Below are 57,671 nucleotides of genomic sequence, written 5' to 3' on the forward strand. Positions count from 1 at the left end.
GCTGGCCATGCCCGCATACGACAGGCCCAGCGCACACAGGATGGTGTTGATCATGACTGTCCTTCCGTACTGACCTGCAGGCTGGCTGCGGGCGCAGCGTTTTCCCTGGCGGCGGCTTTTTTAAGCGGCTTTTCCTTGCGCTTGTGGACTTTCCACGCGCCCCAGGCGGCCAGCAGGCCGAAGGCCATGCTGCCCAGCTCCACGCCGGCGCTTTCCCAGTCGCCGCGTGCCACCTGCGCCACCAGGTTGTCGCCCGTGCTCAGGACATTCAGGACGGGCAGCAGCAGGCACAGGGCCGCCAGCAAGCCCAGTTGCTCGATCCACGCGCGCTTTTCCGCGCGCAGGCAGGCATGCACCAGCATCAAAAACCACACGCCGAAGAAGGCGCGCACTTCCCAGCCGGCGCGGTGCTCCAGGCCAACGGGGATCAGCCGGTTGGCCCACAGGAAGCCCACGCAGGCGATCGACAGGCCGGCAATCGCCGCCACGTTCAGGCAGGCGATGACGCGGTACACGCGCTGCGTGTAGGCGCCGAACTCGCCGCCGGACTTCTGGCGCCGCTTGACCATGAACATGATCGCGCCCGTGCCCATCATGGCCGTACCGGCCAGGCCGCAAAAGAAGTACAGCCAGCGCATGGGCGTGCCGCCGAAACCCACCATGTGCAGGTTCGACATGACGGAGCGCGTCAGGCCCGCGCCGCCCGTGTCCGACTCGCCCGGCAGGCGCACGGCAACTTGCTCGCCCGTGGCCAGCGCATAGCAGGCCCGGCCCGAACTGGCGCTGAGGCGCGTGAGCAGTTCCGTATCCTCGTTCCAGCCATACATGCACACGCGCATGGAGGCGTCATTCGGGTTGTCCAGCACCACGGCGCGGATTTCCTGGCCGATGGCCTGTTCGGCGCGCAGCGCGAACGATTCCAGCGCGGGAATGGCCAGCGGCTGGCCCGAGCGCGCAGGTTTGCCCACATCGTTCCAGTCGGCCAAAAAGGCCTTCTTGGCATTCTCCATGCCGTATTGCGCCACCACGGGGGCCGGCACATAGTCATCGCTGAAAAATGCCAGGCCCGTGTAGGCGATCATGAACTGGAACGGTAACGTCAGCACGGCCACCGCGTTGTGCGCGTCGAGCCACGAACGCTGGCCCTTGGCCGGGCGGAAGGTAAAGAAATCCTTGAAGATGCGCTTGTGCGTGATGACGCCGCTCACCAGCGCCACCAGCATGATCATGGTGGTGATGGCCACGATCCATACGCCGATGCGTCCCGCGTGCAGCTCGTAATGGAAATCGACGAAATGGTGGCCGCCGATGGTTTCGCGCTCCGTCGCCTCGCGCGCATGTTTGACGATGGCGCCCGTCAGCGGATCGAGATCCGCCGAGCCATAGCCGCCGCTGGGCTGGAACCAGTAGGCGGACAGGCCGTGGCCGGGGCGCTGCACGGGCCAGATTTCCCACATGTCCGCCTGCGGGTGCTCCTTGGCCATGAAGTCGAGCGCCAGCTCCAGGCGGTGCGCGCGGTCCGTGACCTTCGGCAGCGGCGGATCGTTCGCATGCGCGGCCTCTTCCAGAGCGTGTTCGGGCGTCATCCAGTGGCCGATCGGGTCGTCGAAGACGGCCAGGGTACCGGTCAGGAAAATGGCGAACAGCAGCCAGGAAATCCACAGGCCGCTCCACGTATGCAGCCAGGCCATGGCCTGGCGCAAGCCGCCCTGTTGCGGCGTTTTCACCACTTTGTCTACCTTGACGGCGTTCATGCGGCACCTCGCGACAGCAGCAGGCCAACGCCACCGCATAGAATCGCCGGCAGCAGCATGCCGAGCCAGGCGCGGCGCAGGTCTTGCACGGCAAAGACCCAGATCACGGCGCAAGTGTAGACGACGAAGGCGCTCAGGGTGGCCGTCAGCACGGCTTCGGCGCGCGACAGCGGCAGCACGGCCGACAGCAGCACGGCCACGCCGGACGTCAGCGCATAGCCGCCAAAGACGGCGGCGAGCACGCGCGAGAACAACAGCATATTGGCCGATTTCATCATCGCGGCGCTCCCTGTGGCATACGCCAGCTCACGCCATTACTGGCGTGGGCCAGATTCAACTGCACATTCATAAGCCATGCATCCTTCATCAAGATAGGTCATTCAAAAGTGATTATTTACAATTTGTAGTTCAAGGTCAGCATCAGGTTGCGCGGCGTGCCCACCAGGTTGCCGAAGACATCGGAGTAGATGCTCTGGTAATAGTGCTTGTCGAGCGCATTGTTGACGTTCAGGCGCAGCTCGGCACGGCTGTCGATCTGCCACGCCGCACTCAAGCCCAGGATCGCGTAGCGGCCCTGGCGCAGGTGATAAGTGCCGTCGTTTGATTCAGTCGCGCCCTGCCCGTACACCGAGGCGCCGACGCGCCAGCCTTGCGCCGCGCCGGACAGGCGGTAGCTGGTGGCCAGCTTGAGCTGCTGGCGCGGATAGCGGCTGTTGAAATCCTTGCCGATATTGGCCGGATCGCTGTCGCGCGTAAATTGCGCCTTCACATACGTAAAACCGGCCGACAGTTGCCAGTCGGGCGTCAGCGCGCCCGCCACATCCAGCTCCACGCCTTCGCTGCGCACTTCGCCCGACGCGCGCTGGCAATAGCCCCACGTGCTGCCAGGGCAAGGATTCGGGCCGGCCAGGTCGTCCACGCCCCGGTTTTGCTGGCGGATCTGGAACACGGCTGCGCTGGCATTGAGGGCGCCGCCAAAGTATTCGCCCTTCACGCCCGCTTCATAGTTGGTGCCACTGATCGGCTTCAAGGGCTGTCCATTGGCGTCGGTGGAAGCCTGCGGCTGGAAGATTTCGGTCCAGCTGGCGTACACCGAATGCTGCTTGTCGAGGTCATACACGACACCCGCATAAGGAGTGAATTCGCGCGCCACCGAGTAGCCGGCATCGTCCTTGTACCAGCTCACGCGCCCGCCCAGCACCAGCGACAGCGGATCGGCCAGGCGCAGGCGCGTGCCCGCATACACGCCGCTTTGCTCGGTGATGCTGGCCGTGCCCCACTGCGCGTAGTTGATGACGGGACGCGCCACGCTGCCCGCATCCCAGTTGAACGGGTCGATCACCGGCGCGGCCGCGCCCCAGCTGTACGGGGCCCAGCCGCCATAGCTGTTTTTCGACGAACGGCGGTGGCTGGCGCCGACGGTCAGCTCGTGCTCTCGGCCGAACAGGCTGTAGCTGCCGCTGGCATACGCGTCATAGCTGGTATTGGCCAGCTCGGCGCGGTAGCTTTGCGAATTGAAGCGCAGGGTGTCGCCGCGGCGGCTGATGCCGGAAAACGTCGTGTCGATTTCGGGCGTCTTGCGCGTGGCAGCCAGCTTGGCCTTCCAGCCATTGCCGAAACGGTGCTCCAGTTCGGCGAAGATGGTCTTGTCCGTCTGGCGCCAGTCATCGAAGTCGGTGCCCAGGTAAGTCGAACGGGGCAAATTCAAGAAGCGGCCGTCAGCAGCCGTCACCACGCCCGTGGTGACGCCGTCGTTGTCCGTCTTGCGGTAGTGGGCGCCCAGGGTCAAGGTGGTATCGGGGCGCAGGTCGGCCTCGATGATGCCGTACAGCTGGTGATTGCGGCCATGCAGCACATCGACAAAATCCTGCTTGTCCTGCAGCGTCGCGACGATGCGCCCGCGCAGGGTCTTCGCTTCGTTGAGCGCGTTGGCCGCATCGGCTTCCAGGCGGTAGTTGCTCCAGCTGCCGATGCTGGCCGAGAACGACGCTTGCGGCGTGGCCGTCGGGCGCTTGCGCACCATATTGATGGCCGCGCTGGGCGTGCCGCTGCCCGTCATCAAGCCTGTGGCGCCGCGCACCACCTCGATGCGGTCGTAGATGGCCAGGTCGTCATTGTCGCCATTGAAGGTGCCGTTCGCGCCCAGGCTGGTGGGCAAGCCATCGAACAGGATGTTGTCGACTGGAAAACCGCGTGCGCTGAAGCTGCCCGAATCGCCCGTAAAGTTGCCTTTTTGCATGACCAGGCCCGTGATCGACTGGACGGCGTCGTCCAGGGTTGTGATGCCCAGGTCGTCGATCTGCTGGCGCGTCAGCACGCTGACCGACTGCGGCGTCTCGCGCAGCGACAGATTCAGCTTGGTTGCCGTATTGCTCACGCCCGTTGTGTAGGAGCCGCTGCCTTCCGTCGTCGCATCGCGCCCCGCCGTGACGGACACGCCAAGCATGGTTTGCTCGGCAGCAGGAATCGCAGGCGCAGCCTGCTGCGCCTGCGCCGGCAGGCTGGCGGCCAGACACAGGGCTGCGGCGGCTTGCGCCAGTGGACGCAGTGCGGAGCGAGACGATGGCAAACTGACAAAATTTAAAGCGTACGACATGCAAGTTCCTGATAGTGGTGTCATGAGACGGTAGAAAACAGGCGCCCTACCCTGTAGGTGCCGCGAAAACGAAAAACGGGCAGTCCGACTGCAAATATTTTTTGCGGGGTACTACGGTGCCGGTTCGACCGTCACCCAGTAACGCGTGCGGCTGCGCACCTGCACCGGCAGCGAGTTGGGCAGCATGTTCAGGATGCGCTGGGTATCGGCCAGCGGGAACACACCCGACAGGCGCAGCTGGGCCACTGCCGGCGCGCAGTCGATCACGCCAGGGCGGTAGCGGGCCAGGTCGGCCAGGAAGTCGCCCAGGGTCACATCGTCGACGATCAGCTGCCCGCGCGACCAGGCATCGGCATACGCAGCGATGGCGTGCGGCGCGTCCGGCGCATGGCGGGAAAACGCCACGCCACGCCCGGCCGCCAGCAGCAAAGGCGCTCCAGCGCTGTCGCGCGGGCGGATTTCAACGGCGCTTTCAAACACCTCCACGGTGCTGACGCCATCCTGCTGGCGCACGACGAAGCGCGTGCCCAGCGCGCGCACCAGGCCTTCGCGCGTGGCCACCACCAAAGGCGCGGCGCTGCCGGCACCGTGGCCGCTGGTGACGAGGATTTCGCCGGCCAGCAGTTCGATCAGACGGCGGCTGGCGTCGAAACGCACGTTCACGGCCGATCCCGTATTCAGGCTGAGCACACTGCCATCGTCCAGCACCACCTCGCGCCGCTCACCCGTGGCCGTGCGGTAGTCGGCGCGCAAGGCGCGCACGCCATCCCAGGTGCCCGTCTGCGCGGCCAGCAAGCCGCCGCCAGCGGCCACGCCCAGCCATGCCAGCAACTGGCGCCGCTTGCCATTGACGGCCTTCTGTTGCGTGCCGGCCAGCGCCTGCGCGGCCGCACCGCGGTGCAAGCCGTTGAAGCGCTGCGACACCGCGTCGATATGCTGCCAGGCCCGTTCATGTTCCGGGTCGGCCCCGCGCCAGCGCTGCCAGGCGGCGTGCTCCGCTTCGCTGGCCTCGCCAGACATCAGTACGGTCAGCCACTCGGCCGCCTGCTGCTGCACTTCCTCGCCGATGGCCGCCGGCGCTGCGGGTTCTGCCAGCGTGCTCATGCCGGCAGGGAGAAAAACACCTGGCGGTTGGCACGCGTCAGGTATTGCTTGACCGAGCTGGCCGACACGTTCAGGCGCGCGGCGATCTCGGCATAGCTGAGGCCTTCCAGCTGCGCCAGCAAAAACGCCGTGCGCACGGGCGCTGGCAAGCCATCGAGGGCGACATCGATTTCCTGCAAGGCTTCCAGCGCCAGCAGCCGTTCTTCCGGCGCGGGTGCCACCTCGGGCGGCAGGCAAGCCAGCGCCTGCAGATACGCATCTTCCAGCACTTGCCGGCGGTAGCGGTGCGCCACCAGACGCCGCGCGATGGTGGCGAGAAAAGGCCGCGCTTCGCGGATCTGCGGCGCCGTGCCATTGTTCAGCACGCTGACAAAGGTGTCTTGCGCCAGGTCCGCCGCTTCGCCCGCATTGCCCAGCTTATGCCGCAGCCAGCCCTGCAGCCAGCCGTGATGGCTGCTGTAGAGCGCGTGCAAGTCTTGTTGCTGGGCAAAATCGGCGGCCGACATGGCATCCCTTTCCGCTCAGGCGTGCATCACCCGAGAATGTAAATAAGAATTATTCTCATTCTAACCGCGCAATGCCTTTGATGCAATCGTGGCATTGGCAGAAATACCAACTAATTCAAAATCCGACCAACCGCCGGGCGCTGCAGCGCAGGACCGCCAGCCACCCGCGATGGGGTAAAATGGCGCCCATCGTCCGGCTTGCGCCGCCCACTCCCAAGCTTTTCATTGCAGGTTCATCATGCTAGATAATCTCACCCAACGGCTTGCCAAAGTCGTCAAGACCATGCGCGGCGAGGCGCGCCTGACCGAAGCGAACACCGCCGACATGCTGCGCGAAGTGCGCCTGGCGCTGCTCGAAGCCGACGTCGCCCTGCCCGCCGTGCGCGAATTCATCGCCAAAGTCAAAGAAAAAGCCATGGGCGAGGATGTCATTTCCTCGCTCACGCCAGGCCAGGCCCTGGTCGGTGTGGTGCAGCGCGAGCTGGCCGCCCTGATGGGCGCCGACCTGGGACCGGAAGCGTCGCAGATCAGCTTTGCGCAGCAACCGCCCGCCATCATCCTGATGGCCGGTCTGCAGGGTGTGGGCAAGACCACCACCGTCGGCAAGCTGGCGAAGTACCTGAAAGAAGAAAAGAAGAAGAAAGTACTGACCGTTTCGGCCGACGTGTACCGCCCTGCCGCGATCGCCCAGCTGCAATCGGTCACCGCCCAGGTGGGCGCCGACTTCTTCCCGTCCGCCAGCACCGACAAGCCGGTCGATATCGCGCTGGCCGCGCTGGACTGGGCGAAAAAGCATTACCACGACGTGCTGATCATCGATACGGCAGGTCGCCTCGGTATCGACGAAGAGATGATGCGCGAAATCGCTGCCATCCACGGCGCCGTAAAACCGATCGAAACCCTGTTTGTCGTCGACGCCATGCTGGGCCAGGACGCCATCAACACGGCAAAAGCCTTCAACGATGCGCTGCCGCTGACCGGTATCGTGCTGACCAAGCTCGATGGCGATGCGCGCGGCGGTGCCGCCCTCTCGGTGCGCCACATCACGGGCAAGCCGATCAAGTTTGCCGGCGTCTCGGAAAAACTCGACGGCCTGGAAGCGTTCGACCCGACCCGCATGGCCAACCGCATCCTGGGCATGGGCGACATCCTTGCGCTGGTGGAAGAAGCGCGCAAGGGCGTCGACAGCAAGGCAGCGGCCGACCTGGCGCAAAAGATCAAGGTCGGCGGCAAGTTCGACATGAACGACTTCAAGGCGCAACTGGGGCAAATGAAGAAGATGGGCGGCATGGCCAACCTGATGGACAAGCTGCCAGCCCAGTTCCAGCAGGCGGCGGGCGGCAAGAACATGGATCAAGCCGATAAACAGGTGCGCCGCATGTGCGGTATCATCGACTCGATGACGCCGCAGGAGCGCGCCAAGCCTGAACTGATCAAGGCCACGCGCAAGCGCCGCATCGCCGCCGGCGCCGGCGTGCAGGTACAGGAAGTGAACCGCATGCTGACGCAATTCGAGCAAATGCAAACGATGATGAAGAAATTGTCGGGCGGCGGCATGATGAAGATGATGCGCTCGATGAAAGGCATGATGCCTGGGATGCGTTAAGGCATCAAAATCCCCGCGAGCGGGGATTTTGATGGCGTTCATTACGCCGCACATCCAGGTAAAAACACCGTTTCAAATAATGCCGGATTGCATTTTCATGTGTCCGGCATCACTCTTCCCTCCCCCTGCAGTGCCCCTCCCCGCATAGCCAGCAAGCATGCCATTTACGGGCAAAAACGCCGTTCTGCGCCCCCAAGCGGTGCGCCCGGGCGACAGCATCGCCATTTCCCTGCTTTTTCCTCGTGAAAACGTGAAAAACACTTGCATACAAGGTAAATCCACACCAATATTAGCCGTGCGATTAATTGCGCAATTTCCCATGTGTTTGTTAAGGAGGCTCGAAGATGGCAACAGCCAAAAAAACCCCAGTAGCAGCGCCAGCCAAAGCAGCAGCAGCAGCAGCAGCCAAGCCTGCAGCCGCCAAAAAAGCAGCACCCGCAGCCAAAGCAGCAGCTAAACCAGCAGCGGTGAAGAAAGCGGCAGCACCGGCAACACCACGCAAGCCAAACGCAGCATTCATGAAAGCAATGACGCCATCGAAAGATCTGGCCGCCGTTGTTGGCGCAGCACCACTGCCGCGCACGGAAGTGACCAAAAAGGTATGGGATTACATCAAGAAACTCGATCTGCAAGATCCGGCCAACCGCCGCATGATCAATGCGGACGACAAGCTGAAAGCTGTTTTCGGCGGCAAAGCCCAAGTCTCCATGTTTGAAATGACGAAACTGATCTCCGATCATTTGAAATAATCAGATACGCGCCGGCCCAACACCGAGCGAGTGCCCCGCAGCTGATTCAGCGAGCGGGGCATTTTTTTGGGGTCAGACCCTGTCGGGTCTGACCCCGGCCGTTGCGGTGGGGTTTAAAAAACATGAAACCCGGCAAATACTGGGGTCGGACCCGCAGGGTCCGACCCCAACCTATCACCCTGCCGGCTTGAATTCCCACTGCTTCCACGCCGCCCTTACCGCATTCGGATACTCGGCCCGCCCCCGGCTGCCGTTATACCGCCCCAGCGCCAGGTACAAATCCCCGCGTTCCATATCCAGGTACATGCGCAAGATCGCGCAGCCATAGCGCAAATTCGTTTGCATGTGGAATAGCTTGCTGCGGTCGCTGTCGCCGATGACGCCCGTCCAGAATGGCATCACCTGCATGTAGCCGCGTGCGCCAGCCAGCGAGACGGCATATTTTCGGTAGGCCGACTCCACCTGGATCAGGCCCAGCACCAGGGCCGGCTCCAGGCCAGCACGGCGCGCTTCATACCAGACGGTTTCCAGGAATTCCGTGCGCAGCTGCCCGTCCGGCAGCTTGCGTTGCAGGCGTTGCGACATCTGCGCCAGCCATTGCTGGTAGCGCTGCAGTTCGATGGGAGTGGCAAACTTGGGTTGCGGCGGACGTTCGTCGCGGATCGCATGCGACAGGGCCAGGCGGACGGAGTCGGCCAGCGCCTCCTCTTTCTGGTTGCCGGCCTGCGCCGGGAAAGCGCAGGCCAGGCTGGCGGCCAGCGCGAGCGCGCCAGCCACCTTGCTTACGGATGGACGCTTCACTGCGCCATTTTGCCCTGGATGAAGGCGACGATCTCGTCCGGCGCCACACCAGTGGCTTCCGCGTCGCGGCGGCCCTGGTATTCCAGCTTGCCTTCTTTCAGGCCTCGTTCGCCGATGACGATGCGGTGCGGCACGCCAATCAGTTCCCAGTCAGCAAACATGGCGCCAGGGCGCAAGCCACGGTCGTCGACGATGACGTCCACGCCAGCGCCTTGCAGGGCCGCGTACAGCTTCTCCGTCTCTTCCTTGACCAGTTCGCTGCGGTCCATGCCCATCGGGCACAGCACGACTTCAAACGGCGCGATCGAGGCGGGCCAGATGATGCCCTTGTCATCGAAGTTCTGTTCGATGGCGGCGCCCAGGATGCGTGTCACGCCGATGCCGTAGCAACCCATCTGCAGCGGCGCAGGCTTGCCGTTTTCATCGAGGAAGGTGGCTTTCATGCTTTCCGAGTACGCCGTACCCAGCTGGAACACGTGACCCACTTCGATGCCGCGCTCAATCGCCAACGCACCCTGGCCGTCCGGCGAAGCGTCGCCAGCGACGACATTGCGCAAGTCGGCCACGATGGCTGGCTCGGCCACGTCGCGGCCCCAGTTGGCGCCCGTGTAGTGGAAACCGGCGTCATTCGCACCGCAAACGAAGTCGCTCATGTGGGCGACCGTGCGGTCCGCCACCACGGTGACGGGTGCTTTGGTACCGATGGGGCCCAGGTAGCCAGGAATCGTGCCGTAGACTTCCAGGATTTCCGCTTCCGTCGAGAAACGGTGACCGGCCAGGCCGGCAACCTTGCCCACCTTGATCTCGTTCAATTCATGGTCGCCGCGCAACAGCAGCATGAAATGCTGTTGCGTGACTTTCTCATCCTTGCCCGTCGTATCGACCGTCAGGGCGATGGTTTTCACGGTTTGCGACAGCTCCAGGCCCAGCAAGGGGGCCACGGTTTCGCACTTGACGGTGTCCGGCGTGGCCGTTTTCGTCAGTGCCTGGGTGGCGGCTGGGCGCTCGCCCGCTGGCGGCAGCGCTTCGGCCGCTTCCATGTTGGCGGCGTAATCGGACGTCGGGCAGTACACGAGCGCGTCTTCACCCGTGTGGGCGATGACGTGGAATTCATGCGAACCGGAACCGCCGATGGCGCCGTTGTCGGCGGCCACGGCGCGGAACTTCAGGCCGAAGCGCGTGAAGATGCGCGTGTAGGCGTCAAACATGACCTTGTACGACGCTTGCATGCCGGCCAGGTCGCGGTCGAACGAGTAGGCATCCTTCATGGTGAATTCGCGGCCGCGCATCAGGCCGAAGCGGGGACGGCGCTCGTCGCGGAACTTGGTCTGGATATGATAGAAGTTCAGCGGCAACTGGCGGTAGGACTTGATTTCCGTGCGCACGACGTCGGTGATGACTTCTTCCGATGTCGGCTGGATCGCGTATTCGCGGCCGTGGCGGTCTTTCACGCGCATCAGTTCGTCGCCCATCTTGGTCCAGCGGCCCGTCTCCTGCCACAGTTCGGCCGGCTGCACGAGCGGCATCAGCAGTTCGATACCGGCGGCTTTGTTCATCTCGTCACGGATGATGGCTTCCACCTTGCGGATCACGCGCAGGCCCATCGGCATGTAGGTATAGATGCCGGAACCGAGGCGTTTGATCATGCCTGCACGCATCATCAATTGGTGGCTGACGATTTCCGCGTCAGAAGGTGCATCTTTAAGTGTGGAAATAAAAAAACGGGAGGCGCGCATAACGGTGAATTCTTTTTAAAAAGAGAGGGTTATAATCAACCTAATTTTAAAGGATTAGCTGGCTGATGCGTCCATACTTTACACAAATGCGCTCAATTGGTGCGATTCCGGCGCTTTTCGCACCCCGAAAAGGTCACCGGCTTGCGAAGTTGTGGGTAATTATGTAAAAAAAGACGCACTGTCGCAGAAAGTTTGAGGTGCATTATGCTCGACCGTGAAGGGTTTCGGCCCAACGTCGGCATCATCCTGCTAAACGCCCAGAACGAGGTGTGGTGGGGCAAGCGGGTGCGCGAGCACTCATGGCAGTTTCCACAAGGCGGTATCAAATATGGCGAAACACCGGAACAAGCCATGTTTCGCGAACTTGAAGAGGAAATCGGACTCAGACAGGAACACGTCAAAATTGTCGGCCGCACCCGCGACTGGCTGCGCTATGAAGTGCCAGATCACTTCATCAAGCGCGAGATTCGCGGCCATTACCGTGGCCAGAAGCAGATTTGGTTTCTGCTGAGAATGTGCGCGCGCGATAACGACGTCAATCTGCGCCTGACCGACCATCCCGAGTTCGACGCCTGGCGCTGGCATGAATATTGGGTCCCGCTCGATGTCGTCATTGAATTTAAACGCGATGTGTACCAGCGCGCCTTGCAGGAGCTGTCCCGCTTCCTGACCTGGCCCGTGCATGGCAACGCACAGCAAGCGCAGCGCCACACCTCGCGCTACCTGCGCCAACCCCATGCGCCGCGCCCGCAGGACGGTGCGGTACTGGCCAAGCCTTGCGACGGCATTGCCGCCGAAGGGTGTACACCGGAGCTGATCTTGCCGGGCAAGGGGTAGTCCGCCGCAATGAACGCACGTCCCACGCAAAAGGGGCAGCCTGACCAGGCTGCCCCTTTTTACATACCGGTAAGAAACTTTCTTTTAAAAATGCAGACAGTTTCGACACCTAACAAAACCGTAGCGAGCGGCAGTGATTTGTGGCTAAGAAGCGCAACCGTACTCTAGTACGGTGAGCATCGCAGGCCGCAAAGCGCGACGCGCAGTAGGTTTGGTTAGGTGTTAATTAGCGGCGGGAACGTCCAGGGTAATGGCTTTCAAGCCCAGGATATTGCTGCTGTAGTGGCGGATCTTGTTGGCCAGGGCCGGGTCATTGTTCAGCTTTTGACCGTACGACGGCACCATTTCCACCATCTTCGCTTGCCATTCCGGCGTCGCCAGACGGCTCTTGAATGCCGTTTGCAGCACCTTGATCATGATCGGCGGCGCGGTCGAGGCGCCAGGCGAGGCGCCCAGCAGGGCAACGATGCTGCCATCGGCGGCGCCGACGACTTCCGTGCCGAACTGCAGCAAGCCGCCTTTGACAGGATCATCCTTGACGATCTGCACGCGCTGGCCAGCGTTTTGCAGCGTCCAGTCTTCCATCTTGGCGTTCGGCAAGTATTCGCGCAGGGTCTTCAAGCGGTCTTCCGGGGTGTTCATGACTTGTTCGACCAGGTATTTCGTCAGCGGAATATTGTCGTAGCCGGCCTGCAGCATCGGTTTCACATTGCCCGTGCCAATCGAAGCAGGCAAGTCGATCCACGAACCGTTTTTCAGGAACTTGGTCGAGAAGGTGGCAAACGGGCCAAACAGCAGGGCTTTCTTGCCATCGATGATGCGCGTATCGAGATGCGGCACGGACATCGGCGGCGAACCGACGGACGCCTTGCCGTACACCTTGGCCGCATGCGCCGCTACCAGTTCCTGGTTGGTGGTGACCAGCCATTGGCCGCCCACCGGCACGCCGCCGTAGCCCTTGGCTTCAGGAATGCCCGATTTTTCCAGCAGCGGCAGCGAACCGCCACCGGCACCGATGAAGACGAACTTGGCGCGCACGATCTTTTCCTTGCCGGCGTTCAAGTCTTTCACCGTCACGTTCCACACGCCATCGGCGCCGCGCTGGATGTCTTCCACCTGGTGGCGCAGGTGCAGCACCATGCCGTGGCTGTCCGTCAGGTAGCTCACCAGACCGCGCGTGAGGTTGCCGAAATTGACGTCGGTACCGATGTCCATGCGCGTCGCCGCCACTTTCTGGCCCTGGTCGCGCCCTTGCATGACCAGCGGCGCCCATTGCGCGATCTGCGCCGGGTCTTCCGAGAACAGCATGCCCTTGAACAAGTTTTCCTTTTGCAGCGCGGCGTAGCGCTTCTTCAAAAAGGCAATATTGTCGTCACCCCAGACAAAGGCCATGTGCGGCACATTGTTGATGAAGGTTTGCGGCGCGCCCAGGTGCTTATTGGCCACCTGATAGGCCCAGAATTGCTTGGAAATTTCGAATTGCTCGTTGATGGCAACGGCTTTCTTGGTCTCGATGCTGCCATCGGCCGCTTCCGGCGTGTAGTTCAGTTCGGCAAACGCCGAGTGGCCCGTGCCTGCGTTGTTCATCGCATCCGAGCTTTCGGCGGCGACAGAATCGAGGCGCTCGACCATTTCCATCGTCAGCGAGGGATCGAGTTCCTTGAGCATGCTGCCCAGGGTGGCGCTCATGGTGCCGGCGCCGATCAGCAGCACGTCGACCGGTTTTTCGGACGAGGCCGGAGGGGTCTTGTCACATGCCGCCAGGATCAGGCACGACATCAAAAGTAATAGCGATTTACGCATTCGTAACTCCATTTTTGGATACTGAAGGATGATTCTTGCGCGCCACCGTGGCGGCACCATCGCTGTATGAAATGAAAACAGTGGGCCAACCGGAACGCCAGGGCGGCCGGACAGCGCAATGTCGATGGTGATAGGCATGCTGCCGCGCTCCGGGATACGCCAGGAGCGAGATCTGGTGGCAAAGGTGCGGGCAATGGAAGCACGGAGTGGCAACAAAATTGCCATCATGTCCAGAGCAAATATCAAGAACGGCGATTTTATCACCGTTATTTGGCACCGCCAGCCTGCGGCGGTAGTGGATAATACTTACTGCAGGGTATTAAATTGCGGTGACTATCGGGTCACGAAAGCGGGCGCCAGACGGCAAAAAGGGCATCCCCGATGCCCTTGGTTGATGTACGCGGTACAATGCCGGCTGCCCTTTAGCCATAGTCCTTCAGCCATGTTCAACCCCTCTTCCGACGATGTGCGCCGCTTCTTTTGCGAAACATTACGCAAGCACCGCGCCCATGAGATCCTCACACCGATGGAAGCCATCGCGCTCGACTGGATCCTCGAACATCCCGAGTATGAAAACGAGCTCTCCGATGTGGAAGCGGCACTGGCGCGCGACTATTCCGTCGAAGGGGGACAAGCCAATCCTTTCCTGCACCTGTCCATGCATCTGTCGATCACGGAGCAGGTACAGGTGGACCAGCCGCGCGGCATCCGCCCGGCCGTCCAGCAACTCACGCAGCGCCTCGATTCGGCCCATGCCGCCCAGCACGAAGTGATGGAATGCCTGGGCCAGATGATCTGGGCTTCGCAGCGCTCGGGCTTGCCGCCCGATACGGACGCCTACATCGACTGCGTCCGCAGGCGTTAACCAGGCTACACCGCCGAAGGTTGCAGTACAGCTGCCTTCGGCGCCTTGCCCATCAACCCCAGCACCACCTGCAGCGCCATGGCGACGGCGCCGACGATGAACACCACGTCGCCGAAGGTACGTACCCAGCGCAAATTCTGCAACAGCGGCTGCTGCATGAATGCCTCGCTGCGCGCATACCACAGGCCTTCCGTCACGCTGGCGTGGAACTGGATGATGCCAATCGGCAGCAAGCTGGTAAACAGCATCAGCACCAGGCCCCCGTTCAAGCCCCAGAACGCCGTCTTCATCAAGGCAGGGCTGAAGCGGTAGTCGGGCCGCAAATAGCGCAGCACCAGCAAGGTAAAGCCCAGCGCCAGGAAGCCGTACACGCCGAACAGCGCCGCATGCGCATGCGTCGCGGTGGTGTTGAGTCCCTGGATGTAGTACAGCGCCACGGGCGGGTTGATCATGAAGCCGAAGACACCGGCGCCCAGCATGTTCCAGAAGGCGACGGCGACAAAGCACATCATCGGCCAGCGCAGCTGCTCCATCCACGGTGCGCGCGCTTTCAGGCGCCAGTTCTCCCAGGCCTCGTGGCCCAGCACGATCAGCGGCACCACTTCGAGCGCGCTGAAGCTCGCGCCGATGGCCATCACGGGCGTGGTGGTGCCGGAAAAGTACAGATGGTGAAAGGTGCCGGGTATGCCGCCCAGCATGAACAGCGAGGCCGACGCCAGGCTGGCCGTCGTGGCCATGCGTACCGACACCAGGCCCAGGGTCGAGAAGATGAAGGCTAGCGCCGTCGTGGCGAACACTTCAAAGAAACCTTCCACCCACAGGTGCACCACCCACCAGCGCCAGTACTCCATCACCGACAGGTGCGTGCGTTCGCCGTAGAACAGGCCGGCGCCATAGAACAGGCCGATGGCGCCCACGGAGGCGGTCAGCAGCGCCAGCAAATTCCTGTCGCCGCCCGGCTGGCGCAAGGCTGGCACGACGCCGCGCAGCATCAGCACGAGCCACAGCAAGATACCGACAAACTTGCCGATCTGCCACAAACGTCCCAGGTCCACATATTCATAGCCCTGGTGGCCCAGCCAGAAATTCCACTCGGGCGGCATCACTTGCGCAATGGCCAGGTAATTGCCGATAAACGAGCCGACGACGACAGCGACCAGGGCCCAGAAGAGCACGTCGACACCCAAACGCTGCCACTTCGGATCCTTGCCGCCATTGATCAGGGGCGCGAGGAACAGGCCGGCAGCGAGGAAGCCCGTGGCGATCCAGAACAGCGCGGCCTGGATATGCCAGGTGCGCGTGAGCGCATACGGGAACCAGCGCGACACGTCGATGCCGTAGAACTGCTGCCCTTCCACCGTGTAGTGCGCCGTGAAGCCGCCGATGAAGACCTGGAAGATGAACAGCGCCACCACCAGGAACAGATATTTCCCCAGTCCCCGCTGCGAAGGCGTCAGCGCAAACGTCGTCAGGGGATCGCGCGCGCCGGGCGTCGGCAGCGCTTCGTCATGGTCGCGCAAAAAGGCCCAGCCCCAGACGAGGAAGCCCACGCCGGCCAGCAGCACCACCACGCTGGCGACCGACCAGACGAGGTTTTCGCCGCTGGGCTGGTTGCCGATCAGCGGTTCATGCGGCCAGTTGTTCGTATAGGTCACTTTCTGGCCCGGACGTTCGGTAGCGGCGGCCCACGCCGTCCAGAAGAAGAACTGCGTCATCTGCGCGCGCCGCTCGGCGCTGGGCAGGGTGTTTTCCTTCATGGCGAAATGCTCGCGGCTGGCGTGCAGCGCAGGCGCGTCGGAGAACAGCTGGTCGTAATAGTGCGCCGTGTTGGCAATCGCCTGCACGCGGCGCGGCGACAGGTGCAGTACTTGTTCTTCATCGACTCGGTTGGCGCGGTATTCCATCTTGAGCGCTTCGCGCAGCGCCGCCTGCGTGGGGCCGTCGAGCGCCGCGTACGCCTTGCCATGCTGCTCTTGCGCGGCCAGTTCCAGCCAGGCCGTCAGTTCGCGGTGCAGCCAGTCGGCCGTCCAGTCGGGCGCCTGGTAGGCGCCGTGGCCCCAGATGGAGCCCAGCTGCATGCCGCCCACCGATTGCCAGGCCGTCTGGCCGTCGAGGATGCCCTCGCGGTCGAACAGTTGCCGGCCATCCTGCGCCAGCACTTGCGCGGGAATGGGCGGCGCCTGCCGGTAGACTTCCGTGCCGTAGTAGCCGAGCAGCGAAAACGTCACGATCAGCACACCGATCAGGGTGAACCAGAGTTTTTTATAGGGACCCATGGGTCTTTCCTTTGTCAGTGCACCACGGCCGGCGCAAAGCGCTCGAACAGGATATTGTTTTCAGTATGGATGTGCGCCATCAGGTCGGCACGGAAGGTGCGCAAGCCCGTGTACAGCGCGCGCCAGGTGGTGCAGGCGCCACCAGGTGCGGTGATATCGTTGGTCATCGCCTCCATCGCGCGCAGGGCCACGCCATGGTCGTCGTGCTCCATGCGCATCACGTTGATGGGCGCGCCGGCCCGCGGGCCCTGGCCGCGCACGATCATCGGGAACAGCACGTCTTCTTCCTTGCGCATATGGCTTTCCAGCTCCTGCGCCATGGCCGACAGGTGTTCCGCCAGCCCGTGCGGACAGTCGGCGCGGTCACCGTGCACCTGCTCGACCTTGCGCGCCAGGCGTATCAGCTCGGGCAACTGCTCGCGGTGCACGGCGTGATAGCGGGCCAGGATGTGTTCCACCAGCTCGGTGGCCGGGGCGTCCTGCCAGTCACGCTCGCCGCCGGTATCTGCGCGCTCTGCCAGCAGCCGCAGTTCCTCGACGATGGGCGCCGTGTCCACGCCGGCCGCTGCGGCCGCCGCGCGCAGGGTCTTGTTGCCGCCGCAGCAGAAATCCAGACGGTGCGCATCGAACAGGCGCGTGGCGCCAGGGATGCGGCGGGCCAGCTGGCCCAGGGATAACTCGATCATTTCCATAACAGTTCCTTGAGGATGAATAGGTAGATTTAATGCACGGCGCCCGCGTGGTAGACGCCGGGCACGGGTTCGCCCGTCACTTCCAGCACGCCCACGGCGCCCTTGCCGGCGCGCGACAAGGCATGGTCGACCAGCAGATAGCTGCCCGGGTGCTGCACCTTGAGTTCGACGATGGTCGCGCCACCCGGCGCCACGAGCGTCGTTTGCACGTCGTGTTTTGGGCTGCTGATCGAGCCTTCGCTGTACACCTTGTCGAAGATCTCGCCGATGATGTGGAACGATGAAATCTTGTTCGGGCCACCCACGCCGAAATAGATGCGCACCGTCTCGCCGACTTTCGCCTGCAATTTGTGCGTCTTGCTCAGGGCGCCCACTTCGCCGTTGAAGACGTAGTAGTCGGGCAGCTCATTGGCCATTTTTTCCAGGTTCGGTTCCTGGTGCACGGGCGCACCGTGCGGACGTCCCGTATACATCTCGCCCTGCATCACGTAATACTCGCGGTCCACCTTCGACAAGCCGCCTTCCGGTTCGACCAGGATCATGCCGTACATGCCGGCCGCGATATGCTGCGGCACCAGCGGCGTGGCGCAGTGGTAGACGAACAGCCCCGGATTGAGCGCCTTGAAGGTGACGGTTTTTTCCTGCCCCGGCGCGACCTGCGTGTGCTGTCCGCCGCCATGGCCGCCCGTCACGGCGTGCAAATCGATCGAGTGGATCATCTTGCTGTCCTTGGCATTGAACAGGGTCAGTTCCACCGTGTCGCCCACCTTCGCGCGCAGCATCGGGCCGGGCACTTGCCGGTTGAAGGTCCAGTACGTAAAAGTGGTGCCGTCATCGAGCTTGCCCGGCAATTCCACCGTCTCCATGCGGTACTTGAGCAACTGCGGCGCGCGCGCGCCGATGGCGACAGGTACCTGCGCCGGATTGGCGGCCACGTTGACGGCGGACGGATCGGGGCCGCGCATCGGCGACGGCGCGGGCGTGTACAAGGCCAGCGCGGCGGCCTGGCTCGATTCGCTGGCAGCGCTGCCGGCGGCGGCAGCCTTCGGTGCCCCGGCTTCGGCCAGCGACGTGCCGGTCACTTCCAGCTTGCCTTCCATGCCGATCTGGCGGTGGCCGGGGATCGAGCAGAAATAGGTGAATGTGCCGGCGCGCGTGACCTTGAAGCGCACGCTGGTGCTGCCGCTATTGGCGCTGAATTTGGCGGATGCGACGTTGAGTTCCGGGATCAGCAGATCGTGCTCGGCGCCTTCGCCGCTTTTCAGCACCAGTTCGACCGTATCGCCCACCTTGGCCGCCAGCACCGGGTTGACCTGGCCCTTGGCGTCGATGAAGACCATCTTGCCGTCGACGATATTGGTTTGCAGCTCATAGCGCTTGAGCGTCGCAGGCGCGGTTTTGGCCGCAGTGGCGGCGGCGCTGGCCGGCAGGCTCGCCTGGGCTTGCACGGACAGGGGCATGGCCAGGACACAGACGGCGGCGGCAATGGCGCGGAGGGAGGGAGTCGTTTTCATCAAGCTTTCCTTGGTCTTGTATGCCGGTTCGGCACACTTATCTAGGCAAAGCGTGTGCCAGGAAAAACTTGTTTTAAATCAACGATTTGAAAAATGCAGGGTCGGTATGACCCTGTTTAGGCGTGGTCCGTTGTACCCTGCATGGTAGTTATGACCACCACTGCCATCCACCTGCTGTTACTCACCGACCTGGTCGCCGACCTGCCCGTGGCCGTGCGCCTGCAGCGCCTGGTGGGCAGCCTGCGCGCGCACTTCGGCTGCGAGGCCGTGGCCTTGCTCAAGCTCGATGGCGAGCACCTGCGCCCCGTGGCGATGGCAGGCCTGGCCAGCGATGCGCTGGGACGCCGCTTCGCCATCGCCGACCACCCGCGCCTGGCCGCCATCCTGCAGCGGCGCGGCGTGCTGTGCTTCCATCACGACAGCTCCCTGCCCGATCCCTACGATGGCCTGATCGCCGAGCGGGCCGGCGAGCCGCTGCCCGTGCACGATTGCATGGGCATGGCGCTGGACCTGGAAGGCGAACGCTGGGGCGTGATCACGCTCGATGCGCTGCAGGTGGGTACCTTCGACGCGCGCGCGCAGCGCGACCTGGGCGAACTGGCCTGCGCCATCGAGGCGGCCGTGCGCGTGACCCGCCTGGAGACGGAAATCCGCGCGCTGCGCCTGTCGGGCGGCGCCATGCTGGCCGATGCGCAGGCGCCGCGCGAGGAACACGACTTCGTCGGCCAGAGCAGCGCCATCATGCAGCTGCTGCACGAGCTGCAGGTGGTGGCCGAATCGGACCTGCCCGTGCTGCTGCTGGGCGAGACGGGCGTGGGCAAGGAACTGTGCGCGCACCGCCTGCACCGCTTGTCGCGCCGCGCGGGCAAGCCCCTGATCCACGTCAATTGCGCGGCCTTGCCCGAGTCCCTGGCCGAAAGCGAATTGTTCGGCCATGTACGCGGTGCGTTTTCCGGCGCCGTCAGCGACCGGCCTGGCCGTTTCGAAGCGGCCGAAGGGGGCACGCTGTTTCTCGATGAAGTGGGCGAATTGCCGCTGTCGATACAGGCCAAGCTGCTGCGCACCCTGCAAAATGGCGAAATCCAGCGCCTGGGCGCGGACCGGCCACGCCGGGTCAACGTGCGCGTGATCGCCGCCACCAACCGCAGCCTGCGCGAGCATGTGCGCGACGGTACGTTCCGCGCCGACCTGTATCACCGTTTATCCGTGTATCCCGTGCCGATTCCGCCGCTGCGCGAGCGGGGCAATGACGTGTTGCTGCTGGCCGGCGGTTTTCTTGAGCTTAACCGCGCGCGCCTGGGGCTGCGCAGCCTGCGCCTGTCGGCCGCGGCGGAAAACGCGCTATGCCACTACCGCTGGCCGGGCAATGTGCGCGAACTCGAACATGTGATCAGCCGGGCCGCGCTGAAAGCGGTGATCCGCGGCGCGAACCGCAAGGACATCGTGACCCTGGAAACGGATATGCTCGATCTCGATGCGCTGGAGGCGCCGGCCGGCACGGATGCGCTGCCGCCAGTGCCAGGCGCGTGCGGCACGCCGGCGGCGCCGCAGCTATCGATGCATCAGATCGTCGAAGCGAGCCAGCGCCAGGCCATCCGGCAAGCGCTGCTCCTGCATCAGAATAACTGGGCCGCTGCGGCGCGCCAGTTAGGGCTCGACGCCAGCAATTTACATAAACTGGCGCGCCGGGTGGGACTGAAAGCCTGAGCCGAACTCAAACTCAAACTCAGCGGTGAATGACCAGGGTGGTCGGCAGGCTGTGCAGGTAGGCGGCCAGGTCCTTGATGTCCTGGTTGCTCAGCGGTTTTACCTGGCCCGTCATGATGGCGTTGTTGCGGCCGTTGGCCTTGTCGCCCCGTTTATACGCCGTCAAGGCGTGTTCCAGGTAATCCTTGTGCTGGCCCGCCAGTTTCGGGTACGAGGGGTCGATGGGCGAACCGTAATCCTTGCCGTGGCAAGTGGCGCAGCTGTATTTTTCGGCCAGGGCCTTGCCCGTATTGATATTGCCGGCGGCACTGGCGCCGAACGAGACGGTGGCGCAAACGAGGGCGGCGAGTAGTGTTTTCATCTGGCTGATCCTCAGTTCGGCTTGGCTTGTTGCGCATAATACGCGGCGACATCGGCGATATCCTGGTCCGACAGGCTGCTGGCGATGCCCTTCATGCTTGGGTGCTTGCGATCGCCTTTCTTGTAGGCTTGCAGCGCATTTTCGATATATTTTGCCGGCTGGCCGCCGATCATCGGCACCTGGAACACTTCGGGGAAGGTCGCCTTGTAACCGGGAATGCCGTGGCAACCGATACACATTTCCACCTTGGCAGTCGCTGCCTTGGCGTTTCCTACAATGTCAGCCGCTGTGACGGCATTTGCTATGCCGGCAAGCACGAGAAGTGCAAATATTTTTTTCATAGTGGCAATGTGAACAAAGGTAATCGGAGAAACGCCAGAGCTGGTTTTTTTTGATCTTATGTGTTGACAATTAAGGTTGACAATTAATCTGCTGCTTGCCGATTCTAGCCAAGATATTCTTGCAAGTCCACCTATAAAACCCGCATTGTAGGCAGGCGGGCACAGGCCGTCCGCGTGGCGGTACGCCACAGTTCTGTTTATACTCTCCATTTCCCTACTTTGGCAGACCGCTCATGCAAGCACAGCACTCCCAGCAAGGCCAACGCTTCGAAGGTTCCGACAGCTATGTCGCCACCGCCGACCTGAAACTGGCCGTGAACGCGGCGCTGACCCTGCAGCGCCCGCTGCTGATCAAGGGCGAACCGGGCACGGGCAAGACCATGCTGGCCGAGGAAGTGGCGGCCGCACTGAACATGCCGCTGATGCAATGGCATATCAAATCGACCACCAAAGCGCAGCAGGGCTTGTACGAGTACGATGCCGTGTCGCGCCTGCGCGATTCGCAGCTGGGCGACGAGCGCGTGCGCGACATCCAGAATTACATCGTCAAGGGCGTGCTGTGGCAGGCATTCACGGCGCCCGAACCGGTGGTGCTGCTGATCGACGAGATCGACAAAGCCGACATCGAATTCCCGAACGACTTGCTGCGCGAACTCGATCGCATGGAATTCTATGTCTACGAAACGCGCGAAATGGTCACGGCGCGCCATCGTCCGCTGGTCATCATCACCTCCAACAACGAGAAGGAATTGCCGGACGCCTTCCTGCGCCGCTGCTTCTTCCATTACATCAAATTCCCGGACAAGGACACGATGGAGCAGATCGTCGCCGTCCACTACCCGCACCTGAAACAGGAATTGCTGGCGCAGGCGCTGCAAACGTTCTATGAAGTGCGCGACGTGCCGGGACTGAAGAAAAAACCGTCGACCTCGGAATTTCTCGACTGGCTCAAGCTCCTGCTGGCCGAAGACATCCCTGCCGAGGCACTGCGCAGCAAGGACAATAAAGCCGTGGTGCCGCCGCTGCACGGCGCGCTGCTGAAAAACGAGCAGGACGTGCACCTGTTCGAGCGCCTGATGTTCATGTCGCGCACCAACCGCTAAGGAGCGCCGGTGAACGACATCAGCCCGGACAAGGTCTTCGTGCCCCTGGAACTGCACGGTATCCGCCTCGAAGCGCTGGCGCCGCACCACGCGCAGGGCCTGCGCGCGGCGGCCAAGGATGGCGAGCTATGGAATCTGCGCGTCACCTCCGTGCCCGAACCGGAGCAGGTGGACCAGTACATTTTCAAGGGCATCGAGATGCGCCCCGCGCGCTTCGCCTTTGCCGTCATCGACGTGGCCAGCGGCGAGGTGCTTGGCACCACCAGCTACCACGACGTGGTGCCAGCCATTGGCCGCCTGGAAATCGGCTACACCTGGTATGCGCAGCGCTGCCAGCGCAGCCACGTCAACACCACCTGCAAATTGCTGCTGCTGGCGCACGCCTTCGACACCCTCGGCTGCGCGCTGGTGGGTTTTCGCACCGACAATTTCAACCATGCCTCGCAGGCGGCCATCGAACGCCTGGGCGCTAAAAAGGATGGCGTGCTGCGCCACCATGCACTGCGCCGCGACGGCAGCGTGCGCGACACCGTCATGTACAGCATCACGCGCGGCGAATGGCCGGAAATTGCCACCCATCTGCGCTACAAGCTGGCGCAGCGTCCCATCGCCGCACTGCCTCCCGCGCGACAGGAGGTGCCATGCTGATCGATTTCTTCTTCACGCTCAAGGATGCGAAGATTCCCGTCTCGATCAAGGAGTTTTTAACCCTGCTCGAAGCGCTGCAAAAGAACGTCATCGGCGCCTCGATGGATGATTTCTACTATCTGGCGCGCCTGACCCTGGTCAAGGATGAAGCCCATTTCGACAAGTTCGACCGCGCGTTTGCGCAATACTTCAAGGGCGTCAATGCGGCCTTCGAATCGAACGCGGCGATTCCGCTCGACTGGCTGCTGAAACGCATGCAGCGCGAGCTCTCCGAAGAGCAGAAGGCGCAGCTGGAAAAATTCGGCTACGACAAGCTGATGGACCGCCTGAACGAGCTGCTGAAGGAGCAGAAGGAGCGCCACGAGGGCGGCAGCAAGTGGATCGGCACGGGCGGCACTTCGCCGTTCGGCAATGGCGGCACGAATCCGGAAGGCATCCGCATCGGCGGCAAGGGCGGCAACCGCACGGCAGTGAAAGTGTGGGAAGCGCGCAGCTACAAGGATTACGACGGCGAGCGCGAACTGGGCACGCGCAACATCAAAGTGGCCTTGCGCCGCCTGCGCAAGTTCGCGCGCGAAGGCGCTGAAGACGAACTGGCGCTGGACGCCACCATCGCCGCCACGGCGAATAACGCCGGTTATCTCGACATCCGGATGCGGCCCGAGCGCAAGAACCGCATCAAGGTGCTGATGCTGTTCGACGTGGGCGGCAGCATGGACGATCATATCGAGCGCACCGAGGAACTGTTTTCGGCGGCGAAGACGGAATTCAAGAACATGGAGTTCTTTTACTTCCATAACTGCGTCTACGACACCTTGTGGAAGAACAACCGGCGCCGCAACGCCGAGCGTTTCCCCACCTGGGACGTGCTGCGCAAATACCCGCCCGACACCAAGCTGATTTTCGTCGGCGACGCCACCATGAGCCCCTATGAAATCCTGCAGCCGGGCGGCAGCGTCGAATACAACAACGAGGAAGCGGGATCGACGTGGCTGGCACGCTTTACCCAGGCGTTCCCGAAATTCATCTGGCTCAATCCGGAAGCAGAAGGCCTGTGGCAGTACCGCCAGTCGATCGGCGTGATGCGGCAATTGATGAACAACCGCATGTTCCCCCTGTCGATCGACGGGCTGGAACGGGGCATGCGTCTGCTCAGTAAATAAAAGCCCGCAACAAAAAGTCCATGGCGGCACGGGGCCGCCATGCCGTACACTGCGGTACAAAACTACCGTGCGGAGCATCTCCGCTGCGGGCGGGTACCATACGCTGACACCAGCCCTGCCCCATCCTGCTGCATCCTGTGCGCGGCCGCCATGGCCGCGACACTGTTCGATTGCGCACATCGTGCGCGCCTTCTGCTCCGGTAGAATCGGCGTATCGCTCTGCGCAAACCATGCACCATCGCTGCACCACGACATTGCCGCGCCAGCCTCCGTGCTGCCGGCCGGTGCCAGCGCCACTTCAAAGGAATGAGCATGCAAAGTCTGATCTCGATCGCCGCCGACCTGTCCTGGCCGTTCGCCATTACCCTGGCCTGGGTGGTGGGCGAATTCGGTCACCGCTGGACGGGCCTGCCGCGCATCAGTTTTTACGGCGTGATCGGTTTCGTCCTGGCGCAGACGCAGGTAGGCGTGCTGCCGCAGACGGACGCCGGCCCCATGCTGGTGCTGGCCGACGTGGCCTTCGGCCTGATCCTGTTCGAGGTGGGCTACCGCATCAACCTGCGCTGGCTGAAGAACAACCCATGGATCGCCGTCACGGGCCTGGTCGAATCCCTGCTGACCTTTGCCGTCGTCTACTTCATCGGCATCGAATTCGGCAGCACCTCGATGACGGCGCTGCTGCTGGCGTCCTTGGCCATGTCCACCTCGCCGGCCACCATCATGCGCGTCATCAACGAGGAACGCAGCTCGGGCCAGGTGACGGAACGCATCGTCCACCTCACCGCCCTCAACTGCGTGCTGGCCGTCTTCACGTTCAACATCATCGTCGGCTTCTGGATGTTCCAGAGCTCCACCGACTTGATCGAGGCGAGCAGCAGTAGCGCCGCCGTGCTGGCCGCCTCGATGGCCGCCGGTACCGTCTTCGGCATCGTCGTGCCGGCCATGCTGCGCCGCCTGGGCAATATGGCGCAGGATGCCACCGTCGCCTTTGCACTGTCGGTGATGCTGCTCGTCGCTCTGACCTACACCACCAGCCTGTCGCCGCTCCTGGCCACCCTGACGTTCGGCCTGGTGGCACGCCACCGCCGCGTCGCCTTCAGCCAGGCGCAGCGCAATTTCGGCGCATTGGGCGAGCTGCTGACGGTGCTGCTGTTCGTGTATGCCGCCTCGACCCTGGAATGGGCCAGCGTAACGGCCGGCGCGGGCCTGGCCCTGGCCGTCGTCGGCGGGCGATTGCTGACGAAAGTCGTCGGCGTCGCCGCGTTCTCGCATGTGAGCGGCATTTCCTGGCGCAAGGGCGTGCTGACGGGCGTGGCGCTGACGCCCGTCTCCGTCTTCATCATCCTGCTGCTCGAACACGCGCGCCAGCACGGCGTGAACTTCGGCGACGAATTGAACGCCCTGGCCGCCATCACCCTGGGCCTGGAACTGATCGGCCCCGTGCTGGTGCAGCGCGTGCTGATGCTGGCCAAAGAAACCCACGAAATCAAGGAGCGCTAAATGCCGCTGGAACCCTTTGGCCAATCGGCCGCGCTGACCTTCGGCGTCGAACTCGAACTGCAACTGGTGAACCTGTCGGACTACGACTTGACGGCCGCCAGTCCCGACCTGCTGCATCTGCTGAATAAAAAACCGTTCCCCGGCAACGTCACGCCGGAAATCACCGAGAGCATGATCGAGATTAATTCGAGCGTGCACACGCATCACGGCCCCCTGCTGGAACAGTTGCAGGAGATCCGCGACACCTTGATCACGGCCGGCGACAAGCTCAATATCGGCATCGCCGGCGGCGGCACGCACCCGTTCCAGCAATGGTCGTCGCAAAAGATCTTTTCCAAACCCCGCTTCCAGGAGATTTCGGAACTGTACGGCTACCTGGCCAAGCAATTCACCATCTTTGGCCAGCACGTGCACATCGGCTGCGCCTCGGGCGACGACGCCATGTTTTTGCTGCATTCGCTGAACCGCTACATCCCCCACTTCATCGCCCTGTCAGCTTCCTCGCCCTACGTGCAGGGACGCGACACCCTGTTCGATTCGGCGCGCCTGAACTCCGTGTTCGCGTTTCCCATGAGCGGGCGCGCGCCGTTTACGCTGAGCTGGGATCAGTTCTCCAACGAGTACTTCGCCAAGATGGAGAACACGGGCATCATCAAGAGCATGAAGGACTTTTACTGGGATATCCGTCCCAAGCCGGAATTTGGCACCATCGAACTGCGCGTGTGCGACACGCCGCTGACGGTGGAACGGGCCGCCGCGCTGGCCGCCTACCTGCAGGCGCTGTGCCGCTACCTGCTCGAACGCCGCGAAACCCCGCCGGTGGAAGACGATTACCTCGTGTATAACTACAACCGCTTCCAGGCTTGCCGCTTCGGCCTCGATGGCGCCATCACGCATCCGAAAACCTACGAAACGATGTCGCTGCGCGAAGACATCATGACCACCCTGCGCAAGATGGAACCGCACGCCGAGGCGCTGGGCAGCACGCCAGCCCTGAAACACCTGTCGGATGTGGCCAAGCAATGGAGCGACGCGCAATACCTGCGCAAGCAGCACAGCTTGCAGGGCAGCGCCGAAGGCATGGTCGATTCGGCGATCCGCTGCTTCCGGGGCGAACCGATGAATTACTGAGGCCTAGCACGTCCAGCCCAACACCTGAACTTCCGGGGTCGGACCCTGCAGGGTCCGACCCCAGATCTTGCTTCTGGGGTCTAAACAACGCCAGCAACGCGCAAAAAAACCACACCCCACTTCCCCGTCATTTACAGCCACCTCCCCCGCTTGTTACAATAAGTGAGAATGATTCTTATTATTGTTTAAAAACACCCGTCCACCCGGACCGGCCATGCAAGGGGAACGCGATGCCGCTGGCAGAGCCGCTACAACGCCAGGACATCGCGACACTGTATGCCGACCACCACGGCTGGCTGCAGGGCTGGCTGCGTAAAAAACTCGGCAGCACGGCTTGCGCGGCCGATGTGGCGCAGGATACCTTCATGCGCCTGCTCGACCGCGAGGAAGCCGTCGCCGCGCGCGAACCGCGTGCCTTTCTGGCTACCGTGGCGCAGCGCGTGCTGTTCAACCATTACCGTCGCCAGAAGCTGGAACAGGCTTATCTGGATGTGCTGGCACAGCTGCCGCCCCCGCATGCGCCATCGCCGGAAGAACGGGCGCTGCTGCTGGCCACCGTGTTTGAACTCGACCGCATGCTCGACGGCTTGCCGCCCCCCGTGAAACGGGCCTTCCTGCTACGCCAGCTCGACGAACTGCCGCAGGAAGACATCGCGCGCCAGCTCGGCATCTCGCTGGCGACAGTAAAACGCCATCTGCAGCGGGCCGGCAGCGCCACGCAGGCGTGGCAGCAGCTGCAAATGCAGCACGAGCATCTGCCACCCGCAGCGCACGCGAGCCTGCTGCGCGCCTGCGTGCAAGCCAACGCGCCGCGCCGCCACGCCGTCAAGAGCCTGGCCCTGCTGCTGGCCTGCGGCGCCTCGCTGTATGCGTTCGAACGCCGCAGCCCCTGGCGCGGCTGGACTGCCGACTACCGCACGGGTGTCAACCAGCGCCGCGTCGTGACCCTCGCTGACGGCACGCAGCTCACGCTCAACACCAGCAGCGCCGTGAATATCGCGTACAACGGTGAGCAGCGCCGCATTCAACTGCTGGCCGGTGAAATCTTCATCGCCACCGGCAAGGATGCAGTACAACGTCCGTTCTTCGTCGATACGCCGCACGGCAGCCTGCAAGCGCTGGGCACGCGTTTCACGGTGCGCCTGCACCAGCAATACGCCAGCGCCGGCGTGCTCGAAGGGGCCGTCGCCGTGCTGGCCGGCGATGGCGCACAGCGCCTGGTGCTGCATCCCGGCGAAGGCGCGCATTTCGACGGCAAGAGCTGCCACCGACAGGCGCTGGCACCGTATGGCGGTGCATGGCTCGATGGCATGCTGGTGGCGCGCGACATGCGCCTGGCCGATTTCCTCACCGAGCTGTCGCGCTACAGCGACCATCCGCTGGGCTGTACGCCCGCCGTCGCAGGCTTGCGCGTGTCCGGCTCCTACCCGCTGGCCGATGTGGGCGCCATCCTCGACGCCGTCAGCGCCAGCCTGCAACTGCGGCGCAATACCGTCACGCGCTTCTGGGGCCATCAAGTCGTCAGGATCGAACTGGCGGCGCATTGAATTAAATTTTCTGCAAAGTGAGCTGTTTCGCCGTGCTCGCGTGACTTGGTAGACAGGTAGTCTCCATCTTGCGCATCCACGAAAGGTTTTATTCCATGCACCACGCTTCGCGTTCCCTCCTTACCCGCACCGTCCTGGCCTGCGCCCTGTCGCAGATCGGCATGGTCCTGGCCCTGCCGGCATCAGCCCAGGCGCAAACCCGACAAGTGCGCAGCTACAGCATCCCCGCCGGCGCGCTCGGTGACGTGCTGACGCGCTTCGGCAGCGACAGCGCCATTCTATTGGCGTTCTCCAGCGAGTCCACGCAAGGCTTGCGCAGCGCCGGCCTGCAAGGCAGCTATGGCGTACAGGACGGTTTCCGCGTGCTGCTGGCCGGTAGCGGCCTGCAAGCCGTGCCGCAATCGAATGGCGGCTACCTGCTGCAAAAGATCCCCGCCAGCGCCAGCGCACCCACGGCGGACAGCCGCGGCGTGGCCGTCATGAGCGGCGTCACCGTGGTGGCGGCGGCCGAGCGCAGCGCCGCCACCAGCGGCACGGGCAACTACACGGGCGGCCCCGCCAGCGGCGCCACCGGCCTGGCCCTGACGCAACGCGAAACGCCACAGTCGCTGACCATCGTCACGCGCCAGCAGATGGATGACCAGAACAGCAACGCCGTTTCCGACGTCATGAAAAACGTCAATGGCGTGAGCGTGCAAAACTATGACAGCGACCGCTGGAGTTTCCAGGCGCGCGGCTTTGCCGTCACCAATTTCCAGTACGACGGCGTGTCGGCAATCTATGACGGCGTCTACGACTGGGGCACGACCAACAGCGACATGGCTATCTACGACCGCATCGAAGTGCTGAAGGGCGCGACGGGGCTGATGAGCGGCTCGGGCGACCCGTCGGCCACCGTCAACATGGTGCGCAAGCGCCCCACCGCCGAATTCGAGGGTTCAGCGACCCTGGGCGCGGGATCGTGGGACAACTACCGCGCCGAAGCCGATATCTCCGGCCCCCTGAATGACAGCCGCACGCTGCGCGGCCGCCTGGTGGGCGCCTACCAGGACAAACACTCTTACCTGGACCGCTACACGCAGCAAAAATCCGTCGCCTACGGCATCATCGAGGCGGACCTGACGCAAGTCACCCTGCTGACGGCCGGCTTCACGCACCAGGATTACAAACCGCGCGGCTCGACTTGGACGGGTTTCCCTGTGCTGCTTTCCGACGGCAGCCGCACGGATTTCCCCACCGAGTGGAATCCGGCTACGGACTGGAGCCGCCGCGACATGCAGAACACCACGCTGTTCACGTCGCTGGAACATACGTTCGCCAACGAGTGGAAAGTAAAATTGAGCGCCAACCAGCTGCGCAGCAAGCATGACAGCGTGCTCGGTTCGGCCAGCGGCGGCAATCCCAACCCTGTCACAGGCGCAGGCGCGTTTTTCTTCATGGGAAAATACAAGGGCGACCGTCGCCAGAGCACCGTCAACGTCGACGCCAGCGGCCCATTCACGGCCTTCGGCCGCCGGCATGAAGCGATGCTCGGCTACTCCACCTCGACGGCAAAGCAGGATGGCCCCGTCTACGAATCGGTCTATCCAACCCTCGATGGCAGCTACTTTGACTGGCGCGGCCAGTATGCGGAACCGGCCTTCAAGCGCCTGGGCAACGACAACGACAGCACGCGCCAGAGCGGCCTGTATGGCGCCGTGCGCCTGCATCCCGTCGATGCGCTGTCCGTCATCGTCGGTGCGCGCGTGAGCAACTACAAGCAGGAGCAGGACCGCAGCTTCTTCGACCCCAAGAGCGCGCGCATCACCTCGCGCATCGAGGAAAACAACGTCATCACGCCGTATGCGGGCGTCGTGTATGACCTCGACAAAACGTACTCCGTATTCAGCAGCTACACCAGCATCTTCGCGCCGCAGAGCAACCGCGACGTGAACCGCAACTTTCTGTCGCCCGTGCGCGGCAAGGGTTTTGAAGCAGGCGTGAAGGCAGAATATTTGGATGGCAAGGTCAATGCCAGCGCGTCCCTGTTCCAGATCCGTCAAAGCAACGTGGCCAGTTCTGTGGGCGAAGTCAACGGCGAAGAAGCGTATAAAGCCATCGACGGCGTCACCAGCCGCGGCGTGGAAATGGAGGTGACGGGCGAAGTGATGAAGGATGTGAAGCTGAGCGCCGGCTACACCTACACCCATGTGCGCGACGCGGATGGCAAGGACGTCTTTTCCACCATGCTGCAAACCACGCAGCCGGCCCACCTGCTGCGCGTGCAAGGCACGTGGCGCCTGCCAGCCAGCCTGGACAAGCTGAGCGTCGGTGGCGGCATCAACTGGCAAAGCAGCTACTACGGCAATATCTGGAACCCCGCCATCGTGGACAATTCACGCATCAAGCAGGGCAGCTACGCGCTGCTCAACCTGATGGCGCGCTACGAGATCAGCAAGAACGTCACGGCCAGTCTCAACGTGAACAACCTGCTGGACAAGAAATACTTCACGGGACTGGGCCTGTTCCAGACGGGCTTCTACGGCGAACCGCGCAATGTGATGTTCACCGTACGTACGAAGTTTTAACGCGAAGTTCTCACTAAGCGCCGTACAGCGCCAGCGCCCAGGCTGGCGGGCGCAATTCCAGCGCCAGCGACAGGTAAGCGGGATCGAAGCGCGCCGCCAGCAGATACACATTGGCGGCGCCCTTCGGCTCCCAGTTCCCCGTAAAACCCTTTTCGCCGGCCGCCACGCGCTTGCGGTCGAAGGGCACGGCGCTTTTCGCGAATTCCTCGTGCGTTTTCCTGCCCTGCGCATACGGCGCCAGCCAGGCCAGCGCTTCGGCCAGGCGCCGCGCTTCCGGCGCGCCATACCAGTCGTCGCCATGCGCCTGCGCCATCAGGGCTGTCGTCAGCAGCGGCTCCAGGCTATAGGTGGTGTAATGCAGGGCGTCGCGCTGCTCGAAGTCGAAGGGCACGCCGCCAGCGCCGATATTGCGCGGCACGTGCGCCAGGAAGCGCTCCTTCGCGCGCGCGATCAGCAAGGCGTCGCCCGTGACATACGCGGCGGCCGTGCCGATCTTGATGCGGTGGCTATGCCAGTTGTTGCGCGCCGTGGACGGGCCGCCCACCTTGATGGGATCACTCAGATACCCTTGCGCCAGGGTGCGGCAAAACGCCTGCACCTGTTCGCGCTCGACGCCGTTCAAGCGCTCCTGTACCAGGTCAAAGCCGATCAGCAGGCTGGCCAGCTCCGTCTCGTCGACGGGACTGAACGATGGCTGATAAGTACCGCTCCAGGCCAGCAACAGCTGGCGCGCCGCTTCAAAATGCGCCATCTCACCCGATAATCGCCAGGCCAGCGCCTGCAAGCGCACCTGGCGCCAGTCCTCCTGCGCCTGCTGGCTGGTCTCGCGTCCGCCTTCTCCCTTCAGCAAGCCGCCCGTGCGCACTTCGGCCATCAGGTGCACGGGCCGGGCCGCATCCTTGCGCGCCGCCTTGAGCACCTGCTCGGCAATGGCCGGCGCCACCCGCGCCTTGAGCGTGCGGGCGCGCGCAGCGGACGTCAGCGCAAACGGCCGCGCCCCCTCACGCGGGTGCGGCGCCGCGCGCAAACCTGTCAGGGGCAGCGCCAGCAGGCCGGCCAGCACAATGCGCCGGCGGATCCGATGCGTATTCAAAACCGCGTTTCCCGCGCTGCGCGCAAAAAATTATCGAGGATGGGCGTGCAATCGAGCAGTTCGACGCCGCCCGCCGAATGGAATTCCGGGTGCCATTGCAAGCCCATGACGAAGCGCGCCCGCTGGTAGCGGATGGCTTCGACGATATTGTCGCCCTGCGAATACGCTTCCACGGTGACGTCGCGCCCCAGGTCCTTGACCGACTGGTGGTGAATGGAATTGACGAGCGCCTCGCCCGCCTTCGGGAACATGCCCGCCAGCGACGAGCCTTTCGGGAAGACGATGGTGTGGCGGTGCCGGTCATACAGGTCGTTGACGTGGGACGTCGCACCTTCCACGTCCGAAGCGATGTCCTGGTACAGGGTACCGCCAAAGCCCACATTGATCAGTTGACAGCCGCGGCAAATGCCCAGCACGGGCTTGCCCGCGTCGACGAATTCGTGCAGCAGTTCCAGTTCGTACAGGTCGCGCGCGCGGTCGCCGTTCCATTCCGGCCGCGTGGCTGCCTCGGAATACGTCTGCGGCGAGACGTCGGCACCGCCCTGCAGCACCAGGCCGTCCAGGTGACGCGCATAGTGGCGCAAGGTGATATTGCTCGGATGTAGCTGGCCACTGGTATTGACGGTCGGGATCATGAACACCAGCACATCGCGCGACATGACCCACTGCGCGATCGACTCTTCCAGGTATTGCAGGTTCTTGCTGCGCAGGCCAGTGGCGCCCGGCTCGGGATGGAAAATACGCGCCGAGATGCCGATGCGCAGGGTGCGCCGCATGAAATCGCGGCTGGCCTTGTCGCGCATGGAGCGGTAGCGCGACGAAATCACGCGCCAGGCCAGCGCCAGCGGCGTGTCGTTATCCTTCAGGTAGCGGGGGGCCGCGTCGCGCGCGCGGTGCTCATCATCGGGCGCCCGGCGGCCCACGCGGTCAGGTCTTGACGGCGCTGGCGCTGCGGGATCGGTGGAAGGGGGATGCTGGGGATCTTTTTCGTCTGACATGGCAAGGCTGACTGAAAGCGGGGACGCTTTCAATATAAACCCCTGCCTCCCAAAGCACGATTCAATTTTGTAACAAAAGCACATGCGCGGCGCATCCACGCAACACGCCGGCAGTAAAACTGCATACAGTCCGTTTACACCAAAGGCCCCGCTTTTTAGAGAATCTTTACGCCCCCGCTGCTAATCTTGAACGTACCTCAACCACCGCTGCAAAGCCACCATGGAACCCCATTCACGCCTGCAAACGCATCAAGCGCATCAAGCACTGCCCCACCGCCATCCCCGCCTGCCCACTTTCCTCATGCATATCACGGTCGACAAGTCCTGCCTGGCCGAGCTGCGCCAGCTGGTCGTCAGGACGTGCGGCGGCATGCTGTCGTTCATGCGCGTCGAGGCGGTCGACCACGCCGAACGCATGAAGGTCTGGCTGTGCGTAACGGAGCCGGCCCTGCGCCTGACCATGGATGCCGTCATGCGCCTGCTGCCGGCGGCGGAATTTGGCCGCATCAGCCAGGGGAAATCACTATGAACCAGTATGCCTGTGAGCAGGCGATGTCTTCATCGCGCATCACCGCGCACTTCCAGGGCATCTGGGTGCCGATGGTCACGCCATTCCGTGATGGCGAGATCGATCTCGACGCCGCCCAGCAGCTCGCTTGCGAGCTGGCCACCAGCGGCGTCGATGGCCTGGTGGTGTGCGGCACCACGGGCGAAGCGGCCATGCTGAGCGCCACGGAACACACCATGCTGCTCGATAGCGTGCTCGAAGCCATCGGTCCACGCTTCCCCGTCGTGATGGGGATCGGCGGCAGCGATACGCGCAGCGTCGTCGCCACGGTACAGCGCTATCACGACCATCCGCTGGCCGGCCTGCTGATCTCGGCACCGTCCTATGTCCGCCCTTCGCAGGACGGCATCGTGCGCCACTTCGAGGCCATCGCCGCCGCCACCGACCAGTCCATCGTGCTGTACAACGTGCCGGCACGCACGGGCGTCAATATCGAACCGCAGACAGCGGCGCTGCTGGCGCGCGACTCGCACTTCGTCGCCATCAAGGAAGCGGGCGGCAAGCTGCAGCAACTGGGCGAACTGCTGCTCGACACGCGCCTCGATGTGCTGTGCGGCGACGATGCGCTGCTGCTGGCCAGCCTGTCCATGGGCGGCCACGGCGCCATGTCGGCCGCCGCCCAGGTACGCCCCGACCTGTATGCGCAGCTGTACCACCTGGTCAGGCAGGGCCGCCACGGCGCCGCCGGCGCCCTGTTCAAGGTCATGCTGCCCGTCATCCGGCTGCTGTTTGCCGAACCCAATCCTGGCCCAGTGAAGGCGGCGCTGGCCATGCAAGGCAAGGTACGCGACGAGCTGCGCCTGCCGATGACGCCGATGTCGTCCGCCGGCCAGCACAAGCTGGCCGAAGCACTCGATCCCCTGATGGAACTGCCCGTATGGACAGCCAGCGACAGGGACGCGCCGCGTGAAGGCTGTTTGCTGCAGCTGGTCTCCGCTTCCAACATCATGCCTGCCGTGCGCCAAGATGATCATCGCCATCACGGATGAACGCGGGGGGATGGAGAAATCCATCCTGGCCGGGCGGCTGGCCGCCTCGCGCGCGCTGGCCGGACGCAAGGTGTTGCTGCTCGATGCCGATCCGCGCCAGGGAGCCATGGCGCAGGCCAGGAATATGCACGATGTGGCCAAGCATGGCAGCCTGACGCGGCCGCACCTGATGGCGCGCGCCATCAGCGCCAAGGGCTTGCAGCCGGAGCTGGAACACCTGGTGAACTGCTACCACGACATCGTCATTGACAGCGAAGGCCGCGACTCCATGGGCAGCCGTTCGGCCCTGATCGCCGCGCGCGTACTGGTGGTGCCGCTGGACGGCGTCGTGGACGGCGACGCGCAGGCTGGCCTGGCGCGCCGCATCGCGCACGCGCGCAGCGTCAATCCGGACCTGCGCGTCCTGCTGGCAACGGACACGCAAGCGGCCCCCGCCCATGCCTTGGCCGCACAGATTCCGGCCGCCCGCGTGGTCAGCCTGGGACAGCTGTATTGCGCCGTCTTTAACCTGCCTGCCTAGCTCTGCATGCAAAAAAAAGGCGGCGCATGCGCCGCCTCTCCTCTCATCTCCGTTAATTAAAACGTTTTGCTGACCGTCAGCAGCAGCGCCGTCTTGCCCATGAATTTGCCATTCACTGGCGACGCATAGGCCGACTTGCCCGCGTTCGTGCCGATCACGGCCAGCGCACCCGTCACCAAACCGAAATCGCGCGTGACGCCCACTTTCCAGTCCGTATAGCTCGATGCATCATTGTTTTTGACCTTCTGGTGGCCCGCGTGCAGGTTGCCGGTCCAGCCGTTCGTCAGGTCGATATTCGCGCCGATGTCCAGGTAGCCGCTGTTCTTGCTGTTGACGATGCCGAACAGGTTGGAGACGGCGTGCGAATACTTGATATAGGCGGGGCCGTACGACAGCTGGCCGTAGACTTCCTGCGTGTCCGCGTCGGCCAGGCCGGCGACATGCTTCAAGCCGTTGTCCGCATACACATACGCCAGCACGCCCACGTCGTAGCCGATATCGGTCGTCAGCTGGCCGCGCTTGCCCGCATACAGGTCCACTTCCACGTCACCGCTGCCGCCCGCATCCTTGGTCCACTTGATGGTGGAAGCCCAGGCGCCCGCATACAGGCCGGTCGGGTTGTTGACGTAGTCGACGCCGCCCTGCAGCGCGGGTTTCAGGCGCGTCTGCGAAATGCCGCGATAACGGTAGTCGGACACGCCGGCCACGTTGAAGCTGACTTCGTTGTCGGGCTTGGCCTCTTCCGCGTGGGCCAGGCTGCCCGTAATGGCGGTCGCGACGGCAAGTGCAAGTAGCATTTTATTCATGGTTTTTTCTTCTTCATGGGTGGTATGGGCCTTTGCCAACATGGCGCAGCTGGCCCGCCGCTGCAAAACAATGGGTAAAGCGTCCCCCTGGCGCGCGCGGCGCCTGTTTTCAAACAGGAGAAAGAAAGCTATTTAAAGGGGCAAGAGCAATCGGTAGCCGACGGCCGTTTCCGTCAGCAGGTGCTGCGGCTGGGCCGGATCGGCTTCCAGCTTCTGGCGCAGATGCCCCATGTAGATGCGCAGGTAATGGCCGTTTTCGCTATTCGACGGCCCCCACACTTCGCGCAGCAGCTGCGGATTGGTGACCACCCTGCCGGCGTTCTTCACGAGCACCGAGAGCAAGCGAAATTCCGTCGGCGTCATGTGCACCAGTTGCTTGTTGCGCGTCACCAGGCGATCCTTCAGGTCAACCCGCACGTCGCCAAACTGCACCACGCCATCGTCGCTGGCGGCAGGCTGGCGCTGGCGGCGCAAGGTGGCGCGCACGCGGGCCAGCAGCTCACCCACGCCGAACGGCTTGGTCAGGTAATCGTCGGCGCCCGCGTCGAGCGCGCGGATCTTGTCCTCTTCGTCGACCCGTGCCGACAGCACGATGATGGGCACGGCCGACCATTTGCGGATGTCGGCGATGAAGTCGATGCCGTCGCCGTCAGGCAGGCCCAGGTCCAGCACGATCAGGTCGGGCCGGCGCGTGCCCGCATCGATCAGGCCGCGCTGCATGGTGGCGGACTCGAAAATCTGCCAGCCCTCGTCTTCCAGCGCGGCACGCACGAAGCGGCGGATTTGCGGTTCATCCTCGACCAGCAAGGCGGTGGCGGAAGGTTCGTTCATGATGGTTTTCCTGTTGCATAGTCGTTGGCGTCATCGAGTTCGATCTCTGGCGGCGCAGGCGGCGTGCCCAGCGGCAGGCTGAAGACGATGGCAGCGCCCTGTCCCGGCGCGTGCGGCTGCGCGTGGATGGTGCCGCCGTGGGCTTCGACGATGGCGCGGCAAATGGCCAGCCCCAGTCCGACACCCGGCTTGTTCGATTCACGTTCGCCGCGCGTGAATTTTTCAAAAATAGCCTCTTCGCGGCCGGGCGGCAGGCCCGGGCCATCGTCAAACACCCTCACCTGCAGGAACTGGCCGTGCACCCCGGCCGCGACCGTGATGGTGCTGCCGGGCGGCGTGTACTTGGCCGCGTTTTCCAGCAGGTTGCACAGCACGCGCTCGATCAGCACGGCGTCGTAGCGCACCAGCGGCAAATCCGGCGCCAGCTGCGTCTGCACGGCATGCTGCTGCAATTGCGGGCCGCTGGCGCGCAGCGCGCTGCCCACCACTTCTTCCAGCGCCTGCCATTGCAGGTTCAGGCGCACCTGCCCGCTTTCGATGCGCGCCATGTCCAGCAAGTTCGCCACCAGGGCACTCATGCGCACGGTTTCGGACTGCAGCGAGCGCGCCATGTCCAGCTGCGCGGGCGACAACGCAGGCCGCGACAGGGCCAGCGATTCGGCCAGTCCCACCAGTGACGTCAATGGCGTGCGCAAGTCGTGCGACAGGGCCGCCAGCAGCGAATTGCGCAGCCGCTCGGACTCCATCTGCAGCAGCGCGCCCTGGGCCACGTCGATGTAGTGCACGCGTTCGAGCGCGATGGCCGCCAGGGCGGCAAAGGTATCGAGGTGCTGGCGCTGTTCCGGCACCAGCAGCCAGCGCCCGTGCTGGGCAGCCTCCAGCGGCAACAGCGCCAGCACGCCCCGCGTGCGCATCGGCGCAATCAGCGGCAGGTAAAAAATGGGCGAAGCCGGCAAGGTATCCGTGCCCGTGCCCGCCGCCTGCGCATGGTCGAAGGCCCACTGCGCGATGCCCATGTCCAGCGGCTCGCCGCCGTTCGGCGTCTGCAAGCTGCCCTCGTCATCAGGTAAAAGCAAGGTGGCACGCGCGCGGAAAGCCCGCTCGATGGCACTTTTCGTGATATCGAAAATCTGCTCCGTCTGCAGCACGCCGGACAATTCACGCGAAAACTCGTACAGGGCGCGGGCACGCGCTTCACGGTGCGATGCCACGCGCGCCTGGAAGCGCAGGCCGGCCGTCAGGTGGCCCGTGATCAGGCCCACGGCCAGCATCACGCCAAAGGTGATCACGTACTGAAAATCGCCTACGGCAAACGAAAAACGCGGCGGTACGAAGATGAAATCGAAGCAGGCCACGCCCACCAGGCTGGCCAGCGCCGCCGGTCCGCGCCCCAGGCGCACGGCCACCAGCACCACCGTCAACAACGACAGCATGGCGATATTGGCCAGGTCCAGGTAGGGTTGCAGGGGCACCGAGGCGAGGGCCGTGCCCAGGCTGGCACCGGCGGCCAGCAGGTAACGCAAATGGCGCGACGGCCTGCGCGGCGCCTGCGCATCGTCGCCCGCCGCGCGCCGCAGCGCCGCATCGGCAGGTGGCAAGCCGACCTCGATCAAATCGATATCGGGCGCCAGACTGGCCATGCGCACGGACGGCGGCGCCTGCCACAGGCGCGCCAGCACACTGGTTCGGCCACGGCCACGGCCCACGATGACTTTCGAGATATTCGCGCTGCGCGCATATTCGACCACGGCGCCGGCGATGTCGGCGGACGGCACAATGGCCGTGCGCGCGCCCAGGTCCTGCGCCAGTTTCAGCGTTTTCAGGATGCGTTCGCGCTCGCGTGCCGGCAGGTGCTGCAGGCGCGGCGTTTCCACGTACAGCGCGTGCCATTCCGCATTCAGCTGGCTGGCCAGGCGCGCCGTGCTGCGGATCACGTGTTCGCCCCCCGCGTGCGGTCCCACGCAGGCCAGCAGCGCGGCGCCCGTCTTCCACACGGGATTGATTGATTTCTCGACGCGGTATGCCTGCACGTCGTCCTGCACCCGGTCCGCCGTGCGGCGCAAGGCCAGTTCGCGCAAGGCGATCAGGTTACCCTTGCGGAAAAAATGCTGCGATGCCCGCTCGGCCTGCTGCGGCTGGTATACCTTGCCCTGCTTGAGGCGGCGCAGCAGTTCGTCGGCCGGGATATCGACCAGCACCACTTCATCGGCGCGGTCGAACACCGTGTCGGGCAGGGTCTCGGCCACGCGCACGCCCGTGATGCCGCCCACCACATCATTGAGGCTTTCCAGGTGCTGCACGTTGACGGTCGACAGCACGTCGATGCCGGCCGCCAGCAATTCCTCGACATCCTGCCAGCGCTTCGGATGGCGCGAACCGGCCACGTTCGAATGGGCCAGTTCATCCATCAGTATCAGCGACGGCGCGCGCCGCAGGGCTTCGTCCAGGTCGAACTCGAACAAGGTCTTGCCCCGGTATTCGATGGCCTTCAAGGGAAGCACGGGCAAGCCGTCCAGCTGGGCTGCCGTATCCTGGCGCCCATGCGTCTCCACCACGCCCACCAGCAAGTCCTGACCATCGGCCAGCAGTTTGCGGGCGGCGGCCAGCATCGCATAGGTCTTGCCGACGCCGGCCGAGGCGCCGAAATAAATGCGCAGCCGGCCGCGCGCGGCTTTCTTTTCCTGCGCCTGCACTTGCGCCAGCAGGGCATCAGGGTCGGGGCGTTGGCTGTCGTTGGGGAGCATGGGCATCTTTAATCTCAAAACCAGGGGCAAAACCGGCGGCTCTGCCCCTGCATCATCTTACTTCGCGGCCGCATCAAGCGCCAGATTCAGTTCCAGCACATTCACCCGTGGTTCGCCGAAAAAGCCGATATACGCGGTTTTCTGCACCTTGGCGATGGCGTTTTCCACCTGCGCCAGCGGCACTGCGCGCACGCGGGCCACGCGCGGCGCCTGGTACAAGGCTGCCGCCAGACTGATTTCCGGGTCCAGGCCGCTGCTCGACGCCGTCACCAGGTCGACGGGAATGGCGCGCGTATTGCCGGGATCAACTTCCTTCAGGGCGGCGATGCGCGCCTTGACGGCGTCCACCAGAGCCGGATTGGTCGGTCCCTGGTTCGAGCCGCTCGAACCGGCGCCGTTATTGGCCATCGGCGCGGTGGCCGATGGCCGGCCCCAGAAATACTTCGGCGAGGTGAAGGATTGGCCGATCAGCATCGAGCCGACGGGGCGGCCAGCCCGCTCGACGATGCTGCCGTTGACTTCATCGTTGAAAGCCAGCTGCCCAATGCCGGCCGTGGCAAACGGATAGACCACGCCGCAGATCACGGTCAGCGCGGCAAACAGGACCAGGGCGGGACGTACGATAGTGCTCATGATGGTTCCTTTAGACTAAATTGAGTGCGGACAGCAGCATGTCGATCAGCTTGATCCCGATGAAGGGCAAAATGATGCCGCCCAGGCCGTAGATCAGCAGATTGCGGCGCAACAGGCTGGCCGCGCCGATGGCCCGGTATTGCACGCCTTTCAGCGCCAGGGGAATCAGCACGACGATGATCAAGGCATTGAAGATCACGGCCGACATGATGGCCGACGCAGGGCTGGACAAGTGCATGATGTCGAGCGCCTTCAACTGCGGATAGGTGCCCACGAACGCCGCCGGGATGATGGCGAAGTACTTGGCGATGTCGTTCGAAATCGAGAACGTCGTCAGCGAACCGCGCGTCATCAGCATCTGCTTGCCGATTTCAACGATTTCCAGCAGCTTGGTCGGATTCGAATCGAGGTCGACCATATTGCCCGCCTCTTTCGCCGCCTGCGTGCCCGAGTTCATGGCCACGGCCACATCGGCCTGCGCCAGCGCCGGGGCATCATTGGTGCCGTCGCCCGTCATCGCCACCAGACGGCCTTCGGACTGGTAGCTGCGAATCAGCTTGAGCTTGTCTTCTGGCGTCGCTTCGGCAAGAAAATCGTCCACGCCCGCCTCGGCGGCAATCGCCGCAGCCGTCAGCTTGTTGTCGCCCGTGATCATCACGGTCTTGATGCCCATGCGGCGCAGTTCCGCAAAACGCTCCTTGATGCCGCCCTTGACGATATCCTTCAGTTCCACGACACCCATGACGCGGCCGTCGTCGACCACCACCAGCGGCGTGCTGCCGCGGCGCGCGATATCGTCGACGGCGCGCGCCACCTCGGTCGGATACGGCTGGCCCAGCGCTTCCACATATTTTTTCATGGAATCGGCCGCGCCCTTGCGCAACTGGCGCACTTGCTGCTCGCCCGGGATATCCACGCCGCTCATGCGCGTTTGCGCCGTGAAGGGCACGAAGGTGGCGTGCAGGCTGGCCATCTCGCGTTCGCGGATGTTGAACTTCTGCTTGGCCAGCACGACGATGCTGCGACCTTCCGGCGTTTCATCGGCCAGCGAGGCCAGTTGCGCCGCGTCGGCCAGCTGCTGCTCCGTCACGCCGGGCGCAGGTACAAAGTTTGACGCCTGGCGGTTGCCCAGGGTGATGGTGCCCGTTTTGTCGAGCAGCAGCACGTCCACGTCGCCCGCCGCTTCCACGGCGCGGCCCGAAGTGGCGATCACATTGGCCTGCATCATGCGGCTCATGCCGGCCACGCCGATGGCGGACAGCAAACCGCCGATGGTGGTCGGAATCAAACACACCAGCAGTGCGATCAGCACAGTGATGGTGACGGGCGTGCCACTGCCGGCCGCCGCCACGGAAAACAGCGAATACGGCAGCAAGGTCACGGTGACGATCAGGAACACGATCGACAGGGCGACGAGCAAAATCGTCAGGGCGATCTCGTTCGGCGTCTTCTGGCGCTTGGCGCCTTCGACCATGGCGATCATGCGGTCGATGAAGGCTTCGCCCGGGTTGACGGAAACGCGCACCAGCAGCCAGTCCGACAGCACGCGGGTGCCGCCCGTCACGGCGGAAAAGTCGCCGCCCGATTCGCGGATGACGGGTGCCGATTCGCCCGTGATGGCGCTTTCGTCGACGGAGGCCACGCCGGCCGTCACTTCGCCGTCGGCGGGAATCACGTCACCCGCCTCGACCAGCACCGTCATGCCCTTGCGCAGATCGGTCGCTGGCGTAGGCAGCCAGGAGGTGCCGTACTTCGGCGTTTGCATTTTCTTTGCCATCACCGTCTGCTTCAGAGCGCGCAGCGAAGCCGCCTGGGCCTTGCTGCGGCCTTCGGCCAGCGCTTCGGCGAAGTTCGCAAACAGCACGGTAAACCACAGCCACACGGCGACGGCGATGATGAAGCCGAACGGCGCCTCGCCCTGGCCATTCAGGGCCTGGATGGCCAGCAGGGTCGTGATGATGCTGCCCACGTAGACGACGAACATCACGGGGCTGCGCCACTGCGTGCGGGGGTCAAGTTTTTTGAACGCATCGACGATGGCAGGGCCAATCAGTGCGGAATCGAACAAGGTCAGGCTTGTGCGTGACATTTTATTAGCCTCTGGTGAAAAGTTGCAGGTGTTCGACGATCGGGCCCAGGGCCAGCGCGGGAACGTAATTGAGCACGCCGACGAGCACGACGACGCCGATCAGCAAGCCGATGAACATGGGGCCGTGCGTGGGCATGGTGCCGGCGTTGGCCGACAGGCGCTGCTTGGCCGCCAGTGAACCGGCCACTGCCAGCACGGGCACGATCACGCCGAAGCGGCCGAACCACATGGCGATCGCCAGCATCACGTTGTAGAACGGCGTGTTGGCGGACAGGCCGGCAAACGCGCTGCCGTTGTTGTTGGCCGCCGACGTGAAGGCATACAGGATCTCCGAGAAGCCGTGCGCGCCCGGATTGGCGACGCCGATCTTGCCCGGCTCGACCATCACGGCGATCGCCGTACCCGTCAATACCAGGGCTGGCGTGACCAGGATGGCCAGCGATACCATCTTCATTTCATAGGCCTGGATTTTCTTGCCCAGGTATTCAGGCGTGCGGCCTATCATCAGGCCAGCGATGAAGACAGCCAGGATGGCAAACATCAGCATGCCGTACAGGCCCGTGCCCACGCCGCCGAACACCACTTCGCCGAATTGCATCAGCACCAGCGGCACCATGCCGCCCAGAGGCATGTAGGAGTCGTGCATGGAATTGACGGCGCCGCAGGATGCCGCCGTCGTCACCGCCGCGAACAGGGTCGAGGAGCTGATGCCGAAGCGCGTTTCCTTGCCTTCCATATTGCCACCCGATTGCAGGCTGCTGGCTTGCTGATCCACGCCCAGCGCCTGCAAGGCGGGATTGGCTTGCTGCTCGGCGCTCATCACGCCAGTCGTCATGACGACAAAGATCAGGCTCATCGCGGCTAGCACTGCCCAGCCCTGGCGCAGGTCACCCACCATGCGGCCAAAGGTGAAGCACAGGCCGGCAGGAATGATGAAAATCGCCAGCATCTGCAGGAAGTTCGACAGCACCGTGGGATTTTCATATGGGTGTGAGGAATTGGCATTGAAGAAGCCGCCGCCATTCGTGCCCAACAGCTTGATCGATTCCTGCGAAGCGACGGGACCCATGGCGATCGTCTGCGTGGTTGCCACTTGCGCTTCCATCACGGGCTTGCCGGCCGTATCGAGCACGGGCTGGCCGTCGGCCGTCATTTTCGGCGTTTCATACGCCACGTGGTCGAGCAGGGTCACTTCCTTGTAGGCGGAAAAATTCTGGATCATGCCTTCGCCCATGAAAGCGACGGACAGGGCCAGCGACAGCGGCAACAGGATGTACAGCGTGGCGCGCACCAGGTCGACCCAGAAATTGCCGATCGACTTGCCCGAACGCGAGGCGAAACCGCGCACCAGCGCGAAGATCACGGTAATGCCGGTGGCCGCCGAAAAGAAGTTCTGGCACGTCATGCCCAGCATCTGGGTCAGGTAGCTCATGGTCTGTTCGCCGCCGTAGCCTTGCCAGTTGGTATTGGTGACGAAGCTGACGGTGGTATTGAACGAAGAATCGGGGCTGACGGCGCCCAGGCCCTGGGGATTCAAAGGCAAGAAGCCCTGCAGGCGCTGCAGGCCATACACAAAGACGGCGCCCAGCGCGTTGAACACGATCAGGGCGATGGCGTAGCTTTTCCAGCCCATGGCCTTGTCGGCAGGCAGACCGGAGCAGCGGTACAGCAGGTTTTCAAATTTTTGCAGCCAGCCCAGGCCGCGCACGGGGCCGTCGCCGGCCACCTTGGCCATGTACAGGCCCAGCGGATAGCCGGCGGCCAGCAGTACGGCCAGGAAGGCCACCAGCAGCAATATCGATTGCGTCGTCATCACAGTTCCTCCGCTTTCAGCAGCGCCACCAGCAAGTACACGAGCAGGCCAGCCGAGACCACGGCGCCCAGCACATAAAACGCGTTCATTTGACGCTCCCTAATTTGTCGCAGGCGACGGCAAAGCCGGCCGCCACGACGAAAAAAACGGCAATCAAGCCGAGATACACGATATCCATTCCCACCCTCATTCAGGTTTGTTTTGATAGTGAGCAGATTAGCCAAAAGGGTCTAAAAAATTTGTAAAGACTGGAGAGGTGCTTGTAAACAAGATGTAAAAACGGCGGCTTTGCCGCATAAAATCGTCCACAATGGGCGCCAAACCACGCGCACGGTGCACTGTTGTTGCCCTGGAGTAGCGCTATTGCTCGCTGGACAAGATAGAATGCGCGAGCGTCCGCACAAGGACGCCAAGCCTGCCGCACTGCCCTCTGCCAGTGACGCTGGACGGAATATACTGTATATTCATACAGTTATCGCCGCCGTTGTCACTGCGTCCTGCAGCGTCCCGGCCTGGCGTTCCAACCACTGTCTTTACTTAGCTTGAACACGTATGGCCACTAAAAAACCAGCATCCGACTACAGCGAATCATCCATCCGTGTCCTGAAAGGACTGGAACCCGTCAAGCAGCGCCCGGGGATGTACACCCGCACTGAAAATCCGCTGCACATCATTCAGGAAGTGATCGACAATGCCTCCGACGAGGCGCTGGGCGGTCATTGCACGCATATCGCCGTCACGCAAAATACGGATGGCAGCATCACCGTCGAAGACAATGGCCGCGGCATTCCCGTCGGCATCCACCCTGAAGAAGGCGTGCCGACGGTGGAAATCGTGTTCACACGGCTGCACGCGGGCGGCAAGTTCGACAAGGGTTCGGGCGGCGCCTACGCGTTCTCGGGCGGCTTGCACGGCGTCGGCGTGTCCGTCACCAATGCGCTGTCGACGCGCCTGGAAATCACCGTCTGGCGCAAGGAAAGCGACGGCAACGGCCTGCATCACATGGTGTTTGCGAATGGCGACGTGATCGAACCCCTGAGTTCCCGCCCCGCCCCGCGCGACGGCAAGAAGTCGGGCACGCGCGTCACCGCCTGGCCTGACGCGAAATATTTTGATTCGCCGAATATCTCGCAAACGGAGCTGCAGCGCCTGCTGCGCTCGAAAGCCGTGCTGCTGCCCGGCGTCACCGTCACCTTGACCAACGCCAAGACGGGCGACACGCAAACCTGGCAGTACGCGGAAGGCTTGCGCGGCTACCTGACCGAATCGCTGGCGCAGGTATCGAATGGCGAAACCCTGATTCCCCTGTTCGAAGGCGCGCAGTACGCGGGCCCGGATTCGGAAGGTTTTGCCGAAGGCGAAGGCGCGGCCTGGGTGGTGGCGTGGACGGAAGAAGGCGCCATCGTGCGCGAATCGTATGTCAACCTGATTCCCACCTCGAATGGCGGCACGCACGAATCGGGCTTGCGCGACGGCCTGTTTGGCGCCGTGAAAAACTTCGTCGAAATGCACTCGCTGCTGCCGAAAGGCGTCAAATTGCTGCCGGAAGACGTGTTTGCGCGCGCCTCGTTCGTGTTGTCGGCGAAGGTGCTGGACCCGCAATTCCAGGGCCAGATCAAGGAACGCCTGAACTCGCGCGACGCCGTGCGACTGGTCTCGACCTTCACCAAGCCGCCGCTGGAACTGTGGCTGAACCAGCACGTCGACTACGGCAAGAAGCTGGCCGACCTGGTGATCAAGCAGGCGCAGTCGCGCCAGCGCTCGCTGCAAAAAGTGGAAAAGAAAAAATCCTCGGGCGTCGCTGTCCTGCCGGGCAAGCTGACCGACTGCGAATCGTCGGACATCACGCGCAATGAACTGTTCCTCGTCGAGGGCGACTCGGCGGGCGGTTCGGCCAAGATGGGCCGCGACAAGGAATTCCAGGCGATTTTGCCCCTGCGCGGCAAGGTCCTGAACTCGTGGGAGACGGACCGCGATCGCCTGTTTGCGAATAACGAGATCCACGACATCGCGGTGGCCATCGGCGTCGATCCGCACGGCGTGGGCGACTCGCCCGACCTGTCCGGCCTGCGCTACGGCAAGATCTGCATCCTCTCGGATGCGGACGTGGACGGCTCGCACATCCAGGTACTGCTGCTGACCTTGTTCTTCAAGCACTTCCCGGCCCTGATCAACAAGGGCCACATCTGCATCGCCCGACCGCCCCTGTACCGGGTCGATGCGCCGGCGCGCGGCAAGAAGCCGATGCAAAAGATCTATGCGCTCGACGACGGCGAACTGGTCGCCATCGAGGACAAGCTGCGCAAGGAAGGCGTGAAACAGGGCGCCTGGTCGATCTCGCGCTTCAAGGGTCTGGGCGAGATGAACGCCGAACAGCTGTGGGAAACAACGATGAACCCGGACACGCGCCGTTTGCTGCCCGTGACCCTGGGTGAAATCGACCACATGACATGCGCCGCGCGCTTCAACATGTTGATGGGCAAAGGCGAAGCGGCAGGACGCCGCGCCTGGATCGAGGAACACGGCAATGAGGCGGAGGCGGACATCTGATGATCATCGGTATCGACCTGGGCACCACCAACAGCCTGGTCGCCATCTGGCGCGACGGCAAGGCTGCCATCATTCCGAATGCACTGGGTGAACACCTGACGCCGTCGTGCGTCAGCATCGACGACGACGGCAGCGTGCTGGTGGGCCGCGCCGCGCGCGAACGCCTGCAGACGCACCCGCAGCTGACGGCCGCCGTCTTCAAGCGCTACATGGGCAGCGAAAAGAAGATCACCCTCGGCACGCAGCAATTCCGCCCGGAAGAATTATCGTCGATGGTGCTGCGCGCGCTGAAAGAAGATGCCGAAGCCTTTTTGGGCCACAAGGTCGAAGAAGCCATCATCACCGTGCCCGCGTATTTCAGCGATGCGCAGCGCAAGGCCACGCGCATCGCCGGCCAGCTGGCCGGCCTGCGCGTGGAGCGCCTGCTGAACGAGCCAACGGCCGCCGCGCTGGCCTACGGCATCCGCGACAAGGAACAGGAAAGCAAATTCCTCGTCTTCGACCTGGGCGGCGGCACGTTTGACGTGTCGATCCTGGAACTGTTCGAAGGCGTGATGGAAGTGCGCGCCTCGGCCGGCGACAATTTTTTGGGCGGCGAAGACTTCGTCACGGTGCTGGTCGACGCCTTTTTGGACGGCAGCGGCTTGCGCGACGCGGCCGGCAGCCGTTTGTTCGACCCGCGCCAGCAGCAGCTGCTGCGCGATGAAGCCGAACGCGTCAAGCGCCTGCTGTCGGAGCAGCCATCCGTGCGCATGGCCACGCGCTACCAGGACAAGGAATACAGCTGGGAGATCAGCGAAGACAAACTGGCGCAGCTGTGCGAACCGCTGCTGGCCCGCCTGCGCCTGCCCGTGGAACGGGCGCTGCGCGACGCCACCATCCGCGCCGCGGAATTGAATGAAGTGGTGCTGGCCGGCGGCGCCACGCGCATGCCGCTGGTGCGCAAACTCGTCTCGCGCATGTTCGGCCGCTTCCCCGCCATCCACCTGGACCCGGACGAAGCCGTGGCGCTGGGCGCCGCCGTGCAGGCGGGCCTGAAGATGCGCGACGCGGCCCTCGACGAAGTGGTCATGACGGACGTGGCACCGTATTCGCTGGGCATTTCGATTTCGCGCCAGGTCGGCGCAAACCAGTATGAAGGCGGGCATTACCTGCCCATCATCGAGCGCAACTCCGTGGTGCCCGTCTCGCGCACGGAAAACATCACCACCATCTACGACAACCAGAAGGAAATCAACGTGGCGATCTTCCAGGGCGAGTCGCGCCTGGTGGCCGACAACGTCTTCCTCGGCAAGATCAGCTTCCCGATCCCCGCGAAAAAAGCGGGCGAGATCGGCATCGACGTGCGCTTCACCTACGACGTCAGCGGCGTGCTGGAAGCGGAAGTGACGGTGTTGGCCACGCAGGAACGCCACAAGATGATCATCAGCGACAATGCGGGCGTGATGACGCCGGAACAGATCGAGCAGCGCTTTCTTGAACTGGCCGACCTGAAGATCCACCCGCGCGAGCAGATGGAAAACCGCACCCTCGTCACGCGCGCCGATCGCCTGTACGAACAGTCGCTGGGCGACGTGCGCCAGTACCTGGCGGCGCACACGGCCAATTTCCAGGCCGCGCTGGAGACGCAGGACCCGAACACCATCCGCAAGGCGCGCCAGGCGCTCGACGAGGTGTTGCGCCAGGTCGAGAGCGAGAGCTTCCTGTAAATGGACGGCGGCATGCACAACGGACAGCGCAGCCTGTGGGATATCCTGGGCACGGAGCCGACGGGCGACGAGCGCGCCCTCAAGCGCGCGTATGCGAAGCGCCTGAAGGTGACGCGTCCCGAAGACGATCCGGCCGCCTTCCAGGAGCTGCGCGAGGCGTATGAATACGCGCTGCGCCATGCGCACCTGTTTGCCGCGGAGCTGCCGGAAGCGCAAGCGGCCGAGGCCGAAGCGGCAGCGATGGCAGCGCCGCGCATGGAAGCAGCCGAGCTGTGGGGCGTCATCGACGAACCCGCACAGGAGCCGTCCGCAGAACTGTGGGGCGTCATAGCCCAGGAGAGCGCAGCGCCGCCGGAACTTTGGGGCGTGGTCGCCGTCGATCCCGTCCAGGAAGCGGCCAATCTATGGCAAGGCTGCCTGGCGCTGACGCGGCATGCGGATGCCGGCGACGCGCTGGCCCGCATGCTGCAGGACGACGCCATGCTGAACCTCGACGTGCGCGAGGAATTCGAGCTGTGCGCGCTGCGCTACTGCGCCGGCGCCGGCTATGATCTGGCGCTGCGCCAGGCCCTGTTCGAGCAGCTGGGCTGGGACCGCGACTTTTCCTACCTGGCGCGCAGCCATGCGGATCTGGTGCGCAGCGCCGTGCAGCGCTACCGGGCAGACCGCTCGTTCGCCCATTTCAGCGACAACCGCGACAGCTATCCCGGCCTGGACTGCCTCATGTCGCAGCAGGCACCAAGCGCCTACGCGCGCCAGCTGTTCGACCAAAAATTTACGCTGCAGCTGCGCGAACTGCTGCAGACGATACGCTGGCAGCACGCCGAGATGCTGGCCTATAAACTCGATGCCGACCTGTTCGAGCAATGGGAACAGGCGGTCTTTTCCAAGCGCTACTTCAAGCAGACGGCGCTGGCTTCGTGCGGCCTGGGTTTCGTGTTGCATTTCATGCTCTCGGGCGTGATCAGCGTAGCAGGCTTGGAACTGAGCAACGCCGGCGGCTATGCCAGCCTGATCGGTTTTCAGGTGCTGGCATTCCTGCTGTTGGCCATGAACGCATGGCAAAAGCCGGCGCCGGCATATGCATGGATGGCCTCCTTGCGAGAGGAACTGCACGCCTGCCTGCCAGCGTTGCGCAGGCACCCCGGTCTGGGGCAATTGGGCTGGATCATGCCGTTCCTGTGCCTGGCGCTGCTGCTATTCATACCAGCGCCTGCTGCTCCACTGCGCATAACCACTTCGTTAGGACTGTGCATCACGGCGCTGCTGGCCGCGAAAGCCAACTACGCACTGCTGCGCGGACGCCTGCTGGCTTGCATCCTGATCGCCTTTACGGCAACCATGGTTTTCACGCTGGACAGGACCGATACCGGCCTGGCACTGAGCGACGGCATCATGCTGCTTTTTTGCGTGCAGGTACTGGCACTGCGCTCGATGAAGGGACTGTATGTCGATAGCGGCGGACCAGCGCAGCTCCTGCCGCGCCTGCGCGCTGTCTGGATGATCGGTTGCACCATCGCGTTCCTGGCCATACATCTGCATGCAGCGCCAGCGCATGTGCTAGGTGCCGTGCTGTTTTTCTGGTCCTGCATCGGCATGCTGTTTGCTCCTTTCGAGCTGAACTGGCGCGCAGCCTGGCCAATTGCCATCACGCCCGCAGCCGCCACCTTCTTGCTCGCCAGTCAGCTCGGTGGCCCGCCAGACCTGGCCATCGTCAAGCTGAGCGCCGTACTGGCGCTGTCCGTCCTGTATTTCACCGTGCGTCATCTTTATCTGCAGCAGCGCAGATCCGCACAAGCAACCGGGCTGTCATAATCGGCCCCATGAATTCAAACGCAACTACTTCATACTGAAACAAGCGCCATGTCCACACAAACCAATTTATTTGACGATGCCCAGCCTGAGCCGACCCTGCCGGATGAACCGGTATTCGACGGCGAAGCGCTGACCCTGTCCACCTTTGCCGAGCGCGCCTATCTCGATTACGCCATCTCCGTCGTCAAGGGCCGCGCCCTCCCTGACGTGTGCGACGGCCAGAAACCCGTGCAGCGCCGCATCCTGTATGCGATGAATGAGCTGGGATTGAATTCCACGGCGAAGCCGCGCAAATCGGCGGCCGTGGTCGGCGACGTGCTCGGTAAATTGCATCCGCACGGCGACCAGTCCGTGTACGACGCGCTGGTGCGCATGGCGCAGGATTTTTCCTTGCGCTACCCGCTGATCGATGGCCAGGGCAACTTCGGCTCGCGCGATGGCGACGGCGCGGCGGCCATGCGTTACACGGAAGCGCGTCTGACGCCGATCGCCAAGCTGCTGATGGATGAAATCGGCATGGGCACGGTGGACTTCCAGCCCAACTACGACGGCTCGACCGAAGAACCGAAGCTGCTGCCGGCGCGCCTGCCGATGGTGCTGCTGAATGGCGCCTCCGGCATCGCCGTGGGCCTGGCGACGGAAATCCCGTCGCACAACCTGGCGGAAGTGGCGAAAGCGGCCGTCGCCATGATCCGCGATCCGAAGATGACGCACGCCGAGCTGATGGCCTTCATTCCCGGCCCGGACTTCCCCGGCGGCGGCCAGATCATCACGCCGCCATCGCAGATCGCCGACATGTATGCGAGCGGGCGTGGCAGCATGAAGGTGCGCGCGCGCTGGAAGATCGAAGAGCTGGCGCGCGGCCAATGGCAAGCCGTCGTGACGGAACTGCCGCCGGGTACCTCGTCGCAAAAGGTGCTGGAAGAAATCGAGGAACTGACGAATCCGAAGATCAAGCTGGGCAAGAAGGCGCTGTCGCCGGACCAGGTAGCCCTGAAGGCGCTGATCCTCAATTCGCTCGACACCATCCGCGATGAATCGGGCCGCGCCGCGCCCGTGCGCCTGGTGTTCGAGCCGAAGTCGAAGAACCAGGACCAGACGGAATTCATGCTGATGCTGCTGGCGCACACCTCGCTGGAATCGTCGACCTCGATCAACCTGGTGATGATAGGCGGCGATGGCCGTCCGCGCCAGAAGGGCCTGGGCGACATCCTGCGCGAGTGGATCGATTTCCGCTTCGAGACCGTCACGCGCCGCACCAGCTACAAACTGGGCAAGGTCAAGGACCGTATCCATATCCTGGAAGGACGCGAAGCGATCCTGCTCAATATCGACAAGGTGATCCAGATCATCCGCAATTCGGATGAACCGAAAACGGCCCTGATCGAAGCGTTCAAGTTGTCCGAACGCCAGGCCGACGACATCCTGGAAATCCGCTTGCGCCAGTTGGCGCGCCTGGAAACGATCAAGATCCAGCAGGAGCTGGCCGAGCTGCGCAAGGAAGAAAAGTCGCTGCAAGACCTGCTCGACAACCCGGGCTCGATGAAGCGCGCCATCATCCGCGAAATCGAAGCGGACGCCAAGCAGTTCGGCGACGCACGCCGCACCCTGATCGAGGAAGCGCAAAAAGCCATGGCCGAACAGAAGGTGGTCGATGAACCGGTCACCGTCATCATTTCGGAAAAAGGCTGGGTACGCGCACGTACCGGCATCGGCCACGATGCGGCGCAATTCACCTTCAAGGCGGGCGACACCCTGCATGGCGCCTTCGAATGCCGCACGGTCGACACCCTGCTCGGCTTTGGCAACAACGGCAAGATTTACTCGGTTCCCGTCTCGGCGCTGCCCAACGCGCGCGGCGACGGCGTACCAATCACGACCTTGTGCGACCTGAGCGGCGGCACACCGGGCAATGCCGTGCGCATCCTGCACTACTTTGCGGGCAATGGCGCGACCAACTTGCTGCTGGCGTCGAGCGCCGGCTACGGCTTCACCGCCAAAGCGGGCGACATGAGCAGCCGCCTGAAAGGCGGCAAGGCCTTCATCACCCTGGACGATGGCGACGTGCCTCTGGCGCCGAAAGTCATCCCCGAGGCGGCCAGCGCCCTGGCCTGCCTGACGGAAGGCGCGCGCCTGCTGGTGTTCGGCCTCGATGAAATGAAAACCCTGACCAAGGGCGGCACCGGCGTCAAGCTGATCGACCTCGATGCCAAGGACAAGCTGCTGGCCGTGCAGCCGATCACCCAGCGCGGCGTGGTGGTCTCGGGTATCGGCCGGGCCGCGAAACCGCAAGATGCGTCGCTCGGTGCCACAGCCCTGGCCGAGCACTTCGGCAAGCGCGCGAAGAAGGGCAAGGCACTGGCGGCCAAGCTGAAACCAGTCTCGATGGCGGCCATCGGCTAAGCGCCATCGGTTCACACGAAAAGACAGGTTCGCCTGTCTTTTTTTCGCCTATCGCCGCATAACGGCGGCAGGGGAAAATAATTTTACAAATACGTCCCCCGTTCCCGTTACTCCTGCAGGCAGGCCACCGGCATGCCGCCCAAGGACAGGAGAACAAGGATGACAAACAACGATACAGGCAAGCTGCCATGCAGCGCCTGACCCCGGCCGAGCAGCTGGTAGCGGCCATGGCGGCCGAAGGCTTGCCGTATAAAAGCATCGCCAGGGAACTGGGCAAGTCGCCGGCCACCGTACGCAACCAGCTGCATGCGATTTACCAGAAACTCGGCGTGGGCAACCGCACGGCGCTCGCGTACAAGCTCCGGGGTCATCCTTGATGCCGCGACAGGCGCAGCACGTCGGGCGTTGCCTCGACGATGTCGATCACCTCTTGCGGCCCCGGTGCGCCAGCCAATGCATACCGCCCCATGCCCAGGGGAAGCAGCCGGGTAGACGGGCCGGCACGGGGACGGTCATCGGGGCCGGGCGACAGGCTGGTCATGCTCACCTCCCCGCCTTCCAGGCTCCGGGTTCCGGCGCCAAACTCCAGCACCTTGCGCCCCTTGCGGCTGGGAGGAAAGGCGAACGTGGCCGTGGGCCGGTACACCTCGATACCGTCCGCATCCTCCTCGAAGGAATGCGTCCAGCTACCGCTGGGCAATGCCGTTGTCATGCCGTGCATGCCACCTCCCATTGAACACATTGACGTCAGAAACACGATACCACGCCGCCCAGGCTTTCATAGCCGCTCACGGACGGCGACCAGGCCGTGCCGTTCCACGCCTTGTGGAACAGGGCGCCATTCGTGCCTGTGACAAACACGTCAAGGCGGTTCGGCGCCCAGGCCGTGGCGCGCGGCCGCGAGGTACACACGCCGCCCAGGCTTTCAAAGCCCGTCAGGGACGGCGACCAGGCGGTGCCGTTCCACGCCTTGTGATACAAGGCGCTATCGGTGCCGATGACAAACAGGTCGAGCCGGTTGGCCGCCCACGAGACGGCTTCCACTTCGCCTACGCAGACGCCGCCCAGGCGTTCGAAGCCGTCGTTGGAAGGCCCCCATTTCGTGCCATCCCACCATTTATGGTACAGCGCGCCATCGGTGCCCGTGACGAATACGTCGAGGCGGTTCGGTCCCCACGCCACCGCCTTCGGCGACGAGGTACAGATGCCCCCCAGGCGCTCATAGCCCGTCAGCGACGGTCCCCAGGCCGTGCCGTTCCACCACTTGTGGTACAGGGCCCGGTCCGTGCCGATGACGAACACGTCAAGGCGGTTCGGTCCCCAGGCCACCGCTTCCGGCTGGCCCAGGCACAGACCGCCCATGGCTTCGTAACCCGTCAGGGATGGCCCCCAGGCGGACCCGTTCCACCACTTGTGATACAGGCCGCGGTCCGTGCCGACGACAAACACGTCGAGGCGGTTCGGTCCCCAGGCCACGGCACGCGGGTCGCCCACGCACAAGCCGCCCATGGCTTCATAACCGGTCAAGGACGGCCCCCACGCCGTGCCGTTCCACCATTTGTGAAACAAGCCGCTGTCGGTCCCCGTGACGAATACATCGAGCCGGTTCGGCGCCCACGAGACCACCTGCGGCGCACTGGTACCAATGCCGCCCTGCCCTTCGTAGCCGCTGACGGATGGCGCCCAGGCCGAGCCATTCCAGGCCTTGTGATACAGCGCGCGGTCCGTGCCCAGCACGAAGACGTCGAGGCGATTCGCGCCCCAGGCCACGACGGGCGAGGAACTCTGGCGCGGCGTGGCGCCCGTGCCACCCGTCCCCGTGCCGATGCTGGCGCGCGGACCATCGAGGCAGGCCTGCATGCGCGCCACCTGGCCCGCCGTGAACATGAACATGGCGGGATCGTCGACGTAATCCATGTAGTTCATGAACATGTCGCCATTCGGTCCGTTGCTGCAGGAAATATGCGGGAACGAAGGCTGGCCCGTGTTCGGTCCGCCCTGGTTCGGCGTATCGGCGACGTTGTCCGTGCCCGAGCAGCCCGTGCCATCATCACCCCAGATATGGTTCAGGTTCAGCCAGTGGCCGATTTCATGCGTGGCCGTACGTCCCAGGTGGAACGGTGGCGCCGCCGTGCCGCTCGTACCGAAGGCCGATTGCAGGATCACCACGCCGTCGGTGGCGGCCGGCCCGCCGGGAAACTGCGCGTAGCCCAGCAAGCCGCCACCGAGCTGGCACGCCCAGATATTCAGGTAACTGTCGGCCGGCCAGGCATCCATGCCGCCCGTCGCCTGCGATTTGACGGCATCGTCGGCGCCAAACGAGGCCACCGCCGTCTGGCGCCGCTCGATGCCGCTGCTAGCCGCACCGTTCGGATCGGTGGTGGCCAGCACGAACTCCACGCGCGCATCGGACGTCAGCGGCAGGAACGGTGCCGGCGTGCTGTTCACATCCGGATTGACGCGCCGGAAATCACGGTTCAGCACATCGATCTGGCTGGCGATCTGCGCATCCGAAATATTCTGCGCGGCCGTATTCCACACCACGTGCACCACCACCGGTATCTGCGTCACGCCGGAACGGCCGGCAATGCCGCTGTCACCCTCGTAGAGTCCGGCCAGGTTTTCGATATCGGCGCGCACGTTGGCATAGGAGGGATCTTCGGTCAGCAGGCGGCGATGCACGTCCATCGTGGCGCAGGTGCGCGTCTGCGGCGTGCCTCCGCCCTGTCCACCGGCGTCGCCGCCCATGCCGCCTCCTCCGCCATCGCGGTCGCCATCGCGGTCGCCACCCATGCCGCCGCCCACGTGCATGCAACTGGCGCCTGCCATGCCCTGCGATGCCTGCTGCATGCCGCTGCCCGGCATGGCGCTGGCATCCGCAGCGGCCACGCCCTGGGTGAGTGCCGCCTGGTCCGCGTACGACACGCCCAGGCGCTGCCCTGGCATGACGTCGCCGCCGGGCGCATCGGCGCCGGCCTGCACGTCGCCTTCGACCGGCATGGACTGCATGGCGGACATGGCTGGCGCGCCTTCCGCTGAACCGGTGGCCGGTGATTTTTTCGTTTTAGCGGTGCTCATGATGTCTCCCTTCGTCTGTTTGCCAGTTCACTATGGCACGCCGAAAAGAGGAGCATTTGCGCCAGATCAAGACTGGCAAGCGGTGGCCAAGAAAAGTGGCAGACGAAAAAAAGACAGCCTAAGCTGTCTTTGGGGCTTGCAGGCCGTGGCCCGCAAACGGAGAATTACTTGGCGGCGGCTGCCTTGACTTCAGCATCGGCCTTGGCCTTGGCTTCTACCGTCTTGGTGGCGGCGAGGGCTTTATCGGCGTTCGCTTCCACTTTTTCCTTGGCGACCTTGGCGTCCGCTTTCACGGAGGTTCTGCCCGCTTTCGCATCGGCCTTGGCGGCAGCCTTGTCAGCCTTGGCTTCCGCTTTCAGCTTGTCTTCCGCATCGGCGCTGACGACTTTGTCGTGGGCCTTGGCCTTGGTTTTGTTGGCCTTGTGATGGGCGTCGGCTTTCTTGTCGTCGGCCTTCATTTCAGCCTTGGCGACGTTGGCGTCAGCCTTGGCATCGACTTTGGCTTCCGAAGCGGCAGCCTTGTTGACGTCTTTTTGCGCGGAAGCCTGGGCTTTCACGACAGCTTCGGTAGCCGGCGCGGTTTGAGCGAAGGCGGCGGTAGCAAACAGGGTGGCGATCAGTGCGGCGAGTAATTTGTTCATGATGAGACCTTTCAATATGGTTTAATTTTATTCTTACTAAAGGCGGGCAAAATGTTCAAAATTTGCCAGGCATCGCGCTGTTTCTGGATGTAGCGCAATGGCATGACTTCATAGTAAAGATAACTGGCAAACCACACAGTGCGCTATCGCACTCAACGGGCACTCAAGGGAAAATATGTGCAATTCGGCAAATTCTCCATCGAGCGCGGCCTGACGCTTCAGATCCTCATGCGCCCACGGCCAGGGCCGCATGACGGGCAGCCACCCACTCCTCATTGGCCGGCTCCACGCCCACCACGATGCGGCTGGCATCGGTGGAAATGCGGCTGGCGTTGCGCGCATTGGCCTGCGCATCGAGCACGGGGCCGATGAAACCCAGTTCGGCGCAGATGCGCTGGCGCAGTTCGGCGCTATGCTCGCCGATACCGGCCGTAAATACCAGCATGTCCAGCCCACCCAGCACGGCCGTCAGGGCGCCGATTTCACGCACGATGCGGCGGATATACAGGGCCAGCGCGGCGCGGATGCGCTCGCCCGTGGCATCCTGCCGGTCCTGCTGCGCCAGCAGCACCGGCGGATCGGCCGACACGCCCGACACGCCCAGCAAGCCCGACTCGTGGTACAGCACATGCGCCACTTTTTCCAGCGACAGTTTTTCGATTTCCATCAGATAGATCACGGCGCCCGGATCGAGCGAACCGCAGCGCGTGCCCATCATCAGGCCATCGAGCGCGGAAAAGCCCATGGTGGTGGCCACGCTGTGCAAATTCTCCATGGCGCACAGGCTGGCGCCGCTGCCCAGGTGGGCGACGATGACCTTGCCGCGCGCGACAGCACCAAAGCGCTGCTCCAGCACCAGCGACTGGTATTCGTACGACAGGCCGTGGAAGCCGTAGCGGCGCAAGCCCCGCTCCCACGCATCGTAAGGCAGGGCCAGCATTTGCTCGACCTGCGGCACCGTGTGGTGGAAGGCCGTGTCGAAGCACGCCACCTGGGCGATATCGGGCCGCGATTCGAGCAGCACCTCGATCGCCTCCAGCGCAAACGGCTGATGCAGGGGCGCCAGCGGCACAAAACTTTTCAGGTCCGCCAGCACCTTGGCATCGATGCGCACGGGGGCGAAATACTTGCTGCCGCCATGCACCACGCGATGCGCCACGGCGCGCAGCGGGCGCCCGGCCAGTTGCGCCACGACTTGCGCGCGGATGTATTCAAGGGCCGCGTGATGCGGCTGCTCCGCATCGAGCTGCAAGGCGACTGCCGGCAGGCCGCCAGCGCGGTAAGTGGCGTTTTCACGGCCGATGCCTTCGACCTTGCCGCCCCATTGCGCCTGCTGCGGCAGCACGCCACCGGCTTGCTCGAACAGGGCGAACTTGATGCTCGACGAGCCGCAATTGAGCACCAGGATCAGGGCGCCGTCGGCATGTTGGAAGGGTGCGTTCATGGTGGCGTGCTCCGGTAATGATTGGCCAGCATCACGGCGA

Annotated in this window: 48 protein-coding genes and 1 pseudogene (2 of these 49 cut by a window edge); 21 read left to right on the forward strand and 28 right to left on the reverse strand. The window is 63.5% G+C overall.

Annotated elements, in window-relative coordinates:
- The 6 genes from CNX70_RS25540 to CNX70_RS25565 all read right to left on the reverse strand — a co-directional run.
- A protein-coding gene (locus CNX70_RS25540; RefSeq protein WP_096237848.1) for a DUF3325 domain-containing protein crosses the window boundary here: on the reverse strand, window positions 1-54 show its 5' portion. It extends 288 nt beyond the left edge of the window; only the first 54 of its 342 coding nucleotides appear in the window; its start codon is at window positions 52-54; the stop codon falls past the left edge of the window.
- On the reverse strand, window positions 51-1,754 hold the full coding sequence (locus CNX70_RS25545) for a PepSY-associated TM helix domain-containing protein (RefSeq protein ID WP_096237849.1): 1,704 nt from the start codon (window positions 1,752-1,754) through the stop codon (window positions 51-53). The genes CNX70_RS25540 and CNX70_RS25545 overlap by 4 nt, the downstream gene beginning before the upstream one ends.
- Entirely contained in the window at window positions 1,751-2,032 is a 282-nt protein-coding gene (locus CNX70_RS25550) for a hypothetical protein (protein ID WP_096237850.1), read from the reverse strand. Before CNX70_RS25550 ends, CNX70_RS25545 begins: the two co-directional genes overlap by 4 nt.
- Window positions 2,033-2,148: 116 nt before the next feature.
- Complete coding sequence (locus tag CNX70_RS25555; protein ID WP_208624466.1) at window positions 2,149-4,350, reverse strand: TonB-dependent siderophore receptor; 2,202 nt, start codon at window positions 4,348-4,350, stop codon at window positions 2,149-2,151.
- Between the two features lie 111 nt (window positions 4,351-4,461).
- Window positions 4,462-5,454: a FecR domain-containing protein gene (locus CNX70_RS25560; RefSeq protein ID WP_167389721.1), complete on the reverse strand. Its 993-nt coding sequence runs from the start codon at window positions 5,452-5,454 to the stop codon at window positions 4,462-4,464.
- The gene (locus CNX70_RS25565) at window positions 5,451-5,960 is read right to left on the reverse strand and encodes a sigma-70 family RNA polymerase sigma factor (RefSeq protein WP_096237852.1); all 510 of its coding nucleotides are present in this window, start codon (window positions 5,958-5,960) and stop codon (window positions 5,451-5,453) included. The genes CNX70_RS25560 and CNX70_RS25565 overlap by 4 nt, the downstream gene beginning before the upstream one ends.
- Window positions 5,961-6,198: 238 nt before the next feature.
- Between CNX70_RS25565 and ffh the strand changes: the two genes are divergently transcribed.
- Window positions 6,199-7,566, forward strand: a complete 1,368-nt coding sequence (ffh, locus tag CNX70_RS25570; RefSeq protein ID WP_096237853.1) for a signal recognition particle protein — start codon at window positions 6,199-6,201, stop codon at window positions 7,564-7,566.
- 344 nt (window positions 7,567-7,910) lie between these two features.
- Window positions 7,911-8,315 carry an SWIB/MDM2 domain-containing protein gene (locus CNX70_RS25575; RefSeq protein ID WP_096237854.1) on the forward strand — a complete coding sequence of 135 codons (405 nt, stop codon included), beginning with the start codon at window positions 7,911-7,913 and terminating at the stop codon, window positions 8,313-8,315.
- A gap of 174 nt (window positions 8,316-8,489) precedes the next feature.
- Here CNX70_RS25575 and CNX70_RS25580 read toward each other — a convergent pair whose 3' ends face one another.
- Window positions 8,490-9,116, reverse strand: coding sequence for a lytic transglycosylase domain-containing protein (locus tag CNX70_RS25580; RefSeq protein ID WP_096237855.1), 627 nt, complete (start codon window positions 9,114-9,116; stop codon window positions 8,490-8,492).
- A complete protein-coding gene (locus tag CNX70_RS25585) occupies window positions 9,113-10,852 on the reverse strand; it encodes a proline--tRNA ligase (protein ID WP_096237856.1) in 1,740 nt (579 codons plus the stop codon). Before CNX70_RS25585 ends, CNX70_RS25580 begins: the two co-directional genes overlap by 4 nt.
- Before the next feature lie 204 nt (window positions 10,853-11,056).
- Between CNX70_RS25585 and CNX70_RS25590 the strand changes: the two genes are divergently transcribed.
- Window positions 11,057-11,689: an RNA pyrophosphohydrolase gene (locus CNX70_RS25590; protein WP_096237857.1), complete on the forward strand. Its 633-nt coding sequence runs from the start codon at window positions 11,057-11,059 to the stop codon at window positions 11,687-11,689.
- A 222-nt stretch (window positions 11,690-11,911) separates the two neighbouring features.
- Here CNX70_RS25590 and mqo read toward each other — a convergent pair whose 3' ends face one another.
- The gene (mqo, locus tag CNX70_RS25595; protein WP_425269211.1) at window positions 11,912-13,492 is read right to left on the reverse strand and encodes a malate dehydrogenase (quinone); all 1,581 of its coding nucleotides are present in this window, start codon (window positions 13,490-13,492) and stop codon (window positions 11,912-11,914) included.
- Window positions 13,493-13,934: 442 nt separating this feature from the next.
- Between mqo and CNX70_RS25600 the strand changes: the two genes are divergently transcribed.
- Window positions 13,935-14,357 carry a DUF1841 family protein gene (locus tag CNX70_RS25600; RefSeq protein ID WP_034780276.1) on the forward strand — a complete coding sequence of 141 codons (423 nt, stop codon included), beginning with the start codon at window positions 13,935-13,937 and terminating at the stop codon, window positions 14,355-14,357.
- 5 nt (window positions 14,358-14,362) lie between these two features.
- Here CNX70_RS25600 and CNX70_RS25605 read toward each other — a convergent pair whose 3' ends face one another.
- Genes CNX70_RS25605 through nirK form a run of 3 tightly spaced genes read right to left on the reverse strand, consistent with a single transcriptional unit; the run spans window position 14,363 to window position 18,839 of the window.
- On the reverse strand, window positions 14,363-16,633 hold the full coding sequence (locus CNX70_RS25605) for a nitric-oxide reductase large subunit (protein WP_096237859.1): 2,271 nt from the start codon (window positions 16,631-16,633) through the stop codon (window positions 14,363-14,365).
- Window positions 16,634-16,647: 14 nt separating this feature from the next.
- Complete coding sequence (gene ytfE / locus CNX70_RS25610; RefSeq protein WP_096237860.1) at window positions 16,648-17,325, reverse strand: iron-sulfur cluster repair protein YtfE; 678 nt, start codon at window positions 17,323-17,325, stop codon at window positions 16,648-16,650.
- Between the two features lie 29 nt (window positions 17,326-17,354).
- Entirely contained in the window at window positions 17,355-18,839 is a 1,485-nt protein-coding gene (gene nirK, locus CNX70_RS25615) for a copper-containing nitrite reductase (protein WP_096237861.1), read from the reverse strand.
- 150 nt (window positions 18,840-18,989) lie between these two features.
- Between nirK and norR the strand changes: the two genes are divergently transcribed.
- Window positions 18,990-20,546 carry a nitric oxide reductase transcriptional regulator NorR gene (norR, locus tag CNX70_RS25620; RefSeq protein ID WP_096237862.1) on the forward strand — a complete coding sequence of 519 codons (1,557 nt, stop codon included), beginning with the start codon at window positions 18,990-18,992 and terminating at the stop codon, window positions 20,544-20,546.
- Window positions 20,547-20,565: 19 nt separating this feature from the next.
- Here the strand turns inward: norR and CNX70_RS25625 are convergent, their stop codons facing one another.
- Together CNX70_RS25625 and CNX70_RS25630 are read right to left on the reverse strand one after the other, a co-directional pair.
- Complete coding sequence (locus CNX70_RS25625; protein WP_071075485.1) at window positions 20,566-20,907, reverse strand: c-type cytochrome; 342 nt, start codon at window positions 20,905-20,907, stop codon at window positions 20,566-20,568.
- Window positions 20,908-20,918: 11 nt separating this feature from the next.
- A complete protein-coding gene (locus CNX70_RS25630) occupies window positions 20,919-21,248 on the reverse strand; it encodes a c-type cytochrome (RefSeq protein ID WP_092796428.1) in 330 nt (109 codons plus the stop codon).
- Window positions 21,249-21,481: 233 nt separating this feature from the next.
- Between CNX70_RS25630 and CNX70_RS25635 the strand changes: the two genes are divergently transcribed.
- The 8 genes and pseudogenes from CNX70_RS25635 to CNX70_RS25665 all read left to right on the forward strand — a co-directional run bounded on the left by CNX70_RS25635 (window position 21,482) and on the right by CNX70_RS25665 (window position 30,907).
- The gene (locus tag CNX70_RS25635; RefSeq protein ID WP_071075484.1) at window positions 21,482-22,351 is read left to right on the forward strand and encodes an AAA family ATPase; all 870 of its coding nucleotides are present in this window, start codon (window positions 21,482-21,484) and stop codon (window positions 22,349-22,351) included.
- 9 nt (window positions 22,352-22,360) lie between these two features.
- Window positions 22,361-22,999, forward strand: coding sequence for a GNAT family N-acetyltransferase (locus tag CNX70_RS25640; RefSeq protein WP_096237863.1), 639 nt, complete (start codon window positions 22,361-22,363; stop codon window positions 22,997-22,999).
- Entirely contained in the window at window positions 22,993-24,162 is a 1,170-nt protein-coding gene (locus CNX70_RS25645; protein WP_096237864.1) for a vWA domain-containing protein, read from the forward strand. Before CNX70_RS25640 ends, CNX70_RS25645 begins: the two co-directional genes overlap by 7 nt.
- Before the next feature lie 312 nt (window positions 24,163-24,474).
- Window positions 24,475-25,662 carry a cation:proton antiporter gene (locus tag CNX70_RS25650; protein WP_167389722.1) on the forward strand — a complete coding sequence of 396 codons (1,188 nt, stop codon included), beginning with the start codon at window positions 24,475-24,477 and terminating at the stop codon, window positions 25,660-25,662.
- Window positions 25,663-26,793, forward strand: coding sequence for a YbdK family carboxylate-amine ligase (locus CNX70_RS25655; protein WP_034780287.1), 1,131 nt, complete (start codon window positions 25,663-25,665; stop codon window positions 26,791-26,793).
- A gap of 230 nt (window positions 26,794-27,023) precedes the next feature.
- Window positions 27,024-27,506: pseudogene (locus CNX70_RS29040) on the forward strand (sigma-70 family RNA polymerase sigma factor); the annotation flags it as partial.
- 27 nt (window positions 27,507-27,533) lie between these two features.
- Window positions 27,534-28,340 carry a FecR family protein gene (locus CNX70_RS29045; protein WP_244199203.1) on the forward strand — a complete coding sequence of 269 codons (807 nt, stop codon included), beginning with the start codon at window positions 27,534-27,536 and terminating at the stop codon, window positions 28,338-28,340.
- 95 nt (window positions 28,341-28,435) lie between these two features.
- Window positions 28,436-30,907 (forward strand): TonB-dependent siderophore receptor, encoded by a 2,472-nt coding sequence (locus tag CNX70_RS25665; protein ID WP_096237867.1) that lies wholly within the window; start codon window positions 28,436-28,438, stop codon window positions 30,905-30,907.
- A 13-nt stretch (window positions 30,908-30,920) separates the two neighbouring features.
- Here the strand turns inward: CNX70_RS25665 and CNX70_RS25670 are convergent, their stop codons facing one another.
- Window positions 30,921-32,000, reverse strand: a complete 1,080-nt coding sequence (locus CNX70_RS25670) for an alginate lyase family protein (RefSeq protein WP_157751274.1) — start codon at window positions 31,998-32,000, stop codon at window positions 30,921-30,923.
- Window positions 31,997-32,998, reverse strand: coding sequence for a gamma-glutamyl-gamma-aminobutyrate hydrolase family protein (locus tag CNX70_RS25675; protein WP_180287859.1), 1,002 nt, complete (start codon window positions 32,996-32,998; stop codon window positions 31,997-31,999). Before CNX70_RS25675 ends, CNX70_RS25670 begins: the two co-directional genes overlap by 4 nt.
- A gap of 220 nt (window positions 32,999-33,218) precedes the next feature.
- Here CNX70_RS25675 and CNX70_RS25680 point away from each other — a divergent pair, with 220 nt between their 5' ends.
- The 3 genes from CNX70_RS25680 to CNX70_RS25690 are packed head-to-tail and all read left to right on the forward strand — an operon-like array spanning window position 33,219 to window position 35,075.
- Window positions 33,219-33,527, forward strand: coding sequence for a hypothetical protein (locus CNX70_RS25680; RefSeq protein WP_243136064.1), 309 nt, complete (start codon window positions 33,219-33,221; stop codon window positions 33,525-33,527).
- Between the two features lie 23 nt (window positions 33,528-33,550).
- On the forward strand, window positions 33,551-34,555 hold the full coding sequence (gene dapA, locus CNX70_RS25685; protein ID WP_244198955.1) for a 4-hydroxy-tetrahydrodipicolinate synthase: 1,005 nt from the start codon (window positions 33,551-33,553) through the stop codon (window positions 34,553-34,555).
- Window positions 34,556-34,565: 10 nt separating this feature from the next.
- Window positions 34,566-35,075, forward strand: coding sequence for a P-loop NTPase family protein (locus tag CNX70_RS25690; protein ID WP_244198956.1), 510 nt, complete (start codon window positions 34,566-34,568; stop codon window positions 35,073-35,075).
- Window positions 35,076-35,131: 56 nt separating this feature from the next.
- Here CNX70_RS25690 and CNX70_RS25695 read toward each other — a convergent pair whose 3' ends face one another.
- From CNX70_RS25695 to kdpF, 7 genes are all read right to left on the reverse strand, one after another.
- On the reverse strand, window positions 35,132-35,881 hold the full coding sequence (locus CNX70_RS25695; protein ID WP_096238676.1) for a TorF family putative porin: 750 nt from the start codon (window positions 35,879-35,881) through the stop codon (window positions 35,132-35,134).
- A gap of 132 nt (window positions 35,882-36,013) precedes the next feature.
- On the reverse strand, window positions 36,014-36,712 hold the full coding sequence (gene kdpE, locus CNX70_RS25700) for a two-component system response regulator KdpE (RefSeq protein ID WP_096237871.1): 699 nt from the start codon (window positions 36,710-36,712) through the stop codon (window positions 36,014-36,016).
- Entirely contained in the window at window positions 36,709-39,456 is a 2,748-nt protein-coding gene (locus tag CNX70_RS25705) for a DUF4118 domain-containing protein (protein ID WP_096238677.1), read from the reverse strand. The genes kdpE and CNX70_RS25705 overlap by 4 nt, the downstream gene beginning before the upstream one ends.
- Window positions 39,457-39,513: 57 nt before the next feature.
- Entirely contained in the window at window positions 39,514-40,089 is a 576-nt protein-coding gene (gene kdpC, locus CNX70_RS25710) for a potassium-transporting ATPase subunit KdpC (RefSeq protein ID WP_096237872.1), read from the reverse strand.
- A gap of 10 nt (window positions 40,090-40,099) precedes the next feature.
- Window positions 40,100-42,178: a potassium-transporting ATPase subunit KdpB gene (gene kdpB, locus CNX70_RS25715; protein WP_096237873.1), complete on the reverse strand. Its 2,079-nt coding sequence runs from the start codon at window positions 42,176-42,178 to the stop codon at window positions 40,100-40,102.
- A gap of 4 nt (window positions 42,179-42,182) precedes the next feature.
- The gene (gene kdpA / locus CNX70_RS25720; RefSeq protein WP_096237874.1) at window positions 42,183-43,991 is read right to left on the reverse strand and encodes a potassium-transporting ATPase subunit KdpA; all 1,809 of its coding nucleotides are present in this window, start codon (window positions 43,989-43,991) and stop codon (window positions 42,183-42,185) included.
- Complete coding sequence (kdpF, locus tag CNX70_RS25725) at window positions 43,991-44,080, reverse strand: K(+)-transporting ATPase subunit F (RefSeq protein ID WP_034746483.1); 90 nt, start codon at window positions 44,078-44,080, stop codon at window positions 43,991-43,993. Before kdpF ends, kdpA begins: the two co-directional genes overlap by 1 nt.
- Before the next feature lie 463 nt (window positions 44,081-44,543).
- Between kdpF and CNX70_RS25730 the strand changes: the two genes are divergently transcribed.
- The 5 genes from CNX70_RS25730 to CNX70_RS25750 all read left to right on the forward strand — a co-directional run bounded on the left by CNX70_RS25730 (window position 44,544) and on the right by CNX70_RS25750 (window position 52,845).
- Window positions 44,544-46,541: a DNA topoisomerase IV subunit B gene (locus tag CNX70_RS25730; RefSeq protein WP_096237875.1), complete on the forward strand. Its 1,998-nt coding sequence runs from the start codon at window positions 44,544-44,546 to the stop codon at window positions 46,539-46,541.
- Window positions 46,541-48,250: a molecular chaperone HscC gene (locus CNX70_RS25735; protein WP_096237876.1), complete on the forward strand. Its 1,710-nt coding sequence runs from the start codon at window positions 46,541-46,543 to the stop codon at window positions 48,248-48,250. The genes CNX70_RS25730 and CNX70_RS25735 overlap by 1 nt, the downstream gene beginning before the upstream one ends.
- Window positions 48,251-48,262: 12 nt before the next feature.
- Window positions 48,263-50,065 carry a J domain-containing protein gene (locus CNX70_RS25740; RefSeq protein ID WP_157751276.1) on the forward strand — a complete coding sequence of 601 codons (1,803 nt, stop codon included), beginning with the start codon at window positions 48,263-48,265 and terminating at the stop codon, window positions 50,063-50,065.
- Between the two features lie 48 nt (window positions 50,066-50,113).
- Window positions 50,114-52,468: a DNA topoisomerase IV subunit A gene (parC, locus tag CNX70_RS25745; RefSeq protein ID WP_096237878.1), complete on the forward strand. Its 2,355-nt coding sequence runs from the start codon at window positions 50,114-50,116 to the stop codon at window positions 52,466-52,468.
- 188 nt (window positions 52,469-52,656) lie between these two features.
- Window positions 52,657-52,845, forward strand: a complete 189-nt coding sequence (locus CNX70_RS25750) for a helix-turn-helix domain-containing protein (protein WP_096237879.1) — start codon at window positions 52,657-52,659, stop codon at window positions 52,843-52,845.
- Here the strand turns inward: CNX70_RS25750 and CNX70_RS25755 are convergent.
- The 5 genes from CNX70_RS25755 to CNX70_RS25775 form a co-directional block, all read right to left on the reverse strand.
- Window positions 52,836-53,210, reverse strand: a complete 375-nt coding sequence (locus CNX70_RS25755; RefSeq protein ID WP_096237880.1) for a hypothetical protein — start codon at window positions 53,208-53,210, stop codon at window positions 52,836-52,838. The genes CNX70_RS25750 and CNX70_RS25755 overlap by 10 nt on opposite strands.
- A gap of 5 nt (window positions 53,211-53,215) precedes the next feature.
- Window positions 53,216-55,546, reverse strand: coding sequence for a DUF8189 domain-containing protein (locus CNX70_RS25760; protein ID WP_208624467.1), 2,331 nt, complete (start codon window positions 55,544-55,546; stop codon window positions 53,216-53,218).
- Between the two features lie 164 nt (window positions 55,547-55,710).
- Window positions 55,711-56,187 (reverse strand): hypothetical protein, encoded by a 477-nt coding sequence (locus CNX70_RS25765; RefSeq protein ID WP_096237881.1) that lies wholly within the window; start codon window positions 56,185-56,187, stop codon window positions 55,711-55,713.
- Window positions 56,188-56,413: 226 nt separating this feature from the next.
- Window positions 56,414-57,631 (reverse strand): acetate/propionate family kinase, encoded by a 1,218-nt coding sequence (locus CNX70_RS25770; RefSeq protein WP_096237882.1) that lies wholly within the window; start codon window positions 57,629-57,631, stop codon window positions 56,414-56,416.
- On the reverse strand, window positions 57,628-57,671 hold the final stretch of the coding sequence (locus CNX70_RS25775) for a bifunctional enoyl-CoA hydratase/phosphate acetyltransferase (protein ID WP_096238679.1). Its footprint extends 1,372 nt past the window's final position; only the last 44 of its 1,416 coding nucleotides appear in the window; its start codon lies beyond the right edge, outside the window; the stop codon is at window positions 57,628-57,630. Before CNX70_RS25775 ends, CNX70_RS25770 begins: the two co-directional genes overlap by 4 nt.

Origin of the sequence: Janthinobacterium svalbardense, from assembly GCF_002327145.1 — a bacterium.
GTDB lineage: Bacteria > Pseudomonadota > Gammaproteobacteria > Burkholderiales > Burkholderiaceae_D > Janthinobacterium > Janthinobacterium tructae.

Bases quoted from the DNA above. Each gene is read 5' to 3' on its own strand.
- CNX70_RS25545 (WP_096237849.1), bottom strand. From the start codon at position 1,754: ATGAACGCCGTCAAGGTAGACAAAGTGGTGAAAACGCCGCAACAGGGC.
- CNX70_RS25550 (WP_096237850.1), bottom strand. From the start codon at position 2,032: ATGATGAAATCGGCCAATATGCTGTTGTTCTCGCGCGTGCTCGCCGCC.
- CNX70_RS25555 (WP_208624466.1), bottom strand. From the start codon at position 4,350: ATGTCGTACGCTTTAAATTTTGTCAGTTTGCCATCGTCTCGCTCCGCA.
- CNX70_RS25560 (WP_167389721.1), bottom strand. From the start codon at position 5,454: ATGAGCACGCTGGCAGAACCCGCAGCGCCGGCGGCCATCGGCGAGGAA.
- CNX70_RS25565 (WP_096237852.1), bottom strand. From the start codon at position 5,960: ATGTCGGCCGCCGATTTTGCCCAGCAACAAGACTTGCACGCGCTCTAC.
- ffh (WP_096237853.1), top strand. From the start codon at position 6,199: ATGCTAGATAATCTCACCCAACGGCTTGCCAAAGTCGTCAAGACCATG.
- CNX70_RS25575 (WP_096237854.1), top strand. From the start codon at position 7,911: ATGGCAACAGCCAAAAAAACCCCAGTAGCAGCGCCAGCCAAAGCAGCA.
- CNX70_RS25585 (WP_096237856.1), bottom strand. From the start codon at position 10,852: ATGCGCGCCTCCCGTTTTTTTATTTCCACACTTAAAGATGCACCTTCT.
- CNX70_RS25590 (WP_096237857.1), top strand. From the start codon at position 11,057: ATGCTCGACCGTGAAGGGTTTCGGCCCAACGTCGGCATCATCCTGCTA.
- mqo (WP_425269211.1), bottom strand. From the start codon at position 13,492: ATGCGTAAATCGCTATTACTTTTGATGTCGTGCCTGATCCTGGCGGCA.
- CNX70_RS25600 (WP_034780276.1), top strand. From the start codon at position 13,935: ATGTTCAACCCCTCTTCCGACGATGTGCGCCGCTTCTTTTGCGAAACA.
- CNX70_RS25605 (WP_096237859.1), bottom strand. From the start codon at position 16,633: ATGGGTCCCTATAAAAAACTCTGGTTCACCCTGATCGGTGTGCTGATC.
- ytfE (WP_096237860.1), bottom strand. From the start codon at position 17,325: ATGGAAATGATCGAGTTATCCCTGGGCCAGCTGGCCCGCCGCATCCCT.
- nirK (WP_096237861.1), bottom strand. From the start codon at position 18,839: ATGAAAACGACTCCCTCCCTCCGCGCCATTGCCGCCGCCGTCTGTGTC.
- norR (WP_096237862.1), top strand. From the start codon at position 18,990: ATGACCACCACTGCCATCCACCTGCTGTTACTCACCGACCTGGTCGCC.
- CNX70_RS25625 (WP_071075485.1), bottom strand. From the start codon at position 20,907: ATGAAAACACTACTCGCCGCCCTCGTTTGCGCCACCGTCTCGTTCGGC.
- CNX70_RS25630 (WP_092796428.1), bottom strand. From the start codon at position 21,248: ATGAAAAAAATATTTGCACTTCTCGTGCTTGCCGGCATAGCAAATGCC.
- CNX70_RS25635 (WP_071075484.1), top strand. From the start codon at position 21,482: ATGCAAGCACAGCACTCCCAGCAAGGCCAACGCTTCGAAGGTTCCGAC.
- CNX70_RS25645 (WP_096237864.1), top strand. From the start codon at position 22,993: ATGCTGATCGATTTCTTCTTCACGCTCAAGGATGCGAAGATTCCCGTC.
- CNX70_RS25650 (WP_167389722.1), top strand. From the start codon at position 24,475: ATGCAAAGTCTGATCTCGATCGCCGCCGACCTGTCCTGGCCGTTCGCC.
- CNX70_RS25655 (WP_034780287.1), top strand. From the start codon at position 25,663: ATGCCGCTGGAACCCTTTGGCCAATCGGCCGCGCTGACCTTCGGCGTC.
- CNX70_RS29045 (WP_244199203.1), top strand. From the start codon at position 27,534: ATGCAGCACGAGCATCTGCCACCCGCAGCGCACGCGAGCCTGCTGCGC.
- CNX70_RS25665 (WP_096237867.1), top strand. From the start codon at position 28,436: ATGCACCACGCTTCGCGTTCCCTCCTTACCCGCACCGTCCTGGCCTGC.
- CNX70_RS25675 (WP_180287859.1), bottom strand. From the start codon at position 32,998: ATGTCAGACGAAAAAGATCCCCAGCATCCCCCTTCCACCGATCCCGCA.
- CNX70_RS25680 (WP_243136064.1), top strand. From the start codon at position 33,219: ATGGAACCCCATTCACGCCTGCAAACGCATCAAGCGCATCAAGCACTG.
- dapA (WP_244198955.1), top strand. From the start codon at position 33,551: ATGTCTTCATCGCGCATCACCGCGCACTTCCAGGGCATCTGGGTGCCG.
- CNX70_RS25690 (WP_244198956.1), top strand. From the start codon at position 34,566: ATGGAGAAATCCATCCTGGCCGGGCGGCTGGCCGCCTCGCGCGCGCTG.
- CNX70_RS25695 (WP_096238676.1), bottom strand. From the start codon at position 35,881: ATGAATAAAATGCTACTTGCACTTGCCGTCGCGACCGCCATTACGGGC.
- kdpE (WP_096237871.1), bottom strand. From the start codon at position 36,712: ATGAACGAACCTTCCGCCACCGCCTTGCTGGTCGAGGATGAACCGCAA.
- CNX70_RS25705 (WP_096238677.1), bottom strand. From the start codon at position 39,456: ATGCTCCCCAACGACAGCCAACGCCCCGACCCTGATGCCCTGCTGGCG.
- kdpC (WP_096237872.1), bottom strand. From the start codon at position 40,089: ATGAGCACTATCGTACGTCCCGCCCTGGTCCTGTTTGCCGCGCTGACC.
- kdpB (WP_096237873.1), bottom strand. From the start codon at position 42,178: ATGTCACGCACAAGCCTGACCTTGTTCGATTCCGCACTGATTGGCCCT.
- kdpA (WP_096237874.1), bottom strand. From the start codon at position 43,991: ATGACGACGCAATCGATATTGCTGCTGGTGGCCTTCCTGGCCGTACTG.
- kdpF (WP_034746483.1), bottom strand. From the start codon at position 44,080: ATGAACGCGTTTTATGTGCTGGGCGCCGTGGTCTCGGCTGGCCTGCTC.
- CNX70_RS25730 (WP_096237875.1), top strand. From the start codon at position 44,544: ATGGCCACTAAAAAACCAGCATCCGACTACAGCGAATCATCCATCCGT.
- CNX70_RS25735 (WP_096237876.1), top strand. From the start codon at position 46,541: ATGATCATCGGTATCGACCTGGGCACCACCAACAGCCTGGTCGCCATC.
- CNX70_RS25740 (WP_157751276.1), top strand. From the start codon at position 48,263: ATGCACAACGGACAGCGCAGCCTGTGGGATATCCTGGGCACGGAGCCG.
- parC (WP_096237878.1), top strand. From the start codon at position 50,114: ATGTCCACACAAACCAATTTATTTGACGATGCCCAGCCTGAGCCGACC.
- CNX70_RS25750 (WP_096237879.1), top strand. From the start codon at position 52,657: ATGCAGCGCCTGACCCCGGCCGAGCAGCTGGTAGCGGCCATGGCGGCC.
- CNX70_RS25755 (WP_096237880.1), bottom strand. From the start codon at position 53,210: ATGTGTTCAATGGGAGGTGGCATGCACGGCATGACAACGGCATTGCCC.
- CNX70_RS25760 (WP_208624467.1), bottom strand. From the start codon at position 55,546: ATGAGCACCGCTAAAACGAAAAAATCACCGGCCACCGGTTCAGCGGAA.
- CNX70_RS25765 (WP_096237881.1), bottom strand. From the start codon at position 56,187: ATGAACAAATTACTCGCCGCACTGATCGCCACCCTGTTTGCTACCGCC.
- CNX70_RS25770 (WP_096237882.1), bottom strand. From the start codon at position 57,631: ATGAACGCACCCTTCCAACATGCCGACGGCGCCCTGATCCTGGTGCTC.